This window comes from Bradyrhizobium sp. UFLA05-125 (genome assembly GCF_059803515.1).
Genome location: NZ_JBANBJ010000003.1, coordinates 1 through 57531, shown reverse-complemented (window position 1 = coordinate 57531; position 57531 = coordinate 1). Strand labels below are relative to the sequence as shown.

General features: G+C 63.7%; 54 protein-coding genes (1 of these 54 only partly in view). 34 read left to right on the top strand and 20 right to left on the bottom strand.

From position 1 onward, the window contains the following. The 6 genes from flhB to motA all read right to left on the bottom strand — a co-directional run. Positions 1–602 carry the 5' portion of a flagellar biosynthesis protein FlhB gene (flhB, locus tag SO156_RS05415; protein WP_498534093.1) on the bottom strand. It extends 484 nt beyond the left edge of the window, so only the first 602 of its 1086 coding nucleotides appear in the window; its start codon is at positions 600–602; its stop codon lies beyond the left edge, outside the window. A gap of 12 nt (positions 603–614) precedes the next feature. Continuing rightward, positions 615–1658 (bottom strand): flagellar motor switch protein FliG, encoded by a 1044-nt coding sequence (locus SO156_RS05410; protein WP_498534092.1) that lies wholly within the window; start codon positions 1656–1658, stop codon positions 615–617. Between the two features lie 2 nt (positions 1659–1660). Next, the gene (gene fliN / locus SO156_RS05405) at positions 1661–2056 is read right to left on the bottom strand and encodes a flagellar motor switch protein FliN (RefSeq protein WP_458148901.1); all 396 of its coding nucleotides are present in this window, start codon (positions 2054–2056) and stop codon (positions 1661–1663) included. A 107-nt stretch (positions 2057–2163) separates the two neighbouring features. Further along, the gene (locus SO156_RS05400) at positions 2164–2475 is read right to left on the bottom strand and encodes a hypothetical protein (protein ID WP_458148902.1); all 312 of its coding nucleotides are present in this window, start codon (positions 2473–2475) and stop codon (positions 2164–2166) included. After that, positions 2456–3397 carry a flagellar motor switch protein FliM gene (locus SO156_RS05395; protein WP_498534091.1) on the bottom strand — a complete coding sequence of 314 codons (942 nt, stop codon included), beginning with the start codon at positions 3395–3397 and terminating at the stop codon, positions 2456–2458. The genes SO156_RS05400 and SO156_RS05395 overlap by 20 nt, the downstream gene beginning before the upstream one ends. Next, positions 3394–4290 (bottom strand): flagellar motor stator protein MotA, encoded by an 897-nt coding sequence (gene motA / locus SO156_RS05390; RefSeq protein WP_498534090.1) that lies wholly within the window; start codon positions 4288–4290, stop codon positions 3394–3396. The genes SO156_RS05395 and motA overlap by 4 nt, the downstream gene beginning before the upstream one ends. Before the next feature lie 142 nt (positions 4291–4432). On the opposite strand from motA, the gene SO156_RS05385 reads away from it, so the two are divergent. The 8 genes from SO156_RS05385 (at position 4433) to SO156_RS05350 (ending at position 13421) form a co-directional block, all read left to right on the top strand. After that, on the top strand, positions 4433–5224 hold the full coding sequence (locus SO156_RS05385) for a DUF1217 domain-containing protein (RefSeq protein ID WP_498534089.1): 792 nt from the start codon (positions 4433–4435) through the stop codon (positions 5222–5224). Positions 5225–5227: 3 nt separating this feature from the next. Next, on the top strand, positions 5228–5956 hold the full coding sequence (flgF, locus tag SO156_RS05380) for a flagellar basal-body rod protein FlgF (RefSeq protein WP_498534088.1): 729 nt from the start codon (positions 5228–5230) through the stop codon (positions 5954–5956). A 21-nt stretch (positions 5957–5977) separates the two neighbouring features. Next, complete coding sequence (gene fliI, locus SO156_RS05375; RefSeq protein WP_498534087.1) at positions 5978–7303, top strand: flagellar protein export ATPase FliI; 1326 nt, start codon at positions 5978–5980, stop codon at positions 7301–7303. 711 nt (positions 7304–8014) lie between these two features. Further along, a complete protein-coding gene (locus SO156_RS05370; RefSeq protein WP_458148908.1) occupies positions 8015–8641 on the top strand; it encodes a MarR family winged helix-turn-helix transcriptional regulator in 627 nt (208 codons plus the stop codon). A gap of 439 nt (positions 8642–9080) precedes the next feature. Then, complete coding sequence (locus SO156_RS05365; RefSeq protein WP_498534086.1) at positions 9081–10187, top strand: ABC transporter ATP-binding protein; 1107 nt, start codon at positions 9081–9083, stop codon at positions 10185–10187. 72 nt (positions 10188–10259) lie between these two features. Continuing rightward, positions 10260–11309, top strand: a complete 1050-nt coding sequence (locus SO156_RS05360; RefSeq protein WP_458148910.1) for an ABC transporter substrate-binding protein — start codon at positions 10260–10262, stop codon at positions 11307–11309. Positions 11310–11331: 22 nt separating this feature from the next. After that, positions 11332–12594 (top strand): ABC transporter permease, encoded by a 1263-nt coding sequence (locus SO156_RS05355; protein ID WP_458148911.1) that lies wholly within the window; start codon positions 11332–11334, stop codon positions 12592–12594. After that, positions 12591–13421, top strand: coding sequence for an ABC transporter permease (locus SO156_RS05350; protein WP_458148912.1), 831 nt, complete (start codon positions 12591–12593; stop codon positions 13419–13421). The genes SO156_RS05355 and SO156_RS05350 overlap by 4 nt, the downstream gene beginning before the upstream one ends. 280 nt (positions 13422–13701) lie before the next feature. Here SO156_RS05350 and SO156_RS05345 read toward each other — a convergent pair whose 3' ends face one another. Continuing rightward, a complete protein-coding gene (locus tag SO156_RS05345; protein ID WP_498534085.1) occupies positions 13702–14901 on the bottom strand; it encodes an adenylate/guanylate cyclase domain-containing protein in 1200 nt (399 codons plus the stop codon). A gap of 181 nt (positions 14902–15082) precedes the next feature. Further along, on the bottom strand, positions 15083–16063 hold the full coding sequence (locus SO156_RS05340; protein ID WP_498534208.1) for an AraC family transcriptional regulator: 981 nt from the start codon (positions 16061–16063) through the stop codon (positions 15083–15085). Positions 16064–16217: 154 nt separating this feature from the next. On the opposite strand from SO156_RS05340, the gene SO156_RS05335 reads away from it, so the two are divergent. The 4 genes from SO156_RS05335 (at position 16218) to SO156_RS05320 (ending at position 19231) form a co-directional block, all read left to right on the top strand. Continuing rightward, on the top strand, positions 16218–16754 hold the full coding sequence (locus SO156_RS05335) for a carboxymuconolactone decarboxylase family protein (protein WP_498534084.1): 537 nt from the start codon (positions 16218–16220) through the stop codon (positions 16752–16754). A 41-nt stretch (positions 16755–16795) separates the two neighbouring features. After that, entirely contained in the window at positions 16796–17326 is a 531-nt protein-coding gene (locus SO156_RS05330) for a YkgB family protein (protein ID WP_498534083.1), read from the top strand. A 223-nt stretch (positions 17327–17549) separates the two neighbouring features. After that, entirely contained in the window at positions 17550–18869 is a 1320-nt protein-coding gene (locus SO156_RS05325) for an aminotransferase class V-fold PLP-dependent enzyme (RefSeq protein ID WP_498534082.1), read from the top strand. Between the two features lie 119 nt (positions 18870–18988). Further along, complete coding sequence (locus SO156_RS05320) at positions 18989–19231, top strand: hypothetical protein (protein WP_498534081.1); 243 nt, start codon at positions 18989–18991, stop codon at positions 19229–19231. Between the two features lie 103 nt (positions 19232–19334). Here the strand turns inward: SO156_RS05320 and SO156_RS05315 are convergent, their stop codons facing one another. Further along, on the bottom strand, positions 19335–20642 hold the full coding sequence (locus tag SO156_RS05315) for an MFS transporter (RefSeq protein ID WP_458148918.1): 1308 nt from the start codon (positions 20640–20642) through the stop codon (positions 19335–19337). Between the two features lie 284 nt (positions 20643–20926). On the opposite strand from SO156_RS05315, the gene SO156_RS05310 reads away from it, so the two are divergent. The 3 genes from SO156_RS05310 to SO156_RS05300 are packed head-to-tail and all read left to right on the top strand — an operon-like array spanning position 20927 to position 22953. Beyond that, positions 20927–21379: a MarR family winged helix-turn-helix transcriptional regulator gene (locus SO156_RS05310; protein WP_498534080.1), complete on the top strand. Its 453-nt coding sequence runs from the start codon at positions 20927–20929 to the stop codon at positions 21377–21379. A gap of 15 nt (positions 21380–21394) precedes the next feature. Next, the gene (locus SO156_RS05305; protein ID WP_458148921.1) at positions 21395–21724 is read left to right on the top strand and encodes a hypothetical protein; all 330 of its coding nucleotides are present in this window, start codon (positions 21395–21397) and stop codon (positions 21722–21724) included. Then, entirely contained in the window at positions 21721–22953 is a 1233-nt protein-coding gene (locus tag SO156_RS05300) for an MFS transporter (protein WP_498534079.1), read from the top strand. Before SO156_RS05305 ends, SO156_RS05300 begins: the two co-directional genes overlap by 4 nt. 68 nt (positions 22954–23021) lie before the next feature. Here SO156_RS05300 and SO156_RS05295 read toward each other — a convergent pair whose 3' ends face one another. Then, positions 23022–25343, bottom strand: a complete 2322-nt coding sequence (locus tag SO156_RS05295; protein WP_498534078.1) for a molybdopterin guanine dinucleotide-containing S/N-oxide reductase — start codon at positions 25341–25343, stop codon at positions 23022–23024. Between the two features lie 346 nt (positions 25344–25689). Here SO156_RS05295 and SO156_RS05290 point away from each other — a divergent pair, with 346 nt between their 5' ends. Genes SO156_RS05290 through SO156_RS05275 form a run of 4 tightly spaced genes read left to right on the top strand, consistent with a single transcriptional unit; the run spans position 25690 to position 30392 of the window. Further along, positions 25690–27147 (top strand): SLC13 family permease, encoded by a 1458-nt coding sequence (locus tag SO156_RS05290; protein WP_498534077.1) that lies wholly within the window; start codon positions 25690–25692, stop codon positions 27145–27147. 38 nt (positions 27148–27185) lie between these two features. Further along, positions 27186–28463 (top strand): CaiB/BaiF CoA transferase family protein, encoded by a 1278-nt coding sequence (locus tag SO156_RS05285; protein WP_498534076.1) that lies wholly within the window; start codon positions 27186–27188, stop codon positions 28461–28463. Positions 28464–28485: 22 nt separating this feature from the next. Further along, entirely contained in the window at positions 28486–29319 is an 834-nt protein-coding gene (locus SO156_RS05280) for a citryl-CoA lyase (RefSeq protein WP_498534075.1), read from the top strand. Beyond that, entirely contained in the window at positions 29316–30392 is a 1077-nt protein-coding gene (locus SO156_RS05275; RefSeq protein ID WP_498534074.1) for an amidohydrolase family protein, read from the top strand. Before SO156_RS05280 ends, SO156_RS05275 begins: the two co-directional genes overlap by 4 nt. Here the strand turns inward: SO156_RS05275 and SO156_RS05270 are convergent. Then, a complete protein-coding gene (locus SO156_RS05270; protein WP_458148928.1) occupies positions 30346–31344 on the bottom strand; it encodes a LysR family transcriptional regulator in 999 nt (332 codons plus the stop codon). The two genes, SO156_RS05275 and SO156_RS05270, sit on opposite strands and share 47 nt — an antisense overlap. A gap of 128 nt (positions 31345–31472) precedes the next feature. Between SO156_RS05270 and SO156_RS05265 the strand changes: the two genes are divergently transcribed. Together SO156_RS05265 and SO156_RS05260 are read left to right on the top strand one after the other, a co-directional pair. Next, positions 31473–32780 (top strand): MFS transporter, encoded by a 1308-nt coding sequence (locus SO156_RS05265; RefSeq protein WP_498534073.1) that lies wholly within the window; start codon positions 31473–31475, stop codon positions 32778–32780. Positions 32781–33036: 256 nt separating this feature from the next. Further along, on the top strand, positions 33037–34827 hold the full coding sequence (locus SO156_RS05260) for a peptide ABC transporter substrate-binding protein (protein WP_498534072.1): 1791 nt from the start codon (positions 33037–33039) through the stop codon (positions 34825–34827). Between the two features lie 18 nt (positions 34828–34845). Here SO156_RS05260 and SO156_RS05255 read toward each other — a convergent pair whose 3' ends face one another. Then, entirely contained in the window at positions 34846–35733 is an 888-nt protein-coding gene (locus SO156_RS05255; RefSeq protein WP_498534071.1) for a LysR family transcriptional regulator, read from the bottom strand. Between the two features lie 147 nt (positions 35734–35880). Between SO156_RS05255 and SO156_RS05250 the strand changes: the two genes are divergently transcribed. Continuing rightward, positions 35881–36273 (top strand): tautomerase family protein, encoded by a 393-nt coding sequence (locus SO156_RS05250; protein ID WP_498534207.1) that lies wholly within the window; start codon positions 35881–35883, stop codon positions 36271–36273. 76 nt (positions 36274–36349) lie between these two features. On the opposite strand, the gene SO156_RS05245 is transcribed toward SO156_RS05250, so the two are convergent. The 5 genes from SO156_RS05245 to SO156_RS05225 form a co-directional block, all read right to left on the bottom strand. Continuing rightward, positions 36350–37330, bottom strand: a complete 981-nt coding sequence (locus SO156_RS05245; RefSeq protein WP_498534070.1) for a GNAT family N-acetyltransferase — start codon at positions 37328–37330, stop codon at positions 36350–36352. Positions 37331–37866: 536 nt separating this feature from the next. Then, positions 37867–38349 carry a transcription elongation factor GreA gene (greA, locus tag SO156_RS05240; RefSeq protein WP_458149132.1) on the bottom strand — a complete coding sequence of 161 codons (483 nt, stop codon included), beginning with the start codon at positions 38347–38349 and terminating at the stop codon, positions 37867–37869. Positions 38350–38415: 66 nt separating this feature from the next. Then, positions 38416–38796 carry a hypothetical protein gene (locus SO156_RS05235; protein WP_498534069.1) on the bottom strand — a complete coding sequence of 127 codons (381 nt, stop codon included), beginning with the start codon at positions 38794–38796 and terminating at the stop codon, positions 38416–38418. 276 nt (positions 38797–39072) lie between these two features. Further along, complete coding sequence (locus SO156_RS05230) at positions 39073–39591, bottom strand: hypothetical protein (protein ID WP_498534068.1); 519 nt, start codon at positions 39589–39591, stop codon at positions 39073–39075. Between the two features lie 122 nt (positions 39592–39713). Next, the gene (locus tag SO156_RS05225) at positions 39714–41261 is read right to left on the bottom strand and encodes an acetolactate synthase large subunit (RefSeq protein ID WP_498534067.1); all 1548 of its coding nucleotides are present in this window, start codon (positions 41259–41261) and stop codon (positions 39714–39716) included. A gap of 263 nt (positions 41262–41524) precedes the next feature. Between SO156_RS05225 and SO156_RS05220 the strand changes: the two genes are divergently transcribed. The 6 genes from SO156_RS05220 to SO156_RS05195 all read left to right on the top strand — a co-directional run bounded on the left by SO156_RS05220 (position 41525) and on the right by SO156_RS05195 (position 47521). After that, positions 41525–42100: a L,D-transpeptidase gene (locus tag SO156_RS05220; protein ID WP_498534066.1), complete on the top strand. Its 576-nt coding sequence runs from the start codon at positions 41525–41527 to the stop codon at positions 42098–42100. Positions 42101–42336: 236 nt separating this feature from the next. After that, positions 42337–43155 carry a DUF2927 domain-containing protein gene (locus SO156_RS05215; RefSeq protein WP_458149185.1) on the top strand — a complete coding sequence of 273 codons (819 nt, stop codon included), beginning with the start codon at positions 42337–42339 and terminating at the stop codon, positions 43153–43155. Positions 43156–43213: 58 nt separating this feature from the next. Next, entirely contained in the window at positions 43214–43585 is a 372-nt protein-coding gene (locus SO156_RS05210; protein WP_458149137.1) for a cupin domain-containing protein, read from the top strand. 164 nt (positions 43586–43749) lie between these two features. Continuing rightward, entirely contained in the window at positions 43750–45930 is a 2181-nt protein-coding gene (locus SO156_RS05205; protein WP_498534065.1) for an alkaline phosphatase family protein, read from the top strand. A gap of 167 nt (positions 45931–46097) precedes the next feature. After that, the gene (locus tag SO156_RS05200; protein WP_498534064.1) at positions 46098–46361 is read left to right on the top strand and encodes a DUF3551 domain-containing protein; all 264 of its coding nucleotides are present in this window, start codon (positions 46098–46100) and stop codon (positions 46359–46361) included. A gap of 185 nt (positions 46362–46546) precedes the next feature. After that, positions 46547–47521 (top strand): alpha/beta hydrolase family protein, encoded by a 975-nt coding sequence (locus tag SO156_RS05195; RefSeq protein WP_498534063.1) that lies wholly within the window; start codon positions 46547–46549, stop codon positions 47519–47521. A gap of 67 nt (positions 47522–47588) precedes the next feature. Here SO156_RS05195 and SO156_RS05190 read toward each other — a convergent pair whose 3' ends face one another. Further along, on the bottom strand, positions 47589–47792 hold the full coding sequence (locus SO156_RS05190; RefSeq protein ID WP_458149141.1) for a hypothetical protein: 204 nt from the start codon (positions 47790–47792) through the stop codon (positions 47589–47591). Between SO156_RS05190 and SO156_RS05185 the strand changes: the two genes are divergently transcribed. Both SO156_RS05185 and SO156_RS05180 read left to right on the top strand, forming a co-directional pair. Then, the gene (locus tag SO156_RS05185; RefSeq protein WP_458149142.1) at positions 47787–49052 is read left to right on the top strand and encodes a cytochrome P450; all 1266 of its coding nucleotides are present in this window, start codon (positions 47787–47789) and stop codon (positions 49050–49052) included. The genes SO156_RS05190 and SO156_RS05185 overlap by 6 nt on opposite strands. A gap of 25 nt (positions 49053–49077) precedes the next feature. Next, complete coding sequence (locus SO156_RS05180) at positions 49078–50352, top strand: cytochrome P450 (protein WP_458149143.1); 1275 nt, start codon at positions 49078–49080, stop codon at positions 50350–50352. Positions 50353–50680: 328 nt separating this feature from the next. Here the strand turns inward: SO156_RS05180 and SO156_RS05175 are convergent, their stop codons facing one another. Next, positions 50681–51601, bottom strand: a complete 921-nt coding sequence (locus SO156_RS05175; RefSeq protein WP_458149144.1) for a LysR substrate-binding domain-containing protein — start codon at positions 51599–51601, stop codon at positions 50681–50683. A gap of 122 nt (positions 51602–51723) precedes the next feature. On the opposite strand from SO156_RS05175, the gene SO156_RS05170 reads away from it, so the two are divergent. From SO156_RS05170 to mdlC, 4 genes are all read left to right on the top strand, one after another. Beyond that, positions 51724–52902, top strand: a complete 1179-nt coding sequence (locus SO156_RS05170) for an acyl-CoA dehydrogenase family protein (protein WP_498534062.1) — start codon at positions 51724–51726, stop codon at positions 52900–52902. 9 nt (positions 52903–52911) lie between these two features. After that, positions 52912–54015: a CaiB/BaiF CoA transferase family protein gene (locus SO156_RS05165; RefSeq protein WP_498534061.1), complete on the top strand. Its 1104-nt coding sequence runs from the start codon at positions 52912–52914 to the stop codon at positions 54013–54015. A 15-nt stretch (positions 54016–54030) separates the two neighbouring features. Next, positions 54031–54882 (top strand): HTD2 family dehydratase, encoded by an 852-nt coding sequence (locus tag SO156_RS05160; protein WP_498534060.1) that lies wholly within the window; start codon positions 54031–54033, stop codon positions 54880–54882. A gap of 129 nt (positions 54883–55011) precedes the next feature. After that, a complete protein-coding gene (mdlC, locus tag SO156_RS05155; RefSeq protein WP_498534059.1) occupies positions 55012–56634 on the top strand; it encodes a benzoylformate decarboxylase in 1623 nt (540 codons plus the stop codon). A gap of 193 nt (positions 56635–56827) precedes the next feature. Here the strand turns inward: mdlC and SO156_RS05150 are convergent. Continuing rightward, positions 56828–57531, bottom strand: a 704-nt coding sequence (locus tag SO156_RS05150) for an SDR family oxidoreductase (protein ID WP_498534058.1), incomplete at its 5' end; no start/stop codon positions are given.

The following is a 57531-nucleotide window of genomic DNA, read 5'->3' as shown; positions in this document are numbered from 1 at the left end:
ATGCAGATCGCCGAGACGATGCGCATGGCGATGGTCAAGATCATCTCCGGCAACGCCACCGGATCGGTGTACATCGCCTCGAACGCCCTCGCCTCGGATGATCGCAGCACGAAGCCGACAACAAGGCCTACCGAGACGAGCTTAAAGACGGCTTTCGCGAATTCCACGAGCCCTTGCGTCCCGAAGATCCGGCTCCACCCCTGCGCGGGCGATACCCGGGAAAAATCCGGCTGGATGCGGGCGAGCACCAGCCGCGGCACGTTCTGGAGCAGCGACGCCGCCAGCCCGAACACCGCGAGAACGAGAACCGGCGGCAGCAGGAAGCGCAACGCCTCCAGCCCGACGACCGACAGGAGGTCTTTCGCGTCCGCGGCCGTGCGCAGGCGAAAGCCGTCGGGATCGTCGAGCAGAGCTTTCAGGGTCGGAACGAGCTGCTGCACGCCCTGCCCGATCAGGAACGCCTGGATCACCATCAGCGCCGCCATCGAGGCGAAGATGGAAGCCTCCCGAGATACCGGAATTCTGCCCTGCTCGAGGGCATCGCGGATCTTTTTCTCGGTCGGCTCTTCTGTTTTGCTCTCCTGATCGGATGTCTCTGCCATGCGGGTCAGCGGTCAGCGAAAGACCAGCTCATCCTCCTGGTCGGGGTTGAGCTCGATCTCGCCGCGCTCCGCCAGATCGAGTGCGAGGTCGGTGATGACACGCCGCGCCTCCAGCACGTCGCGCTGGTTCGACGGCTCGCCGATCGCCAGCTCGTGCTCGACGACGCGCCGGACGCGCGAGGCCACGGAGGACAGGATCAACTCGCGGAAAGTCTTGTCCGTGCCCTTCAGCGCGATGACGATGCGGTCGGTCGGCACCTGGTCGAAGATCATGGTGCGCGCCTTCGGCGTGAGGTTGACCACGTCGTCGAACGTGAACAGCAGCTCCTTCAGCACCTCCGCCGACTTCGGACGCTTCTCTGACAGGCTCTTCAGCATGTCCTCGATGTGGCCGCGCTCCATCTTGTTGATGATGTCGGCAACCCGCGCATACGTGTCGGCGCCGAGGTTCCGGGCGAAGTTCAGCGTCAGGTCCTCATGCAGCGTCTTCTCGACGATGCGGATGGCGTCGTCCACGATCGGCTTGAGGCTCAGCACCCGCCGCATCAGCTCGTTGCGCAGGCTCGAGGGAAGCTGGCTCATGACCTTGGCGGCGCAGGCGGGCCTGACCTTGGAGAGGATCACCGCCGCGGTTTGCGGGTGCTCCTTGGACAGGTAGCTCGCGAGCGAGTTCTCCGAGACCGACGACACGCGATCCCAGACCGACCCCGAGGAATTGCCGAGCAGGTCCGACATGATCTGGGAGACCTGCTCGGCCGGCAGAACGTCGCCGAGCACAGCCTCCAGACCCCCGAGCGTGCCGAGAATATTGGCGCCCATCGAAAATTGCTGGGCGAATTCCTCGACGATGCCTTCCAGCTCCTGCGCCGTGATCGGGCGCAGCTCGGCCGCCGCCTTCGTGACGACGCGGATCTCCTGCGGCTCGAACTGCTGCAGGACGCTGGCGGCCGCCTGACGGCCCATCGCGAGCAGGAGTGCTGCGACCTTCTGCGTTCCTCCCAGCGAGGCAACGCCGCGCTGCTTGACGGAGGTTGCGATGCCCTTCGGTTCAGCCACGATCAGCCTTCACCGTGACCGCCCAGCGGCCCGACGATCTCCGTAAGCGACACGCCGAAACGAGAATTGTCTTCTTCGACGACCACGACCTCGCCGCGCGCGACGATCCGGCCGTTGACCACGACGTCGACAGGTTCGCCGACCCTGTGATCGAGCGGGACGACCGCGCCGCGGCCGAGCTTCATGAGGTTCGCCACCGGCATGGTCGCAGCGCCCAACACCACCTGCACCGTGACGGGGATACGAAGGATCGCGTCGACATTGGCGAACTTGCCGGATTCTTCGGCCGTCCGCGCCGCGATCTCCGCCAGTCGCTCCAGCGGAGAGGTGTCGATTTGCGCCTCGCCGGACGACCCCGCCCGGCTGGCAGATGACTCATGATCGAAAGTTTGCGCCATTTGGTATTGCCTCTTGAAAACGTTCCTCCCGGGGTTCTGCTCCGGGACGATCTCCCTGCCTGCGCGCCGACATCAGGCGACGACCCCGACATCCGCAAACCGCATTCTCACTGTTCACCCACATCGCTGCCGCCTTTCCCCGGGACAGCCTGCGACCGCCGCGCGTCCAGCGCCGTGATTGCCTCGTGAGCCTGATCGATCTTGCTGCTGAGCACGTTGGCCAGCCGACCGAGATTTGCGGTCGAGTCGTGAGCTGCCTTGATGACGGTATCGAAGGCGCCCGCCGTCTCCTGCACGATCGTCGAGAATTCGCCCTGGTAGCTGCGCAGTCGCGCCAGCTCACGATGCATCCGGGTCACCCGCATGCTGGTGAAGGCGAGCGCTATGAGCAGAACCGCATCAACGAGATAGGATATCATCGACAAACTCCCGCTTCTGATCGACGGGATCCGCTACCTGCATGGCATAATAGCCATCGAGCTGGCCGATCTGACACCAGAACAGCACCTGGTTGTTGTTCTCGAGCCTGGCGAGCGTGCGCGGCGTGGCGTTGAGCTCGATGACCTGCCCGACCTGAAACTTTGCGACCTCTCCGAGGGAGAGCACGCACTCGTCCAGCACGGCGTTCAAGGTAACCTCGGTGCGCTGGACCTCGCTCTCCATTTGCCCGCGCCAGTTCGGATCGGCGGCACGGCCGTCCGAGACGACGACATGAGCGAGCTTCTGCCTGAGCGGATTGAGCGCCGAATGCGGGATGAGCAGGAACATCTGCCCGCCGCGATAGAGCGCCTGGAGCATGATGTTGGCGCAGATCGACATGTTGCCGCTGCGTCCGATCGCAAGCGAGGCCATCGCGGTCTCGACCCGCTCGAGCCTGAAGGTGACGTCCGAGGTCGCAGCGAAGGCCGACTGCAGCGACTTGGCGAAGCGCTCGAACAGCACCTGCACCACGCGGAGCTCGATGTTCGAGAAGGACCGCTCGACGTCGATCGGCGGCTCGGCACCGTCGGAGCCGAACAACGCCTCCACCATCGTAAACACGAAATCGCGGTCGAGCACGATGAGGACGCTCGTGTCCCACTGCTCGGCATAGAGAACCGCGGCGACCGCGTTGCCCTCGTAATCCTTGACGATGTCGCCGACACGGCCGTTGCTGATGTCGTTGACCGAAAAGTAGCACGGTGTACCGGCCATCGACTGGAGACTGTCCGTGCACGATGCCGCCATGCGATCGAAGATCACATTGAGCATCGGCATGCGGTCGATGGATATGCCCGCCGCGTCGAGCAGATAGTTCGGCAGTCGCTTCTGCTGCTCGACGTCGATCCCTTCCATCATCATGCTCTGGCAGCTTTCGGTTCGGCGTCGGTCGCGACGGCCTTTGGCCCGGCAATCGTCTCGTTCTCGACCACGTCGATCGACGGACGCTCGTTGCTGGCGATCATCTTGCGGCCGTGCTCGACGGCGATTTGCGGCATCGCGCCGTTCATGAAGGCGAGCAGGGTCTGCTTGACGATGATGTAGGGCCGACAGCGCTTCTCGCGGGTCATCTTTATCTTCAGGGCGAACGGCGAGATGATGCCATAGGAGAGGAAGATGCCGGCAAACGTGCCGACCAGCGCCGCACCGATGAAGCCGCCGAGCAGCTTGGGCGACTGGTCGAGCGCGCCCATGGCCTTGATGACGCCGAGCACGGCAGCGACGATGCCAAGCGCCGGCAACGCCTCCGACACCACGACGAGGGCGTTGTAGGGCGTGAGCTTGCTCTTCACGATGGTATGGATCTCCTCGTCCATCAGCGCTTCGATCTCGTGTGTGCGAGCATTGCCCATGATGATCAGGCGCACGTAGTCGCAGATGAACTGCAAGAGCGCGGTATCGGCGAGCACGCTCGGAAACGCCTTGAAGATCTCGGAGGACGAGGGATCATCGATATGCGCCTCGACTTCGTTGCGGCCCTTGCCCCGCAATTCGCGCATCAGGGCGTGAAGGGCGCCGAGGAGATCGAGATAGTAGCGCTCCCCTGGCACCGCCCCCGTGACCGCCTGAACCGCCGCGAGCCCGGTGTCCGCCACGACCTTCCAGGGATTGGCGACGATGAAAGTGCCGGCCGCCGTACCGAAGATGATGACGAATTCCCACGGTTGCATGAGCACGGCCAGATGCCCGCCCATGGCGGCAAAGCCGCCGAGCAAGGCGGCCACCGTGATGATGATCCCCACGAAACTGCCCAACGCGCCGCTCCATCGCCAATCCCGTCGGCCATGTTTATGCGGCGACGCTTGCGCGAAGCTGGCTTCCCCGTCGTCAGCCCCGCGCAAGCTATTCGCGGCAGCTTGGGACGATGTCGCAATGGCGGCCAAAGGGGCGCGTGTCATGCTATCCACGATCGCGGACTACACGAGACTGACCACGGACATGAGCAAGTCGCTGACTCAGGTCGAGCAGCAGCCCGACGTCAGCCGCGATACCGCCTACTACCTTGCCAATATCGGCAACGTGAAGAGCATCGACGATTTCCTGAGTAATTATAAGCTGTACTCCTACGCGATGAAGGCCTATGGCCTGGACGACATGATCTACGCCAAGGCGTTCATGCGGAAGGTGCTGACCGAGGGTATCTCGACTACGACTACCTTCGCCAACAAGCTTGCCGACACCCGCTACCGGGAATTCGCCGCAGCCTTCAATTTCGCCGCGCTCGGCAGTCAGGCGACCCAGACCACCCAGGCCACGACCGGCACAGCCAACCAGTATGCCACGCAGACGATGGAGCAGAACGCCGGCGACCAGAACGAAGGCCTGCGGCTCGCGCTCTACTTCACGCGCAAGGCCTCCTCGATCACGAGCCCCTACCAGATCCTCGCCGACAAGGCTCTGACCCAGGTGGTGCAGACCGCTGAGGGCTGGTCGTCGATGATCAGTTCGTCCGACATCGACATGCAGGCCAAGATGATCACGGACAAGATCAATCTCACCGATTTCCAGGACCCGACCAAGGTCACCAAGTTCGTGCAGCGCTTCGCGGCGATGTGGGATGCGACCCAGGCCCAGAGCGACACCTCGACCAACCCCGCGCTGGTCCTGATCACCGGCGCGTCGACATCGTCGGTCTCCTTGGATACCGACATGCTCACGACACTTCAGAATATCAAGTTCAATAGGTAAGCCATGCAATCGGCTCTCTATGTGGGATTATCGGCGCAGGTCGCGCTGGAAAAGCGCCTCCAGACGATCGCCAACAACGTCGCCAACGTCAACACATCTGGCTTTCGCACCGACGTCGTGAAATTCGAGACGGTGCTGTCCAAGGCCGGCGCCAACCCGGTGGCATTCTCCTCGCCCGGCGACAACATCATCTCGCGCGAACAGGGCAATCTCTCCGAGACAGGCAACCCACTGGATGTCGCAGTGGTGGGCCAGGGCTGGCTGGCCTTCGCCGGCCCCAACGGAACGGTCTATACGCGCGACGGCCGCCTCCAGATTGCCCCCAATGGCGATCTTCAGACGCTGACCGGCTTTCCCGTCATTGATTCGGGCGGAGCGCAGATCACCGTCGACCCGAACGGCGGACCGCTCACCATCGCACCCGGCGGCGCGATCACCCAGGACGGCAACGAGATCGGCACACTCGGCCTGTTCAACATTCCCACTGACGCCAACCTCGATCGCTACGGCACCTCGGGCGTCGTGCCTGATCGTCCCGCGGCCGCCATCACCGACTTCACCAAGGACGGCTTCCGTCAGAATTATGTCGAGGGATCCGGCGCCAATCCGATGCTCGAGCTGACGCGGTTGATGTCGGCATCGCGCGCCTTCGATGGCACCAATTCGCTCATCGAGGGCACTGAAAGCTCGCTTGAGAACGCGATCCGCACCCTGGGCGACCCCACCAAATAGCCTTCCCTCTGAGGACTTGCCTTGAACGCTCTCCGGCAAATTGAGTGGGCGCTGCAGGAGCTGCAGCAGAGCACCCCGATTGCAAGCACCAGCGGCGCGATTTCGGAGATCGCCCCGACGCATTTTCGCGTGTCCGGCCTGTCCCGCTTCGTCAAGCTCGGCGAGCTCATCGGGGTGACCTCGGATGGCCGGCCCCAGATCGGGGAAGTGGTTCGCATCGACCGCGACGGCATCATTGCAAAACCGTTCGACCGCCAATTCGCAGCCGGGCTCGGCTCGGTCGCATTCCGAATGCCTCCGCTGTCGCTTGCACCAGATACAAGCTGGAAGGGGCGCGTCATCAACGCGCTAGGCGCGCCACTCGACGGCATGGGCGCGCTGATTCCAGGATCGCGCGCGGTCTCGGTCGAGGCGGAAGCGCCTTCGGCCATGAAGCGGGCGCGCGTCCAAAAGCCGCTGCGCACCGGCGTACGCGTGATCGATCTGTTCGCGCCGATCTGCGCCGGCCAGCGGGTTGGCATCTTTGCCGGCTCAGGTGTCGGCAAGTCGACGCTGCTCGCGATGCTGGCGCGCAGCACCGGTTTTGACACCGTGGTCCTGGCCCTGGTGGGCGAGCGCGGCCGCGAGGTGCGCGAATTCGTCGAGGATGTGCTCGGCCACGGCCGCGACCGCGCCATCACGATCGTGTCGACGGGCGACGAGAGCCCGATGATGCGACGGCTGGCGCCGAAAACCGCGATGGCGATCGCCGAATATTTCCGCGACCGCGGCGAATCGGTCCTGCTGGTGGTCGACTCGATCACCCGGTTTGCCCATGCCTGCCGTGAAGTCGCGCTCGCCGCCGGAGAGCCTGCGGTCGCGCGCGGCTACGCGCCGAGCGTCTTCACCGATCTGCCGCGCCTGCTCGAGCGGGCCGGGCCCGGAGAGGAAGGCACCGGCACGATTACCGGAATCTTTTCCGTGCTGGTCGACGGCGATGATCACAACGAGCCGGTTGCCGACACCATTCGCGGTACGCTGGATGGACACATCGTGCTCAGCCGGCACATTGCCGACCAGGCGCGCTACCCGGCCGTGGACATTCTCGCGTCCGTCTCGCGCCTTGCGCATTGCGTCTGGGATCCCGAGGAGCGCGAGCTCGTCAGCAAGCTGCGATCCATGATCGCCAAATATGAAGACACGCGCGACCTTCGCCTGATGGGCGGATATCAATCGGGACGTGATTCGGGGCTCGATCATGCCCTCGACATGGTGCCGAAGATCTATGGCGCGATGCGTCAGGATGCTTCGGCCCCGTCCAGCGCGGATGCATTTCGCGAGCTGAGAGACGTGTTGAAGGCCGGCTAGCGCTGTCGTGCGGCGAATGGGCCCTCGCGTTAAACGCATGACTCGATGCCCACGCGGGATCGTTGGAGCGGAGCGCCAACACAGCGACGACCAGAATCGCCGTGCGATGCTGACATAGCTCGTTGCACATGATCGGCGCCGCTTCGCCTGCTTCGCCCACGCCTCAGGCAGGGACAGCGCTTGGTGAGGCCGGCATGCACTCCACTCCGGCGCGCGAATGTTGCATATCGCCTCTCGAATTCCGGCGAACGACGCGACAAGCAGTCAAACGAGGGTGCATGTCGTCATCTCATGCATAAGCTCTCATCACGCTGCCTCGCCGACGAACAACATTGTTCGTTTTCACACAACTGTCGCATACATCATACTCGTCGTCAGGCGCATGAGACGACTCACGCTCATGAATTCCCAGGCACGCGGCGGTCAAGTTGCACACTGTGGAGAACTCGCGCAGGGACGCTTCACTTGACTATACGCAGGTATATCCAAGAGCGTCTCTACTTGCTTTTCATGACAAGGTCAGTCATCGTTTTTGCGCTGGATAAGAAACGTGGGCTGACTGAGTTTGGAATGCAGGGGCTTCGGTTGAGCAAATTCGGCCAATCGTCCGACGCTGATGGCAACAGCGACTTCCGTTCAACACTGCCACATCAGACACGCCATCGACGGCGCGATCCGCGGCGACCCGCATCGCGACGGTCGGGGTAGGTCATGCCGCTGGCACGCGAAGCAGTCGAGCTGCTGATCCAGGCGGCGAGAGCTTGGTATTTCGAGGGCGACCGACACGGGTTGCGCGATCGGGAATGGATGGCGCTGCGCTTTCTCGGGCGCGCCAACAGGTTCTCGCGGACACCGTCTGCACTGGCGGGCTTCATCGGCGCGACCAGGGCCACGGCTTCACAGATCGTGAAGACGCTCGAGACCAAGTCGTACATCATCCGCAAGCCTTCGCACGAGGACAAGCGCTCGGTGGTGCTCTGCATCACCGCTCAGGGCGAAAAGTGCCTCGCGCAGCACGACCCGATCAATCCCGTCCTGAACGCGGTGACCGCGCTCGGTTCGGAGGAACGCATCCGGCTGCGCGATTCCCTGAGGGAGATCCTCAATCATCTCGACGCGGCACATCAGCGCCTCAACGCCAGCATCTGCCGGGACTGCATGTTTCTCGCCGAGCGCAGCGCGCCCAAGGGGCGCGCAGGCCCCGAGTACACCTGCCGGCTCTATCGAGCTCCTATTTCGCCCGACGAGATCGAGCTCCTCTGCGCAAGCTTCGAGCGCGCCAACGACCGGCTGAGGGCCGAAGAGCCCCCTGACAGGATACGCGTCGCGAGCGTGTAAGCCGTTGCGGTATTTGCGCCGGGCGGACCGACGATGTCATTGCAGGTGCAGCCCGGGCGGCTTTGCGCCGCTGGTATTCTCCTCGCAGGATGCTAAGCTTCCCGTCCGACCTCGGACGAGGTGCCGACGGCGGCTGTGCCGGACCGCCGGCGCAAGCGCGCAGGTAGCGGGATCAGGGGCCTGATCCAACGCCGCGCAGCGTCAGCGCTTCGTCCGCGGCGCTGTCGACCACGCCTGGGGGAGAAAGTATTGCGTATGGCCTGCGGCAATGAAGTTTCGATGACGGCGCGCGATACTCGCCATTGCCCATTGTCTTCGCGGGTCGACCTCCCGGACGCAGCATCCGAGCACGCCTGGAAGGTTGACGCCGTATCTTCTTCTGGCCATCCCGGTTGATAATGGTCCCGGCTCAATGCTCATCAGCAGACGGGAGGACAGCATGGAAGGCGCCATGACCGCAGCCGCGCCGGCCTTGGTGCGCTTTTCCGGCATCCAGAAGACCTACGACGGCGAGCACCTCGTGGTGAAGAACCTAGACCTCGACATCAGGAAGGGCGAGTTCATCACCCTGCTCGGTCCGTCCGGCTCGGGCAAGACGACCACGCTGATGATGCTGGCGGGCTTCGAGGTCCCGACCCACGGCGAAATCTATCTCGCCGATCGGCCGATCAAGAACATGCCGCCGCACAAGCGCAACATCGGAATGGTGTTCCAGAACTATGCGCTGTTTCCGCACCTGACGATCGAGGAGAATGTCGCCTTCCCGCTGTCCGTCCGCAAGGTCAACAAGGCCGAGGCGCAGGAGCGCGTGCGCGCGGCGCTGCGCATGATCAAGATGGAAGCCCTGGCGCAGCGGCGTCCGGGACAATTGTCCGGCGGCCAGCAGCAGCGCGTCGCGCTGGCCCGCGCGCTGGTCTTCAACCCGCAAATCGTGCTGATGGACGAGCCGCTCGGCGCCCTGGACAAGCGCCTGCGGGAGCAGATGCAGCTGGAGATCAAGCAACTGCACGAGACGATGGGCATCACCGTCGTCTACGTCACGCACGACCAGAGCGAGGCGCTCACCATGTCGGACCGTATCGCCGTGTTCAACGATGGCATCGTGCAGCAAATCGACAGGCCCGACGCGCTGTACGAGCACCCCGTGAACAGCTTCGTCGCCCACTTCGTCGGCGAGAACAACGTGCTGGCCGGCACCGTCGAGACGATCGAGCAGGGATATTGCCGCGTCGCGCTGGCCTCCGGCGGCGCCGTCATGGCCCGGGCAGTCAACGTGGCGAGCAGCGGCGCCGCCACCTCGCTGTCGGTGCGGCCGGAGCGGATCTCCATTGTGATGGACGGGGCGATCAGCGAGGGACCGAACCGCCTGCCGGCCACGGTGCAGAGCACCATCTATCTCGGTGACCACACGCTGGCCGTGCTCGAGGTCGCCGGCGAGGAGTTCATGGTCAAGCTTCAGCCGGGCGAACATCACAGCTTGAGACAGGGCGAAAGCGTGTCCATCACGTTCCGCCCCGAAGACTGCCTGGCCCTTGATCCCGTGTAATCGAGCGGTACTGCACACTTTCGAGAACGCAACTCACAACAAGCAACTCACAACAAGAAGGGAACGAAGACGATGCTGAAGCTCAAGATGGCACTGGGATTCGCCGCGACGCTGACCGCAGGCGTTGCTCTGGCAACAGTCGCGCAGGCGCGTGACCTCACCGTCGTATCGTGGGGCGGTGCGTATCAGGACGCCCAGAAGAAGGTCTATTTCGAGCCGTTTAAGAAGGCGGCCGGCGTTCCCATGAACGATGAGTCCTGGGACGGCGGCATCGGCGTGCTGCGGGCCAAGGTGCAGGGCGGCGCCGCCACCTGGGACGTCGTCCAGGTCGAGAGCGAGGAGCTCGCTGTCGGCTGCGACGAGGGCCTGTTCGAGAAGATCGACTACAGCAAGATCGGCGGCGAGGCCGCCTATCTGCCGCCGTCGGTCAATTCGTGCGGCGTCGGCGCGATCCTGTACGATTTCGTTCTCGGCTACGACAAGGACAAGCTGAAGGACGCGCCGAAGGGCTGGGCGGACTTCTTCGACACCAAGAAATATCCGGGCAAGCGCGGCCTGCGCCAGGGTCCGAAGACCACGCTGGAGATCGCCCTCATCGCTGACGGCGTCGCGCCAAAGGACGTCTACAAGGTGCTGGCCACCGACGAGGGCGTCGATCGCGCCTTCAAGAAGCTCGACACCATCAAGGGCGACATCGTGTGGTGGAAGGCTGGCGCCCAGCCGCCGCAATTGCTCGCCTCGGGCGAAGTGGCGATGACGTCGGTCTATAACGGCCGCATCGACACCGCGAACAAGAACGAGAAGAAGAACTTCGGCATGGTGTGGGATGGTGCGCTCTATACGCTCGACAGCTGGGTCATCCTGAAGGGCAGCCCGAACAAGGACGCCGCCTACAAGTTCCTGGACTTCGCCGGCAAGGCCGAGAACCAGTCCAAGCTCTCGGAGAACATCGCCTACGGCACCTCGAACAAGGACGCCGCCGGGCTGATCCAGCCGGCCGTTCTGAAGGACCTGCCGACGGCGCCGGACAACATGAAGAATGCGGTCGAGATCAACGTCGCGTTCTGGCTCGAGAACATCGACCGCCTGACCGAGCGCTTCAACAAGTGGGCGGCGAAATAACGCGCCCGCCAGGCTTGAAGCGATGACCGAAGCGTTCCTGACCAGCGCCGATGCGCCGACCGACGTGCCGCTCAAGCGCCGCCTCAAGCGGGCGGAGCGGACGCGCCAGGTCAAGGCATTGGCGCTGGTCCTGCCGCTTCTGGCATTCCTGCTCTTCACCTTCTTGGGGCCGATCGCCGGCATGCTCTGGCATGCCGTCGATGACTGGGAAGTACGCAAGGTGCTGCCGCACACCGTTGCGGCGCTGGCCGACTGGGACGGCAAGGACCTGCCGGACGAAAAGGCCTATGCAGCGCTGGCCGACGACATCCTGGCGGCGCGCACCGCCGGGACTCTCGCTATCGCGGCCAAGCGGCTCAACTACGCGGTCAACGGCTTCCGCACCATCCTCACCAGCACGGCGCGCAATCTGAAGGCCCCGCCTGAGCCCGGCACGGCCAAGGAGACGCTGGGCAAGATCAATCCGGCCTGGCGCGAACGCGCCACCTGGGCGGCGATCAGGGGCGCCAGCGGCCCGGTGACCGCCTTCTACCTGCTGGCGGCGCTCGACCTGACGCGAAACGTGGACGGCGCGATCGTCGCCGCCCCGCCCGACCAGGCCATCTATCGCGACGTCTTCGTCCGCACCTTCACGATCAGCTTCAGCGTCACGGTGCTGTGCCTGATCCTGGGCTTCCCGGTCGCCTACCTCTTGGCGACACTGCCGGCCGGACGCTCGAATCTCCTGATGATCTTCGTGCTGCTGCCGTTCTGGACCTCGCTCCTGGTGCGCACCTGTGCCTGGATCGTGCTGTTGCAGAGCAATGGCGTGGTGAACGACTCGTTGCGCTTTCTCGGTATCATCGATGCACCGATGCGCCTGATCTACAATCGCTTCGGCGTCTATGTGGCGATGACCCACGTGCTGCTGCCTTTCATGATCCTGCCACTCTACAGCAGCATGAAGGCGATCTCGCCGGCCTATATGCGGGCCGCCGCCTCGCTCGGCGCGCCGCCGCTCACCGCCTTCCTGCGGATCTACCTGCCTCAGACCCTGCCCGGCATCGCAGCCGGAAGCCTGCTCGTCTTCATCCTGGCGCTCGGCTACTACATCACGCCCGCACTCGTCGGCGGCGGCGCCGACCAGATGATGAGCTACTTCATCGCCCTCTACACGACCGAAACCGCCAATTGGGGTCTCGCCTCGGCCCTGGGCGCGCTGCTGCTGGCTGCAACGCTGCTGCTCGGCGTCCTCTATGGAAAGCTAGTGCAAGGACAGCAGGTCACGGGAGGAATGAAGAATTGAGCGGCGATGCTTCCCTCCGCACGTCCAGCCAGCGCATCGCGTGGGGCGCGACCATCGTCATTGCCACGCTGGTCTTCATCTTCCTGATGGCGCCGATCCTCGCGATCATGCCGCTGTCCTTCAGCTCCGGCGCCTATCTCACCTATCCGCTGCCCGGCTTCTCGCTGCGCTGGTACGACGAGTTCATCCATTCGGCGCGCTGGATGACGTCGCTGAAGAACAGCATGATCATCGGCGTCGCCTCGACGGCGCTGTCGGTCGTGCTCGGCACGCTGGCCGCGCTGGGGCTGGCACAGTGGAAGAGCAAGTTGAAGCCGCTGGTGCTGGCAATCGTGCTGTCGCCGGTCGTGGTGCCCGGCGTCATCACCGCGGTCGGCCTCTACTTCTTCTTTGCGCCGATCGGGCTGACCGGCAGCTATCTCGGCCTGATCCTCGCCCACACCGCGCTGGCGACGCCGTTCGTCGTGATCACGGTCGGCGCGACGCTGCAAAGCTTCGACATGAACCTGGCGCGCGCCGCAGCGTCCCTCGGCGCCCCGCCGCTCTACGCCTTCCGCCGCGTGATCCTGCCGCTGATCCTGCCGGGCCTGGCATCAGGCGCATTGTTCGCCTTCGCCACCAGCTTCGACGAGGTGGTGATCGTGCTGTTCATGGCCGGTCCCGAGCAGCGCACCCTGCCCCGCGAAATGTTCAGCGGCATCCGCGAGAACATCAGCCCGACCATCACGGCGGCGGCGGTGATCCTGACCACCGTCTCGGTCATCCTGCTCGCCACCATGGAAGGCCTGCGCCGGCGCAATGAGCGGCTGAAGGGCAACAGCGCCTAAGGCGCTAGCCGCGTTACCAAAACAAAAATGTCGAAAACAACCCCATGCAAGGTAGCCGATGGCGGCTGGCGTATGACTTACGATTTTACGAAATCATTTGACACGTCGGGCAAATCAGGGGCATGATGGCAACATCGGGATCGTGGGATGCCGACCTCTCCGCGACAGGGAAATCGTAGCCCGGATGAAGCGCAGCGAAATCCGGGAATCACACCCGTGGAGCTAACCCCGGATTACGCTGCGCTCCATCCGGGCTACGGCACCGGTGGCAGCCCTGCCTTCACCCGTGATACGCGAACAGCTCGACCGGCTCGTTGAAGCCGCGGATCGGTTGCTCGCCGACGCGTTCGAGCTCGACTTCGCCCTTCACGAGATCGGCGAAGGCGCGCGAGAGCAGCACGGTTCGCCCCAACTGCTTGGTGAGAGTTTCGAGACGCGAGGCCATGTTGACGGCGGGGCCGATGACAGTGAAGTCGAGCCGGGAGCGCGAGCCAATATTGCCGTACATGACGTCGCCGACATGAGCACCGATCCCGTAATGCAGCGGCGCACGGCCGGTGACGCTATTGTTTTCGTTCAGCACCGCCATGGCTTGCCGGGCCTCGCTCACGGCCCGCAGCAGATTGGCGCCAGCCGAGGGCTGGCTGAGCGGAAAGATGGCGAGCAGGCCGTCGCCGATGAATTTCAGGATCTCCCCGCCATGCCGCACGATCGGCTCGGACATCGCGTCAAAATAGTCGTTGAGGAGATCGATGACGTCATCGCGCGGCCAGTTGTCGGAGATGCGGGTGAAATCGCGCAAGTCGCAGATCAGGATCGCGGCACGCACCGTCGTGCCGCTGCCGCGCCTGGTGGCGCCCGCAAGAATGAGCTCGCCGGCATGGGACCCCACATAGGTCTCGAGCAGGGTCCGCGCCAGCCGGTTCTTGACCCGGATTTCGCTGACGAGCGCCAGGACCGGCAGCAGTCTCCTCAAGGCCGCGATATGCGCGTCGTCGAAACCACCGGGACGGTCGGTTGCGAAGGTGACGAGGTGCTGCTTGCCGAGCGTATGGTAGAGCGGCCACGCCACATAGTCGGTCAGGCCCTTCGCCCGCATTTCGTCGTAGACGGCGTGCTTGCGCCGCTCTGATGGGTCCCGTTCGAGATGCTCGCGCACCTCGGCCGCGCCGTCATAGATCTCGTTGGCGGGACTGCCGATGAATTCGGACCGCCCGCGCACATCGTAATCGACCCGCGAGATCTCCGCCCCTGGCATCCCGTCGGCCCACATCATCCGCGCGCCGAGCCATTGCGGATGGTTGATCACGACATGCAGCGTCGCCCGCGCGACCGGAATGCCCGACTGCTGGAGGCGAATGCACATCTCGGCAAAGATATTGTCGATGAAGCGCTGGTCGCGGGTGTCGTTGGTCAGCCAGTGCAGGACGTCGCGCTCAGGCTGCGCGGTGACGGGATCGACGTTGGGCGGCGCGTTCATGGCTTGCTCCGGGGCGAGGACCGGGTCGACGGCAGGAGGATATGTCGTGTCTCGGAGCGATGGCGTCAACCGTTTGTGCGCATCGCAACGATAACAACGCGGAGGGGGCCAAGGGGGCAGCGCGAGGCGCCGCCCGATGGCGGGCTCCGCGAAACGCGGGCACACACGCGAGCCGACACAGTTATCCCGGATTGCGTTTGGCTGCATCCGGATTTTGGGTTTCGGCAGCCTTCGCCAATCCCAGGTCGGCAAGGATCGCTGGTTCCTGCGCCGCCTTTCGCCATTGCGCCGGGGTGATGCCCATGTGGCTCTTGAAGGCGCGCTGGAATGCAGCCTCGGATTGATATCCTACCATTTCCGCAACGGCGCCGGTCGAAATCGAGGATTTCCTCAATTCGTTCGCCGCGCGCGTCATACGGATGTCCGTCAGTAGATCGCTTGCCGACCATCCCAGTTTCTCCTGGAATTGACGGGCGAGCGTGGCACGCGACATGTTGCACAGGCGCGCAAGCTCGGGCAGCGACCACGCGCGCGCGGGCTCGTTGAACAGAGCGGCCACGGCCGGAGCCAGGCGAGCATGACCAGCCAGCGCGAGGAGACCTCGCGGTGCATCTTCGGTTTCGCTCGCAAGCCGCAGCACGAGCGCAAACATAGCCGTCGAAAGCGCGTTGAGCATTGCACGGCCACCCAGGTGATCGTCTGCCGACTCGCTGCGCATCAGAGCAACGAGACCGGCAAGCTGCGCGCCAGTGTCCGTTCGCACCGTTCGAGCGCCGGCGTGCACGACGAGGCGTGGCGGGAGATAGCTGCGCAAAAGCCGGTCGTGTGGGGGCGTGATCGCAAAGTGTCCGCAGAGCAGGTCGAGCCGCTCGCCCCTGCCTGCGTTTTCACTGATCACCAGATTGAGCTCTCGGCGATTTCGTGCCGGCTTCGGCCGCGCGCTGCTCCCGTCGTGCATCACGTGGCGCGGATTGCCGGGAAGCAGCAGGATGTCGCCCGTTTCCAGGCGAAGCGGCCGCCCGCCCGCTGGATCTTCGAGCAGCGCCGAACCGCCGACAACGGCGTGATAGGGGATTTCGTTCGCCTCGCCCGGCCCCTGATCGATGCGCCATGGCGCACCGTAGGCGCAGCGCAGGTCCAGGCGACCGCGCACCGGCATCATCTCGAATAGCCGGCTAAGCCAATCCACGACGACCTCTCAGCAATGAATGAGACGATTGAGCATATATACGAGTTACTAAGACATTCAACGTCTCAGCTCACGATCATATTGTCACTCCGTAATCGTTCACCAACACAACGAAGGAGTGCCACCCATGTCTCGTCTTTCCGTCCCCAACCTCGAAACCGTCGTCGGCCCGTCCGGTCAGGTCTATGCCCAGATCAAGAAGGCCATCGGCAGCGTGCCAAACACGTTTGCGGCCATTGCCGCCCACGGTCCCGCTGCGCTCAAGTCGGTGCTCGCCGCCGACGCCGTGCTCGCTGCGGGCAGCCTGACGAAGCGCGATCAGGAAGTGATCAAGCTCGTCATCAGCACGGCGGGCGGCTGCGACTACTGCGTCGCCGCCCACACCTATCTCGCCAAGCTCGCTGGTGTGAAGCCGGAGGAACTCGGGCAGATCCGCGAGGGCCAGCCCACCGGCGATGCCAAGCGTGACGCACTGGTCGGCTTCGTGCGCAAGCTCGCTCGGTCCAGCGGTACCGTCAGTGACGAGGACTTCGCCGCGATCAAGGCCGCCGGCTACAGCGACGCTCAACTGGTCGAGATCAGCCTCGCTTTCGCGACCACCGTCTTCACCAACGTGTTCAACCGCATCAACGACACCGAGATCGACTTCCCCGCAGTCGCATGAAGCGACCATGCAGTCAGATCTTCAATGAAGGAATCACGATCATGACCACGCTTGCCAAGACCACTCAAGAGACCACTCAAAAGGCCGCTCAAAATCCCGTTGTCCGCACCCTGCACAGATCCGGCCTGCTCGCCGACGACCTCGACTACCATGTCATCCGGGCCTCGATGGTGATCATGTTCTTCTTCTTCGGGTATCAGAAATGGTTTCCGTACGAGTTCGAACGCCTGGTCCCTTTCATCAGCAACGGGCCGCTGATCTGGTGGCTGTATCCGGTGTTCGGCCACGCCGGCGCCAGCTATTTCCTGGGCGTTTCCGAGTGGACGTTCGGGTCCCTGCTGCTGGCGGGTTTCTGGGACAAGCGGCTGGGCATTATCGGCGCCCTGGGCGCAACCGGCACGTTCATTGCGACGGTCACCATCATTCCGTTCATGCCGGAAGGCTGGGACGTCGCCGCAGGAGGCTTCCCTGCGATGACGGGCAACGTGCCCTTCCTGATGAAGGATGTCGTTCTGCTCGCCGTCTCGCTCTACCTCCTGAGGCAGGACGTGGTTCGCCTGACGCGGCAGTAAAGGTGGCACTCCGCTGATCGCGATGCGTCGCCGGCAAGCGTCCCGCTTGCCGGCGATTGCGCGTCTTCGCGCCATGCCGAACCGGCGTGACGAGGAAAGCAACGGCCTCCGCTGGGAGGAGGACGATCTGGATCGACGGTCCACCTTTGGACGGTCACAGTCCCGTCATCTCCGCTTCGTTGATCGTTGCTCTGGTCGCCGGCGCTAAATTTGGGGGCTCGAGATGCATTTGTTCAAGACGTTGTCGTCCGACCGCAGGTCGATCCTGAAGGGGCTCGCGGTCACGGCGGTTGCGCCGCTGGCGGCACCAGTGATGGCGGCGGAGGGATTGCCGAAGGCGCCGACGGGGCCGGCGGCTGCGATGGCCACCGACAAGGCCTATTGGGACGCGGTGCGCGAGCTCTATGCCGTGACGTCTGACGTCGTCAACCTGGAGAATGGCTATTGGGGTGTCATGCCCGAGCCCGTCCGGCGCGAGTTCATTCGCCAGACCGACATGGTCAACTCCCAGAATTCCTATTATGCGCGGCAGCGCTTTGGTGCCGATTTCGAGGCCGTGCGCATCAAGGTGGCGGAAGCCGTCGGCGCGGCACCCGAGGAGATTGCGCTGACGCGTGGCGCGACCGAGGCGCTGCAGCTCCTGATCGGCGGCTATAACGGGCTGAAGGCGGGTGACACCGTGCTCTATGCCGATCTCGACTATGATTCGATGCAGTATGCAATAAACGCGCTGAAGGCGCGGCGCGGCGTCGACGTCGTCAAGTTCGACGTGCCGGAGCCGGCGACCCGGCAAGCCGTGCTGGACGCCTACACAAAAGCGATCGAAGCCAATCCGAAGACGAAGCTCCTGCTTCTCACCCATGTCAGCCACCGCACCGGCCTTGTGATGCCCATCGCCGAGATCGCGCGGATGGCGAAAGCCAAGGGGATCGACACCATCGTCGATGCGGCGCACTCCTGGGGACAGCTCGACTTCAAAGTGGCCGAGCTCGAGTCTGATTTCGTCGGCTTCAACCTGCACAAATGGATCGGCGCGCCGCTCGGCGTCGGCTTCCTCTACATCAGGAAAGACCGCATCGCCGACATCGATCGCGACATGGGCGACGAGGACTATCAAGCAACCGACATCCGCTCGCGCGTGCACACCGGCACCATCAATTTTGCGACCGTGCTGACGGTGCCGGCGGCGGTCGCGCTGCATCAGGAGATCGGCGCCCCGGCCAAGCAGGCCCGCTTGCGCCACTTGCGCGACTACTGGGTGAGTCGCGCCCGCGCGTTCAGGGATATCGAGATCCTCACGCCGGACGAAGCCGGCTCCTATGGCGCCATCACCTCCTTCCGTCTCGCCGGCAAGACCAGCAAAGCCGACAACGACGCCGTCGTGGCCAAGCTCAGGGACGGCTTCAAGGTACATACCGTGCGCCGCGCGGGCGTCGCCAAGGGCCAATGCGTCCGCGTGACGCCGGCGCTCTACACCACGGAGGCCGATCTCGATCGCCTGGTCGAGGCGCTCGCCGTCATCACGGGCACGAAGGCGGGCTAAGGCCCGCAATCAGGCTTCGGGAACCTGAACAAGCATTCAACAAAGTTTCTGCTGCGTTCCTGCAACGGCCGATGCCGGTGGTCGTTGACCCCTGCACGAACGATGCAAAGGAGGAACCGATGAGAAAGCTCACTTACGCGCTTGCAGCGGCAGCGACGCTTGCAATCAGTGCCCCGACCATCGCCAATGCAGCTGGCTTTAGGGTTTATGTTGGCGGCGACCGAGATTATTACGGCGACCGCTATGATGGTCCGCGCGTGCGCTTCTACGATCACGACCGCGGTTGGCATCATGGCTGGTACCATCATGACCATGACTACGACCGCGGCGTGATAATCCGTCGTCATTACTGGGATGACTAACGCAGACCCGGCATCGGCGAACAAGGAAGGCCTCGCTTCGGCGAGGCCTTTTTTGTCTTGCGTGGCTTGGCCAAAACTTCGCGGGCGCAGCCCGAACGAGATTTCAGCTGACCGATACCAGCCCCCCGTCGGGCGTCACCATGGAAGCCCTCGTGCGCGGCAGGACGAAGTGGATGATCGCGGTTGCGATCAGGTAAACGCTGGCACAGGCAAAGAACACGAAGGTGTAGTTGTTTCCCGTTGCGTCGAGCACGCGGCCGATGGCCGCGGCGGAAAAGGCTCCCGCCAGGGAACTGATGCCGCCTCCGAGCCCGACCGCAGAAGCGACCGCTCCGCGCGGCATGGTGTCGGATACCAGTGTGAACAGATTGGCGGAAAAGCCCTGGTGAGCCGCCATCGCGATGCCGATCAAGATGACCGCGGCCCACATGCTGTCCAACTGCGGCGCGAGAAACACCGGCACTGTGCAGGCCGCGCAGACCAACAAGGTGATCTTGCGGGCGGTGAACACTTCCGTGCCGCGCTTGATCAGGGTCGACGAGATCCAGCCGCCCGCGATCGAGCCGACATCGGTGAGCAGGTAGATCACCACGAGTGGCAAGCCCACCGCCATCAGTGACACGTGAAACTTGCTGTTGAGGAAGGACGGAACCCAGTTGTTGTAAAACCACCAGGCGGGGTTCGTGAGCACACCACCAACGATGTAAACCCAGGTGCCGGGATAGGCCAGCAACTTTGCCCAGGGGACCTTTTCCGTCGCGACTTCGGGATCGCTGTTGATATAGGCCAGCTCGCTCGGCGACACGCGGGGATGTTCGGCCGGGCTGCGGTAGGCGATCAGCCAATACACGACCCAGATCAGACCCAGCGCGCCGGTCACGTAGAAGGCTGCCTGCCAGCCGGACAGGCTCACGACTAGCGCACCGATCAGCGGCGCCAGCATCGCGCCGACATTGCTGCCGCTGTTGAAGATGCCGGTAGCCAAGGCACGGTCCCGCACCGGAAACCACGTGGCAATCGTCTTGATGCACGTCGGGAAGTTGCCACCTTCACCGAGACCAAGCACGAGGCGCGCGACCATGAAACCTGCGACGGACGCGACCATACCGTGCGCCATGGACGCGAGGCACCACAGGATCGCGGCAACGGCAAGACCGAGGCGAATTCCAATCTTGTCGGTCAGCCACCCCATGCCGGCGTAGCCGATCGCATAGGCGAACGAAAACCAGAAGATGATGTTGCCGAAATCTGTTTCGCTGAAATGCAGGTCGTTCTGAATCGTCGGCTTGAGCACGCCGAGGATGTTGCGATCCATATAGTTGATCGTGGTCACGACGAACAACAAGGCGCAGATGACCCACCGGTAGCGCGTGGACGCCTTGGTGAACGCCTGCAGGTTCGACTCGCGCATCATATCCTCCCTTGAGCTGGCACCTCGGCGCCTCCGGCATGGCCACGGTTTTCCGCGGTTCGTTCCGCCATCGCCCGAATCTAGAAGACATCCCGAATGCGATCGACCTGCTAGTGAGCATCGATCAATTCAATTTCGACATTGAATGACGCACTGGAACCTGGGCATTGCAAGACCAATGAAGGGCGCTGAGCCCAGAACGCGGTCAATACCAGGTAGTTCCGCAGCCAATCTACAAAGATAATCTTTACAGTTTACCTTCACATATGTTACTCGGATCCGACATGAGCAATTCACCAGGCAAGATCGCGCCGGCCCGTACATCCGCGCTCGCCGAAGACCTTCGGTTGTTGATCGGAACACTGAAGCGCCGGCTTCGCGAGCAGGGCCAGCGGGAGGACCTCCCCCCTTCCCAGGTCGCGGTCCTGCTTCGTCTCGAAAAGCACGGTCCGGCAACCGTCTCCAGCCTTGCGCGATCGGAGGGGATGCGTCCGCAGTCGATGAGCGCGGCGATCGCGGCGCTGGAGACTATCGGCATGGTTCGCGGCGCGCCCGATCCCGATGACGGCCGGCAAACCATCATGTCCCTCACCGAGGCCTGCCGCGAGCGGCTGCGCACCGGCCGGGCCGCGCGGCAGGACTGGTTGTCGCGCACCATCGCGGCGCGGCTGTCACCGCGCGAGCAGCAGGAACTGGCCGCCGCGGTCGGCTTGTTGAAACGGCTCGTCGAGGATTGAAAAGGATCAACGCGCATGAACTGGCTTGACCTCGTCGTGTACTTTTTCGGCGGCGCCTTCCTCACCAACGCCATTCCCCATGTCGTCGCCGGCATGATGGGAGAGCCGTTCCAGACACCCTTCGCAAAGCCACCGGGCGAGGGTCTATCCACGTCGACCGTCAACATCCTGTGGGGCTTCTTCAACCTCCTGGTCGGGTATCTCCTCGTCTGCCGCGTCGGCGATTTCGCACTGAGGAGCACGAGCGACGTCGCCGCGCTTGGCCTCGGCGGACTCCTGATCGGCCTGTTCCTGGCGCGGCGGTTCGGACGGTTTCACGGCGGCAACGAACCTCAGCGCACATGAGACGCGTGTTTCGATCGTTACGGAGCTTCAACTACCGGGTCTGGGCAGCCGGCGCGCTGGTGTCCAACATCGGAACATGGATGCAGCGCGCCGCCCAGGATTGGCTCGTCCTTACCCAGCTCACGCATCATAGTGCGTCTGCTGTCGGCGTCGTGATGGCGCTGCAGTTCGGACCGCAACTTTTGCTGATGCCGTGGTCCGGCTTTGCCGCGGATCATTTCAACCAGCGCAAGCTTCTGATGGCCACCCAGGCGACGATGGGCGCGCTGGCACTCGTGCTCGGCGTTCTCACGGTCACCGGACTGGTGCAGCTCTGGCATGTCTACACCTTCGCCTTCCTGTTCGGCTGCAGTGCAGCGCTCGATGCCCCGGTTCGTCAGACCTTCGTGGCCGAGCTGGTGGGCGATGCTGATCTGTCGAACGCGATCGCGCTGAACTCCACCTCGTTCAACGCCGCACGCATGGTCGGGCCCGCGGTCGCCGGCCTCGTCATCGCCTCCGTCGGTACCGGCTGGGCGTTCCTGTTCAATGGCGCGTCGTTCATGGCGGTGCTGACGTCGTTGTCCTTGCTGCGCACATCGGAGCTTCGCCCCAATGAGCGCGCCCACCGCACCAAGGGCAGCGTCCTGCAGGGGTTTCACTATGTCTGGTCCCGCTCCGAGCTCAGGGCAACCCTGATCATGCTGTTCTTGATCGGAACCTTCGGGCTCAACTTCCCGATCTTCATCTCGACCATGGCCGTCGGCGTCTTCCATACCGATGCACGCGGATTTGGCCTGCTGTCCTCGATGATGGCGATCGGGACGATGTCGGGAGCGCTGCTCGCCGCAAGCCGCGAGCGGCCGCGCTTCAATTCGCTGCTGCTGGGTGCTGCGATCTTTGGCCTCGGCTGTACGCTGGCCGCGCTGGCGCCGGGTTACTGGCTGTTCGCCGGCGCGCTGGTCGTGATCGGCGTGGCTGCGCTGACCGTCATGAACACGTCGAACGCGCTGATGCAGCTCTCGACAGAGCCGGCGATGCGCGGACGCGTGATGGCGCTAAGGCTCGGTGTCGCGCTAGGCGGCACGCCTATCGGCGCACCGATCGTCGGATGGGTCGCCGATCACCTTGGCCCGCGATGGGCGCTTGGCGTCGGCGCGACCGCGGGCTTTGCAGCGGCAATCGTCGCGATCGGCGTGTTTTCTCATCGCGCGCAAGAGAACGAGCTCAATCTGCGGCAACAACGGTGATGACGACACCAGCCCGACGGGGTTAGCCCACGGGCTGAGTACTCAGGCAAATCGACGCGCCGCGTCCGCTACACTGGATCGAACGCGCGGATCGGGGGCAGGTTGCCGGTGAAGCGCTCCACCTCGACGGTCGTGAGCTGGCCGGTGCAGCCTTGCGCAAAGGACGAGGTGCCGATGTCGCGGGTGAGCACGTTCGGATTGCCGTGAACGCAAAGCGGCGCTTCATCCTCCGGATCCATCGGATCGTACCACGCGCCGGTCGGCAGCTGGACTACACCGGGCGCGATGCCGTCGGTGACATGCACCGCAGCAAGGCAGGCGCCGCGTTCGTTGAACAGGCGGATGATGTCGCCATCCTTGATCCCGCGAGCATCGGCGTCGCGCGGATTCATGCGCGCGACCTCGCGGCCGCGATGTTTGGCTGCAACCGAATGGCCGCCGAAGTCGAGCTGGCTGTGCAGGCGCGTCACCGGCTGGTTGGCGACGAGGAAGCACGGCGAGCCTGGCTTAGGCACGTCGGTTTTCTCGAGCCAGACCGGATGGCCCGGGCAATCCGCATCGCCATGGCCGGCGATCTTTTGCGAAAAAATCTCGATGCGGCCGCTCGGCGTCGGTAGAGCGTGATTGACGGGATCCTCGCGGAAGCGGCGCAGCCTGCCGCCGTCGTCGGGCTGTTGCGGCACGACGAGGCTGCCGCGCTCCCAGAACTCTTCGAAGCTCGGCGCTTCCAGGCCGCGCCTGGCAAGCGACGCGCGGGTCGGCTCATAGAAGTGTTGCAGCCACTGCCGAGACGTGCGGCCTTCGGTGAAGGGTTCGCGCACGCCGAGGCGATCGGCAAGATCGGCAAATATCTCATAGTCGTCACGCGCAAGCCCAAACGGCTCGGCGATCCTGTGCATGGCGACCATCAAGGGATCGTTGGTCGAGTAGCCGATGTCGTCGCGCTCGAGCGTCATCGTCGAGGGGAGCACGATGTCGGCGTGCCGGGCCGTCGCGGTCCAGGCGAGCTCGTGCACGACCAGCGTGTCCACTTTCGCAAAAGCCTTGCGCAGGCGGTTGATGTCCTGGTGGTGATGGAAGGGATTGCCGCCGGCCCAATAGACGAACCGGATATCCGGATAAGTGCGCGTTTCGCCATTGTAGCGATAGGTCGTGCCGGGATTGAGCAGCATGTCGGCGATGCGCGCCACCGGAATGAAATCGGCGACACCGTTGCGGCCCTGCCCCAGCGTCGGCCCCGGCACGTCGTTGACGCGGCGGCCGTAATAGCCGATCGCCCCTAGCGAATAGGCGTAGCCGGCGCCGGGAAGACCGATCTGCCCGAGCGCTGCCGCCAGCACCATGCCCATCCACACCGGCTGCTCGCCATGCTCGGCGCGCTGGAGCGAATGCGAAACGGTGATGAGCACCCTTTTGCCGGCCAGGCGATGCGCCAGCTTGCGGATCGTCGGCGCATCGACGCCGCAGATCGCGGCGGCCCATTCCGCGCTCTTGGCTCGCCCGTCGCTCTCGCCGGTCAGATAGCGCAAAAAGACCGGCCAGCCTTCGGTGTAGCGATCGAGGAAAGCCTGATCGTGCAGGCCCTCGGCCACCAGCGTGTGGACGATGCCGAGCATCAGCGCGGTGTCGGTGCCGGGCACGCAGGTCATCCATTCGGCACCCGCCTCCACCGGCAGATCGTCACGCAGCGGGCTGACCAGGATGAACTCGCAGCCGCGCCGGCGCGCAGCACTCATGGCGCCGCGCTCGACGTGCTTGCTGATCGAGCCGCCCGCCACCATGGAGTTCTTCAGCGCCATGCCGCCGAACGCCAGCACGATTTCGGTCTCGGTCGCGATCTGCTCCCAAGTGACGTTGCGCCTCGTGATGTCTTCGTAGCCCGCCAAAATCTGCGGCAGCAGCACCGAGGATGCGCCCGAGGAATAGCTGTTGACCGATCGCACATAGCCGCCCATCGCGATGTTGAGGAAGCGATGCACCTGGCTCTGTGCGTGATGGAAGCGGCCCGCGCTCGCCCAGCCATAGGAGCCGCCGAACACAGCCGACGGACCGCGCGTGTCGCGGATGCGCGTCAGCTCGTCCCCCAGGAGGTCGAGCGCCTTCTCCCAGCTGACGGAAACGAACTCGTCGCGGCCGCGGCGATCGTCGGGGCCGGGCCCACGCTCGAGCCAGCCGCGGCGGATCGCGGGCTGGGCGATGCGCGCCTGGTGGCGCAGCGCGCCGGGAAAATTGTCGATGATGCCGCTCGGATCTGGATCCCCCGCATAATGCCTGACTTCCAACCCGGCCTCACTGTTGCGCGCCGAGAACACACCCCAGTGCGAAGTGTGCGGCTTGAAGCCATCCGACAGGTCGAGGCCGGGATCGGGGAAGCCAATCATATCATCCATCGCGTGGTCCTGTCGCGGAGCGCTGTTCGTCCGCTGCTGTCGCAATCGTCCTGGCAGTATAGTGATCCGTTCCGCCAGGGGGCAACGCATTACCGGCGTCAGAAATGCACAAGTGGTAGCCGCATCGCGCAGGTCGCACGGACCACGGCCTTTGATGCTTCGGCCGTGGTCCTCGGTTCACCGGGTGCCGGCCGGCACGGCCGAGCACATTCCCGCCGGTTATGGTCTCCTGAAAACTTGCAATTGGACGCAGGTTTGACCCGCGAGTTATTCCCACCGCGAAGCACGGCTCCAAATCCGTGATGGCACCGATCCATCGCCGAATGCTTCGACAGGGAGAAAACACGTGTCATCTCACGCGCACGCGGAGGGAAGCGAGCACGCGCCTCGATCGCTGGAGGCCACGCTCAGGACGGTTGGCGTTCCCCTCGCCATCGTGATCTCGGCCGCCATCTGGTTCAGCCCCACGCCGGAATCGCTGTCCTTGCAGGGACACAAGGCGCTTGCGCTCTTTGGCGGCATTTTCGTTCTTTACCTGACCGAGGCGATGCCGTTGGCCATCGCCAGCCTGATGGTCGTACCGCTCGCGGTCCTGACCGGAACGGCTAGCCTCAAGACGGCACTTGACGGCTTCTCCGCCTCGCCCGTGTATCTCATCGTCGGCGCCTTCATCCTCGCGACCGCGATGGTGAAGACCCGGCTTGCGGAGCGTATCACTTACGTCATTCTGGCGCGGTTCGGCAGCGCGCCGACACGGATCACGCTCGGCGTGACGCTCGTCAACATCGCGCTTGCGTTTCTCGTTCCGTCATCGACGGCACGCACGGCAATCCTGCTGCCTGAGTGCCTCAGCATCCTGACGATCTTCGGGGCTGGTGCGCGTTCGCCATTCGCGATCAATTTGCTTCTCACTCTGACGATGACGAACGCGACGATCGGCGCGGGCGTGCTGACAGCGACGGTGCCAAACCCCGTGACGGTCGAGTTCGTCGCGAAGACCAGCGGTCATACGATCACCTATGCCGAATGGCTGATCTACGGATTCCCGCCGGCGCTGGTCATGACGATGTTCACCTGGTGGTTCATCCAGCGTGTCTTTCCGCCGGAATTCAAGGCCGGTCATGAGCAGGCCGACGCGCGGATTTCGCAGAACCTCGCCGCGATGGGGAGGATGTCTTCCGCCGAATGGCGTGCCTTGGGCGTGTTCGTCCTCGTGACCTGTCTATGGGCGACCCAGGGCCTGACCGGGCTCGACACGACGGTCGTCTGCCTGATGGGGGCCTGTCTGCTGTTTCTTCCCCGCTTCGGCGTGATCGACTGGAACGATGCCAACAAGGGCGTTTCCTGGCAGGTGCTGCTCATCGCGGGCGGCGGTGTTTCGCTCGGCGATATCCTTCTGAAGACGGGCGCCGCCAGCTGGCTGGCCAATTCGATCTTCCACGCGCTCGGCCTGGCCGGTGCGTCGACACTCGTCGTCATCGTGGTCGTGATGTTCATCGTGCAATTCATGCACGTGACGTTCGTCGGCACGACCGCCATGGCAACCGCCCTGCTGCCGATCATCCTGGCGATGGCCGGTACCGCCGGTGTCAATCCGGTCGCGCTGGCGCTGCCGGCCGGCATGATCATCGGCGGTTACCCGCTCCTCATGTTCTACAACACGCTACCAAGCATCCTCGTCTATGGAACGGGCCGATTGCGGGTCGAGGATTTCCCGAAAGTAGGTGTCGTCGTCTGCATCGTCGCCTGCCTTCTCTACGCCCTGTGCGCCGCGACCTGGTGGCACTGGCTTGGCCTGGTCTGATCTCTCGAGCATCGATTCACATATCCGGAGCACACCACATGACATTGCCACTCGCCGGCATTCGCGTCCTCGATCTCTCAAACGTGCTCGCCGGTCCGTTCTGCGGCTATCAACTTGCACGCCTCGGCGCCGAGGTCATCAAGATCGAAAATCCAAAGGGCGGCGATCTTGCGCGCCGACTCGGCGCTGATCCCGCGATGGCCAAGAATCTGATGGGGTTGTCGTTCGTCGCAGTCAACGCGGACAAGCAATCCGTCGCCATCGATTTCAAGGCCGATGAAGGCAAGGAGATCTTCCTCCGCCTCGTCGAAACGGCCGACGTCGTGCTTGAGAATTTTCGCCCGAAGGTCATGGAACGGCTGGGGCTCGGCTATGAGGTGCTCGCAAAGCGCAATCCGCGCATCATTTATTGCGCGATCTCCGGCTTCGGACAGGACGGCCCCTGGGCGGGCCGGCCCGCTTACGACCAGATCGTTCAAGGACTTTCGGGCGTCATGAGCGTCACGGGCGATGCCAACACCGCCCCCTTGCGCACCGGCTTTCCGATTGCCGACACGATTGCTGGTCTCACCGCATCCTTTGCGATCACGGCCGCACTCGTCGAGCAACGGCAGACCGGACGCGGACGGCACATCGACGTCTCCCTGCTTGAATCGACCCTGGCTGCGATGGGCTGGGTGGTTTCCAATCACCTCAACGGCAATGTCGATCCGCAACCGATCGGCAACGAGAACTTCACGGCAGCGCCGTCCGGCACGTTCACGACGGGCTCCGGGCCGCTCAACATCGCGGCAAACGAGCAGAAACAGTATGAGGCGCTGTGCGACATCGTCGGAAAGCCGGAGCTGAAGTCCGATCCGCGGTTTCGCGAGCGCCAGTCGAGAAAGGATCACCGCGCGGCTCTGAAGCAGGAGCTCGAAGTCGCTCTTGCCGCCAAATCCGCAGCCGAATGGGAGACGCTGTTCAATGCGAAAGGCGTCCCTGCGGGATGCGTTCTCAGCGTGCCGCAGGTGCTCAAGGAGGAGCAAATCGTCGGTCGCAAGTTTGTCGAAAGCCTGAAGGCGAATGTGTCAGGCGGCCAGACGATGCGCGTCACCCGCCCGGGCTTCCGGCTCGAGGCGGACTATCCGGAACCGTTGCCGCCACCCAGTCTCGGCCAGGACACCGAGAAGTGGCTCAGACAGCTCGGCTTCGCGGACGGCGACATCGAGGCGTTCGGCCGGCGCGGCGTCGTCGCGTTCGACAACCGGCCGACAGTCAAGGAGACGGTCAGGATGCCGGATCTGAAGGCGCGCGCCGAAACCTCAAGCACCTGACAAGCGATCGAGGAGAGACGTCATGACCGATCAAGGCTCCGCAGACCTGCTGCAAAAGGCGACCCAATGGTGGTCGACCGACATCATCGACATGAAGCCGGGCGTGATCCGGTTCCGTGGCTTTCCGATCGAGCAACTGATCGGCCGGGTGTCGTTCCCACAAATGATATGGCTGATGCTGAAGGGCGAGCTTCCGTCCCCCGAGCAAGGAGCACTCCTGGAAGCCGCGCTTGTCGCCGCCGTGGACCACGGTCCCCAGGCACCGTCGATCGCGATCGGACGGATGGCCGTGACATGTGGTCTTCCTCTGAATGGCGCGATGGCCTCGGCCATCAACGTCCTGGACGACGTGCACGGCGGCGCCGGCGAACAATGCATGGAGCTATACGCCGACATCGCGCGGCGTCGGGACGCCGGCGTCGAGTTGAAGACGGCCATCGAACAGGGCCTCGACGCCTTCATCGCGGCAAACGGAAAGATCGTGCCCGGATTCGGACACCGCTTTCATCCGATCGATCCCCGGTCACCCAGACTTCTCGAACTCGCCGATGCAGCACGAGAGAACAAGGTGGTGTCCGGGCGCTTTGCAGAGATCGGCCGCGGAGTCGAAGACCTGATGCAGCGGCGCAAGGGCCAAAAGATCCCCATGAACATCGACGGGGCCACCGCCGTCATCTATTCGGAACTGGGCTTTTCGCCGGCGCTGGGTCGCGGCCTGTTCATTCTCTCGCGTTCGGTCGGCATCCTCGCGCATGCATGGGAGCAATCGCAGCAGGGCGGCCGGATCAAGGGGCCCATGCCGCCGGGCATCCCCTATCGTTACACCGGGCCCGCGCCTCGGGATTTCGCAAAATGACTCAATCCCAAGCCGAAGGCAGCGGCTCCGCCTCTCGGTCGGGGGGCGGTAACTATCTCGCCGTGCGGCCGGACTGGCTGGCGCGCGGCTTCGAGGAGGCACTCGAACCTGAACTGCCGATCATCGACGCCCATCATCATCTCTGGGACAGGCAGAACTGGAGATACCTGTTCGACGAGTATCTCGCGGACATCGCCGGAAGCGGTCATAACGTCACGGCGAGCGTCTTCATGCAGTGCCAGACGATGTACCGGCCTGACGGACCGCCTGCAATGCGGGTCGTCGGCGAAACCGAGTACATCAACGGTGTCGCGGCCATGTGCGCGAGCGGCAATTACGGTCTGCGGCGCCTTTGTGCCGGAATTGTCGGTCATGCCGATTTGCGGCTCGGGGACCGAGTGACGCCGGTGCTGGAAGCCCATGTCGCCGCAGCACCAGGTCGATTTCGCGGCATTCGGCACATCACCGTCTGGGATGCCGACCGAAGTCTGATGAATCCGCTCAGCGCCGGGCCGCCGGGCCTCTTGCGCGACGGCTCGTTTCGAGCGGGATTTGCATGCCTCGCGCCGCTGGGACTCGTCTTCGACGCATGGCTGTTCCACCCACAAATCCCAGAATTGACCGAGCTCGCGCGCGCGTTCCCGCAAACGACAATCGTGCTCGATCATCTCGGCGGGATCGTGGGCATCGGAGCCTACAGGGATCGTCGCGACGACATCTTCGCCGAATGGTCACGCGCGATCCGCGACCTTGCAAGATGCGAGAATGTCTGTGTCAAGCTCGGTGGCCTCGGAATGCGCATCAACGGATTCGGATTCGAGATGCGGGACGTCCCGCCGACGTCGGAAGTCCTCGCTTCGGCCTGGCGGCCCTACATCGAGGTCTGCATCGAGGCATTTGGCGCGCAACGATGCATGTTCGAGAGCAACTTTCCGGTCGACAAGGGCTCCTATGGATATGGATCGGCATGGAATGCATTCAAACGCCTGACGCGTCACACAAGCGAGAGCGACCGCCAGAGCCTCTTCAGTGGGACTGTCGCACGCGTTTATGGACTTGCTCAGCCCGACTGACCGCGGCTGCCGGCATGGTCGCGGAGGCATCTGTCATGCCGGGCAACGTGACCTGTTCGAGAAAATCGCGCCCTTTGGATTTGAGCAGGCCGACGACCCTCTGCGCGGCCGGAGAAAGATAGCCGTCCCGGCGGGTTACGAAGCCGAGCGGCCTTCGCATCGTCGTGGTGTCGATCATCAACCGGTCGAGCTGGCTGCCCAGTCGAAGCGGATGAAGGTTTCGCGTGGACGTAAAGCTGAGCAGCGCCGTGTCGGCGATCAGCTTGGGCAACGTCGTGATCGAGTTGGTCTCGATCTGGACGATCGGCGGCGGCAAACCATGCGCTTCGAATACGTTGTCGAGCCACTGGCGCATGGCGACGGTGCGGGCCGGCAGCACCCATTTCGACGCGACCAGATCCTCGATAGCAAGCCGCTTGCCGCAAAGTGGATGATCCTTTGCTGCGACGACGACCACTTCGTCCATGCCAAACGCTTCGTGCCTGAACTCCTGCTCGTCCGATGGAAGTATCGGCCCGATCGCAAGATCGAGGGCGCGTTCACGAAGCGCGGCCCTGACGACGCCACTCATGCCAATCTGCACTTCAATCGCCAGTCCGGGCGCGTCGGCGATGATGGCCCGGCAAATCTGGGGCAGCAAATATTCGCCCATTGTCGCACCGCAGCCGATACTGACGCGACCGGCTGCACCGGCGGCGAAGTCGGTGACCTCGCGCAGCGACTCCTCCATCGCCTCGCGCATTCGTCGCGCGCGTGCCAGAAGGACCTCGCCGACGCGCGTGAGGGTGATCCCGCGCCCCGTCCGCTCGAAGAGATCGGCTCCTACGGCCTCTTCGAGGCGCTGGATGCATTTTGTCAGAGCCGGCTGCGTGCGACCGAGCTTGTCGGCGGCTCGGCCCATATGGCCCAAATCGGCAATCACCTCAAAATAGGTGAGGTCGCGAAGGTCCACTTCTTCCTCCCGGTTATCGGTTCTTGAACTTTAGCGATTGGACCCTTGTCCGCTCGATCTGGCATGTCGAGCCTAACACGGCTGGGCCCCGTCAGGGTAACCGGCCCGGACAGCGGGAGGACCAGCGGATGACCGAAATCACGGCCAACAGATCGTTCACGGACGGAAGTCCCGATGAGGGACTGCTCGCAAGCGCCATTTCCAAGAACACCTGGCGTTTGGTCCCGCTTCTGGGTCTCGCCTATCTCTTCAACTACCTCGACCGCACCAGCGTCGGCTTTGCTGCATTGCAAATGAACAAGGATATCGGCTTGAGCGCCACTCAGTTCGGCTGGGGCGCCGGAATCCTGTTCTTCAGCTACTGCCTTCTGGAAGTGCCGAGCAACATGATGATGTACCGGTTCGGTGCGCGTCGCTGGCTGGCCCGCATCATGATCACCTGGGGCCTTGCTGCAGCGGCGACTGCGCTTGCGGCCGGACCGTACAGCTTCTACCTGATCCGCTTTCTCCTCGGTGTATTCGAGGCCGGCTTCTTTCCGGGCGTGATCTGGTACATCTCGATCTGGTTTCCCGAGAAGCACCGGACGAGCGTGCTCGCGTTGTTCATGGCTGCGACGCCGCTCTCCTCGCTGCTGGGCAGTCCGATCTCGGCGGCCCTCCTTGGGATGGATGGATTCTGGGGGCTTGCCGGCTGGCAGTGGATGTTTCTGATCGAAGGCCTGCCGGCATGCGTGCTCGGAATTCTATGTCTCGTTCTGCTCGCCGACAGGCCCGAGCAGGCTCGATGGCTCACGCCTCAGGAGCGACAAGCGCTTCTGTCCGCTCTCGCCGGCGACAAGCACGACAAGCCCAAAAAGGACCTCTGGGCCGCAATGAAAGATACGCGGGTGCTGATGCTCACGGCGATCACCTTCGCCTTCACGATCGGCTCCTACGGCATAGGCATCTGGTTGCCATTGATCCTGAAGGGGCACGGCCTGAGCAACATGGAAGTCGGGTGGCTTTCGGCTGTTCCGTACCTCTTCGCAACGATCGGCATGCTGTTCTGGGCTCGTCTCGTGGATCGGAAAGGTCAGAAGATCTACAATCTCATGGCCGCCTTGATCCTTGGCGCCCTTGGACTGACCCTCTCGGTCGTCTTCACCTCGCTCGTTCCCGCCCTTGCCTGCCTGACACTGGCGCTGGTCGGCACGATCTCCGCGCGGACGGTCTTCTACACGATCCCGCAGAGCTTCCTGACGGGCGCCGCGGCGGCCGGGGGAATAGCGTTCATCAACTCTGTCGGTGCGTTCGGTGGCTTCGTGGGTCCCTATATGGTCGGCCTTCTGAAGGACGCGACCGGCTCCTTCAACGCCGGCATGATCGGGATGGCTGTGATCCTCGTCGTGGCGACAGGGATTGCCGGCACCCTCAAACTGGTCGCCGAGAAGATGTGAGGGCCTTCCCCCAGCGAAACAATCCAGAAACCCTCCGCGGCGAGAGTCTGGATTTGCTTCGCGGAGCCTGCCATCGGGCCGCGCTTTGCGCGGCCCGATGACTCGCAATGACGGAACAAGCTGTAACGTCATCCTCGAACGAACCCAACACGCGCAGACATGCCATTTCGTCGCAGGGTTTCCCGACCTTCGTCGGCATTGCCGCGTCCGCCATGATGAAACATGATGGGCTTCTTTGAGAGGCAGAGGCCATCCGATGGACGAAAACGAAATCCGCGAGCTCATCGCGGAGGTGAAGCAAGGCACGCTGTCGCGACGCTCGTTCATCCAGACGATGGCTGCGGTGGGGATCGCTGCGCCTGTCGCGAGCCAGATCCTGGCATGGAACGACGTAGCGATGGCGGACGCCACGCTACAATACAAGCCGACCAAGGCCGGCGGCGGCGGCCCGCTCAAGATCCTGCTTTGGCAGGCCCCGACGCTGCTCAATCCGCATTTCGCGCTCGGCACCAAGGACCAGATCGCCTCGCGCATCTTCTTCGAGCCGCTCGCCGGCTGGGACAAGGAGGGCAACCTCATCCCCTGCCTCGCCGCCGAGGTCCCGACCAGGGCGAACGGCGGTCTTGCGGCGGACGGCACGAGCGTGACCTGGAAGCTGAAACAGGGCGTGACGTGGCACGATGGCAAGCCCTTCACCGCCGACGACGTCGTCTTCACCTGGACATATGCCGCGGACCTCGCGACCGCGGCATACACCACGGGATCCTACAAGGACATCACAGTCGAGAAGATCGACGACCACACCGTCAAGGTGAAGTTCAAGAGCCCGACCCCATTCTGGGCCGACCCCTTCGTCGGCGCGGTCGGCCAGATCCTGCCGAAGCATCACTTCGGCGACTATGTCGGCGCGAAGTCGCGCGAAGCGCCGGGCAATCTGAAGCCGATCGGCACCGGCCCGTACAGGTTCATCGAGTTCAAGCCGGGCGACATGATCCGGGCTGAACGCAACCCCGACTATCACGTGAAGAACCAGCCGTATTTCGACACGCTCGAGGTCAAGGGCGGCGGCGACGCGGTCTCTGCCGCGCGCGCGGTGCTTCAGACCGGCGAATACGACTATGCCTGGAACCTGCTGGTCGAGGATGAGGTCCTCAAGCGCATGGAGACCAGCGGGAAGGGCAAGGTCGACGTCACGCCCTCCGGCAACGTCGAGTTCATCATCCTCAACACGACGGATCCGTGGACCGAGGTTGACGGCGAGCGTTCGAGTGTCAAGACGAAGCACCCGACGCTGTCCGATCCGGCCGTTCGCCAGGCGATCAACCTGCTGATCGATCGCGAGGCGATCCAGAAATTCATCTACGGCCGCGGCGGCATCGCGACGGCGAGCTTCGTCAACCAGCCTGCGCAGTTCAAGTCGGGCAAGCTCAAATACGCGTTCGACGTCGACAAGGCGAACAAGATCCTGGACGAGTCCGGCTGGACAAAGGGCGCGGAGGGCATCCGCGAGAAGGACGGCAAGAAGCTCAAATTCGTCTTCCAGACCTCGATCAATGCCCCACGCCAGAAGACGCAGGCCATCATCAAGCAGGCCTGCCAGCGCGCCGGCATCGAGATCGAGCTCAAGTCGGTCGTCGCATCGGTGTTCTTCTCGTCGGACGTCGGCAATCCCGATACCTACTCGAAATTCTATGCTGACATGGAAATGTTCAACACGACGCAGCCGCAGCCAGATCCGGAGCGGTTCCTGAACCAGTGTGTCTCCTGGGAGATCGCCAACAAGGAGAACAAATGGCTCGGCCGAAACATCTCGCGCTGGTCCGATCCAGAGGCCGACAAGGCCTACAAGGCTGCGCAGAATGAGCTCGATCCGGTCAAGCGCGCCGCGCTGCTGATCAAGGTCGACGAGACCTTCTGCGAGGCAAACGTGTTCCTGCCGCTCCTCTCGCGCAACATCGTCGGCGGCGCCGTCAATGGCCTCATGGCCGATATCTCGGGTTGGGACGTCACAACGTGGAATCTGGCGAGCTGGTATCGTAGCGAGTAGCTCGAGCCAGCATCGCGATCAGTCCAGCTCAAAGGAGGACTTGGCTGCCTTTACCGACGAGGTGATGAACCGGTGCACCTCCTGAACCCTGCGCGTTCCGTGCGTGTCAGGATGTGACGTCAGCCAATAGCTGCGAACGAAGCGGACATCAGGAAGCAAGCGCCGCAACTCTGGGTAACGCCTTGCAGCATAGTCATGTAAAATGCCGATGCCATGCCCGGCTCGGACTGCCTCCATCTGGGCAATGACGCTGCCGCACTCGTAGCGGCGAGACATCAGCCGGCCGAGAACGGAGGCGTAGTCGAGAGCCCGGCTGTAAGCGAAGTCCTCGATGTGCGTCACGAACAGACGACCTGCCAAATCGGAATGAGCCTTTATCGCCCCCTCGCGCTCGAGATAGCTCTTTGAGCCGTAGACGCTCAACGTGTAATCGGTCAGCTTGGACAGGATGAGCCGGCCCTGCTTCGGCCGATCCAGTGTGATCGCGATATCCGCCTCCCGACGCGACAGCGAGAACGTGCGCGGGAGTGGCACGAGTTGAATGATCAGTCCCGGGTGGCGCGCGGCCAACGCGCCCAGATGCTCGGCCAGGAAGTAGTTGCCAAGTCCATCTGGTGCTCCAACTCGCACCGTGCCGGTGATGGCATCTGCACTGCCGCCGATGCTGGCACCGACCTTGAGAAACTCGCTTTCCGCGCGCTCTGCGGCTTGGACCAGTGCCTCCCCTGCGGCAGTTAGCGTGCAGCCGGATGTGTGGCGCTCGAGCAGCTGCGCCTTGAGGCTCTTCTCCAGCGCGGTCAACTGACGCGCGACCGTCGCGTGATTCAATCGAAGATTTTTTGACGCTTTCAGGATCTGCCCTGCGCGAGCGACTTCCAGGAATATCCTCACCCGCTCCCAATCCATTTCCTACACTTCCTGCACAATGGAGCCGCAATTTGGTTCGTTGATGTGCAATTTTATGCATGTCATATGATCTGCGATCAAGCGTTCAATGCAGGGATGCCCCACCCTAGACCGTTGCTTCCCGAAATCAGAGAAAGGAAAGTCCAGATGCCGCTGCTTCGATTCAATATTCTCGAAGGCCGAACAGACGCCGAGATCGAGAAGCTCCTCGATGCGGCTCACGCCGCCGTCGTCGCCGCATTTCACGTGCCTGATGGCGATCGCTATCAGCTCGTATCGGAATATCGTCCCGGCAGGATGATAGCCCTGGACACCGGTCTTGGAATTGCGCGTACCGACAAGGTTGTCCTGGTCGAGGTCAGATCCCGAAGCAGGCCCCAGGAACAGAAGCTGCAATTCTACAAGCTGCTCTGTCAGATGCTCAAGGATGCCTGCAGTCTCGAAAGCTCGGGCATCATCGTTTCTTTCGTCGAAAATGGAGACGCTGACTGGTCGTTCGGATCAGGCCGCGCTCAATTTGTGACTGGCGAACTTGCGTGAGGCTTAGGGGCAGCCGCGTGCGCTGGGGGTCGCATCGGATGCCACGACGGCGGCGAGGCGAAGACGGTCAAAGAAATCAGCGATAAGTCGACAGACGCGGCCGCAAGGGTGCTGACCACTGGACCCAAAGCTGCCTGGCCACGGCGAAAGTGCGTGGATGTCGCTTCAGCTCCCGCACGGCTTGGGCGCGCAGCACATGGGGCATGCCGCGCCAGGACAGGGCGATGCGGACATCCGTCAACCAGAGCGGCCTGGCGCCGAAACGCCGCTTGTAATCGGAATTGCCGATGCTGAGATCGAAGTGCCGCACGCCTTGCCGATGCAGGGCCGCCATCGTCTGTTCGATGCAGAGCTGACCCGGCGAGCAGTTCGACCATTGCCCGCCGGCGTTGGTGTTGCGCAACAGCGAATAGTGCGCGCCGTGCCTCAGTCCCAGGGTGGTGGCCACGACCTCGTCGCCGCAGACCAGCGCCGAAACAATGGCGTAGCCGTCTCCGAGCCCGCGGCGGACCACGTCGCGGTAGAACTTCGCGTTACGGGGTTCGTCGAGGACGAACTTCTCTCCCAGCTCCTTCATGCGCTTGTTCTGCTGGCGATCCATCACGTCGAGAATGCGCAGCGCCTCGTCGACGTCCGTAACCATCTCGAACCTCGCTCCGCGATGGCGGGCGAAGACGCGCCAGCGGCGCGCCAACTGGATCTTGGCGATTGAGGCGCGATAGTCCTCGAAACCGTCGCCGAACTCGACGAGATTGCCGTTCACCGAACAGAGGGTCGCCCGCTGGGTCGCCGCCAGCGGGTTGGGGCGCCCACGGATCTCGATCGGCATCTTCTCCAGGTTGATCAGGTCGGGACGCTCGGGCAACCCGCGCAACGCTGTCAGGAAGTCGGAAGCGATCATACGCAGACTCGCGGAATCGCGCGGCGAGTCGGATGCCAGGATCGGCGCGTTGTAGTCGCTGCGGCCGAGATCGGCGAATTCGACGACGCGCGCGGGGCCGCGCCTGCCGCACACCAGCGGAACCAGCGCAACGTCGCGCCGCGTGTCGGCGGCCACGATGAAGGCGATCAGAGGCGTGAACTCGAAGGTGCGGTACCATGCATCGAGCCAGTGCCTGTGCTGGAAGACCGTGGCGCAGCCGCCGTCACCCCACCGCGCGGAGGCTTCAGCCCAATCACGGACGAACTCAACCCCGAAAGCCGATCCGGCCTGGTCCATAGTGTTCACTCATCGTCAAACCGATTGTGCTCGCCCCAGTGGCTCTGTCGCGTTTCACGGGCGAGGATTGCTATGGCAGACCGATGGCCAACCATTTGAGCGCAAAGAATGTTTGAAATGTAAGGGCGATGCCGACCTCGATGTCCTCCTGCCTGTGGCAAAGAAGCTCGGCTCTCCGGTCACACTGAAGCGCTGCCGAAATGGATCAAACCGCCAGAGACTAACGTGAGCCAGCAGCTCCATCGCGACGAAGAGCGGCTGCGTATACCATCCTCAAATGGGCGCTGGTAGAACGCGCGATGTCGCACCTCTTTAGGGTTATTGGGAACTGTTAGGCCGCTGCAATTCCCACACACGGCTTGCCGCACATGCCCTTATGCGATCGACAGAATCTCGATCTCCTGACTGCTCGCACCGACGACGTCTCCGACCGCCTTCCCGATCAGCGATTTCGCGACCGGAGCCACGAACGAGATCGACCCGGCCTTCGGATCGGCTTCGTCCTCCCCGACGATGCGATAAGTCTGCACGCGGCCGTCGGCCCGGCTGAACGTCACCGTGCTGCCGAAGGCGACCGTATCGGTCGACGCCGGATTGGGAACCAATTGGGCCGTGCGCAGCCTTTCGGCGAGGTAGCGGACGTCGCGCAAGGGAACCGCCGATTGCCGGCGCTTTTCGTTGACATCTTCGATGCGCTGCGCGGCCTCGTAGGCCTCGCGCGCTTGCCGAAGCTGCAACTCCAGAGCCTGCAATCCTGATTGGGTCACCAGGTTGGGATGCGGAGAAATCGGGCGATCCGGCAACAACGTCTCGGACGCGGTTTCGGCACTCTCTTCTTTGGTAAAGGCGACGCTCAATCCAGGACCTCGTCGATGTTGAGGGGCGGCGTAACGTGGTCACGCCGCGCCTGCCGCGAACATGCGCTACTTCTTATCGAACGGGATGTAATGCTGATACTCCTTTGGCACCGAGCTGCGGTAGCGCGAGGGAACCGTGCCGGTGTCGATCGAATGATCGATCTCCTGCTGCCGTGTCATCTGCTTCTTCTTGGCCGGCTTTTTCTCAGTGGTTTTCTTCGAATCTGCCGATGGGGTCGTTGCGGTCGCGCCGGCCGCGGGCGTCGCTGTCGCGGGCGCGGCGGTCTGGGTCGTCGCGGCCGGCGCAGTCGTGGTTGCGGCAGGCGCGGGGGTCGTGGCTTGAATCGGCGGCGTGGTTGCCGCGTCGGTGCCCTGAGCCAGTGCGATTGGCGTCTGCAACATGAGCGCGAATGCGACACTCGCGGCGGGCAAATATGACCTCTGCATCAGAACCTCCAAAGTTCCTGATCCGAATGTCGAAAACTAATCCTGCGCGCTGGGCGTACGCAAGTCACCGAGCATAAGCCGAAAGGCGGGCGCGCACTGTGGCCGGATTCACACAACAGGCATTGCCATACCGCGCGATGAGATCAGGAAGAATTGTCATCGCGCTCCAGGTTGTTGTTCGAGCATGATCTCCGCACAAACGCGTTCCGCGTTTGTCGCGAGGGAAACCGCTTCACACGTTGCGCTAACGCGGCCCTTTCGGATCCGGATCATGCTCTAGTGCGGCGCGCCGGGCCCGGTTTCCTTCAGCCGTTCCGTGAACCAGATGGTCTGCGTCCGGTCGAGCACGCCACCGACATAGATTTCCGCGGTCGTTACCTTCGTCCTGGCAAGCACGAGCAGCACGCCGATCTGGTAGGCGAACCAGATATCGGGATTGGTGAGCGCCTTCAGCTTCTGCTGGTCGTGCTCGATCGCGGTGTGATTGCTCGCATTGCGGATTTCGACGGCGAGCAGGTTGTTCGGGATCTCGCGCTGATGCACGACGACGTCGGGGTAGATCGATTTTCCCAAATGATCGTCGGTCGAGATGATCGTGCCGCGCGGCAGGTGCAGCGTGCGCTCGCCGAGCCGGTCGTAGTTGCAATCGACCGCCCAGCCGGAAAACTGCTTCTCCAGATAAACGGCAAAGCGGTGGGTCACCGCGCGCTCGCCGACATCCCTCTCGAACAGGAAGTCTTCGTGGACGTAAAGTTCCCGGAGTGCCGCGATCAACTTGTTCAGCTCGGTCTGCATCGTGCTCCCCGCCCCAAGCGCTCTCATATTTCTGCGTTACGAGACCTCATGGTGAGGAGCACGGAACGCGCGTCTCCGGACGATGCTCCGCATCGCCGAGCGGGAAGCAATCGAAGCTTGGCTCACATCACGACTTCGATCAGCCGCGGCCCCGGCTCGGCGACGGCTTCAGCAAGCGCCTTGTTGAACTCGTCGGCGCCGGTGACGGCGCGGCCCGGCACGCCCATGCCCTTTGCCAGCGCCACGAAGTCGAGGGTTGGGCGATCGAGCCTGAGCATGTCGGTCGCGCGCTGGCCGGGCTCGCCGGCGCCGACACCGTCGAACTCGCCGCGCAGGATCTGGTAGATGCGATTGGCGAACACGATGGTGACGATGTTCAGTCCTTCGCGGGCCTGCGTCCACAGCGACTGGATCGTGTACATCGCACTGCCATCACCGACCATGCACATGACCTTGCGGTCAGGACAGGCGATCGCAGCACCGATCGAGAGCGGCGTCGAGAAGCCGATCGAGCCGCCCATGTTCTGGATCCAGTCGTGCGGCGCCGCCGCCGCCGTCGGCGGGAAGAAGCCGCGCCCCGTGGTCAGGGATTCATCGATCAGGATTGCATTCTCGGGGATCGCATAGGCGATCGCCTGGGCGATGGTGGTGAAATTGAGCGCGCCGGTCGGCTTCACCAGCTCCTGGAGCTGCTGCGGCTTGACGTCGTGCGAGGTGGCATGCAGCGCGCCGGCAAGCGCTTCCAGCGCCGCGACCGAGTTCTCGCCCCATTCGGTCATGCGATGAACCTCGCAGCCCTCGGGCTTGAGCAGGCTCGGCTTGTTCGGATAGGCGAAGAAGGCGACGGGATCATTGGCCTCGACCAGGATGATGTGACGAAAATCCTTCAGCAGGGGCAGCGCCTGGTCGATCACATAGGGGATGCGGTCGATCGAGAAGCGGCCGCGGCCGCGCGCCATGCGCGGACGGAAGGTCGGGCCCATCACCTGACATCCGGTCTTGCCGGCAATGCGCTGCGCCAACGCCAGCCCCTGCTCGCTCAACGCGCTGCCGACCATCAGCATCAGCGTACGGCTGCCGTCATTGCGCAGGATTTTGGCGGCAAGCTCGACCGCCTGCGGCGAATAGGACGGGCGCTGCTTGTCCGCCGGCACCTCGGCGATGTCCTCGGCCTCGTTCCAGGCGGTGTCGGCAGGCAGGATCAGGGTCGCGATCTGCCCCGGCGCGCTTTTGGCGGCGGCGATCGCCGCGGCACCATCGGCGGCGACCGACTTGGCGTCCGGCGAGGTCCGCACCCAAGACGACATCGGCCGCGCCAGCCCCTCGATGTCGGAGGTGAGCGGCGCGTTGTAGCCGATGTGGTAGCCGGCGTGCTGGCCGACGATGTTGACGATGCCGGAATGCGCCTTCTTGGCGTTGTGCAGGTTCGCAAGACCGTTGGCGAGACCGGGGCCGAGGTGCAGCAGCGTCGAGGCGGGCGTGCCCTTCATGCGGTAATAGCCGTCGGCCGCGCCAGTCACCACGCCCTCGAACAGGCCGAGTACACAGCGCATGCCGGGAACACGATCGAGCGCCGCAACGAAGTGCATCTCGGACGTCCCGGGATTGGTGAAGCAGATGTCGACCCCGCCCTTGACCAGCGTCCGTACCAAGCTTTCCGCACCGTTCATCGTTTCAGCTCCCGCGGCCTTTTTACGTTGGATCTGTATCGATCAACCATTGTTCGCCGTCCCCGTCAAAGCAATAGCGGACATTGCTGCCCTGCCGGGTGCCACGACGGGGTTTCTTGCCTAATGCGGCTTTGCGATCCTGCGCGCTCTCCGCGTTTGGCAATCGTTAAGGATTGTGCCTGCTCACGCTGCCGTGGCTTGCGAAACGCCGGCAAATATGGCCTGTGGTCGTCCATTGAATCGATTTTTTGCTGGGGGAAAGAATGAACCGGTTTTTTGCCGCACCGATCGCCGCCATCGCGGTCCTGACCATCAGCGCAGGCGGGGCGTCTGCGGCGGGTATGTTTGACTTCACCGGCACCGCCTCCACCGGCTATCTCGGCGGCGGGGCGAGCCCGATCCCCCGCACCACCGTCATGTATCCCACCAACTACGCCCCCGGCACGATCGTGATAAACACCGGTGAGCGGCGGCTCTACCTCGTGTTGTCGAACGGCCAGGCACTGCGCTACGGTATCGGCGTCGGCCGCGACGGCTTCCGCTGGGGCGGCGTGCATCGCATCTCCGCCAAGAAGGAGTGGCCGGAATGGACGCCGCCGGCGCAGATGATCGCCCGCCGGCCCGATCTGCCGCGCCACATGCGTGGCGGTATCGAGAACCCGCTCGGTGCCCGCGCGATGTATCTGGGCTCGACGCTCTACCGGATCCACGGCTCCAACGAGCCGGAGACGATCGGACAAGCGGTTTCCTCCGGCTGCTTCCGCATGACCAATGACGACGTCACCGACCTCTATGGCCGCGTCTCGGTCGGCACCACGGTGGTGGTGCTGAACAACTAGGGTCACTTCGTAGGGTGGGCAAAGACGCGAAGCGCCGTGCCCACCATTTCTCCATCATCTCGGGAAAAGAGGTGGGCACGCTTCGTGCCCACCCTACGCGCGCTGCAACCGCTATCGCGTTGAGATGGCGGGGCACGGCGCTGTCGCGCCTTTGCCCACCCTACGCAGTTGGAACCCGGACCCGCGACCGCTGCGCTCTTGTGCGCGAGGTGCGAATACGGCAGCGTTGCATGACGATGAACGCTTGTCGCCCGCTTTCGCCCTTTTGTCGCACCGCCCTTCTCGCGCTGGCGGTTTTGACCTGCGCCGGCGACGTCTGCACCAATGCCACCGCCGGCGAGCTGCCGGCGATCGCATCGCGCCAGCGCAGCGAGAAGAAGAGCTTTACCGACGGCGAGATCGTCGACGGTTTCCTCAAGACCGCGTTCGGCGCCGAATATCACCTCGCCGGCCGCGTCGACCGCATCCGCAAATTCGACGCCCCGGTGCGCGTCTTCGCCGAGAGCGAGGGCCGCGCCGACCGCAGGGCGCAGCTCGCCAAGGTCGTCGCCGACATTGCGCGACGCGTGCAGCATCTGGACATCGCCATGACCGACGATGCTGAAGCGGCCAATGTCCGCGTCAAGATGGTGCGCGACCGCGACCTCTATCGCACCATCTCGACGTTCTATGGCGCGGACAAGGCGCGCGAGATCCGCTCCTCGCTCGATCCGCAATGCCTCTCCGGCTTTCGCAAGAACGAGAAGTTCGAGATCGAGCATTCCGACGTCATCCTGACGGTCGACAATGGCGACTTCGTCTTCCTCGACTGCGCCTATGAGGAGCTGTTGCAATCGCTCGGGCCGATCAACGACACCGCGAGCGTGCCCTGGACCATGTTCAACGACAATGTGTCGATGGGCTATTTCGATGTCTATGATCAGTACATCCTCAATCTGCTCTACGATCCGCGCATCAAGGCAGGCATGACGGTGCCGGAGGTCCGCAGCGTTCTGCCCGAGGTGATCGCCGACGTGCGGGCCTGGGTGAAACAGGTGAATAATCTTGCGGAGTGACAGGCCAGCGAGTTCGCTGCGCCCTCTCCCCTGGATGCTGACGAGAAAAGGACATCGGATGAGTGAGAGCAGCGGCGGTCAGGCAAGCGAGCAACAAGCCGGCTTTGCGGGTGTCACACGCAAGGTTCTCGAACGCCTTGCATTGCCGGGTGATCAGCGCGAGCTCGTCGTGGTCGAGGTGACCTATCCACCCGGTGGCGTCGCGCCGCTTCACCGGCATCCGGTCGGCGGCGTGATCTTCATTGTCGAAGGCGTTGCCGAGTCGGCCTATGGCGACGATGAGCCGCGACAGTATCGAGCCGGCGAAACCTTGCAGGATCGCTCCGACAGTCCCCACACTCTGTTTCGCAATTGTGACCCGGGGCGCCCGCTCCGCTTTCTGACTATCTACGCTCTCGAACCCGGGCGCTCCTACACAACGAGTCCCTGAGATCGAGCTGAGCAGAACCACAAGCCGCCCTCCTCGCGCGCTGTCGCCGAATTTTACGCGTGTCGCGCGAGCGTCACATGTGCGTCAGCCAATCGCGATAGTCGGTACGTCCCTCCCGAGAAAACTCGCGCAAGTTGCGCCAGACATAATGATGGGGCGTCCATATGAAATCGAAAGGCTTTCTTTTCTCGATATCCGCGATGTCGCTCGCCGCATCGCTGGGCGTTGCGGCGCCAGCACGCGCCGGACAGGACAATGATCATGATCACGACGGGAACCGTCACGGCCGCAAGTCGCCGCAGGTGGTGTTGATCTCGCTCGACGGCGCCAAGCCCGACTTCATCCAGAAGTTCATCGAGGAGGGTGTGCTGCCGCGCGACGGCGGACTGGCGCGGCTCAGCCGCCACGGTGCGGTGGCGATGCAGAACGTGACGGCCTCGCCGTCGCTCACCGCGGTGTCGCATATCGCGATCGCGACCGGATCGACGGCCGTGCACAATGACATCCCGTCGAATACCTTCGAGGCCGTCGTCGCGCCGATCTCATCGAGCCTGAGCGGCTTTGCGGCTCCGATCGGCGGCTATCAGGAGAGCCCGCTCGGGCCCTCGCCGCAGCCGACAGCGTTGCCGCTGTGGGTGCAGCTACGCCAGCAGGGCAAGAAGGTCGCCACCGCGACCTGGCCGGGCGGCGATGGCGCCGACATCTCGATCAACAACACGGTGGTGCAGCCGGCCCAGCCGATCCGCGTCACCAACTACACCGTGCCGTTCGGGGCGTTCGGCGGCATCGGGGCCCAGGGCTTCTCGCTGTCCAAGGGGGATTTTGCGCCCGATCCGACCGTCGCCACGGCGCTTCAGGCGGCCGGCCAGTTCTCGTACAGCCCGGTGCTGGCGACGTCGGCGCCGATCGAGACGTTCTCGTGCGCCTCGGCGGCGCCCACAACCTGCACCAGCGCAGCGACGCTCGACGTCAAATATGCGATCCGGGCGGCGGCCATCGACACCAGCAACGACGGCAAGGTGAACTACGACACGCTGGTGTTTTTCGACGCGACACGCGGCATCACGTCGGGACCATTCCACGCGCCGTCGACCGGACCGGCCTATGCCAAGTTCGGCGGCGAGAACGCGCCGTTCTTCTTCGAAGGCAGCGGAGCCAAGGTCGGCGCCGCCTACTTCGTCTCGCAGCTCGCGCCCGATCTCTCGGTCGTGCGCTTCGCCCGCTACGGCGCCAACTACATCCCGCGCAACACGCCGGTGCTGGCCGACGTCGACGACATCAACAACAATATCGGCTTCTGGCGTCCGCAGGGCGACTTCCGCATTCCGGAGCGGCTGAGCCCCGGCTTCACCAACTTCCCCGACGTCGAGATCGAGGCGATGTACGAGGACATGGTGAAGACCTTCGTGCGCTACCAGGCCGATATCGGCGAGCGTGCGATCCTGAACCATCCCGATGCCGACCTGGTGATGGTCTATATCGAGGAGCCCGACGGCTCCGAGCATCAGTTCCTGCTCACCGACCCCCGCCAGGGTACCAGCCCGAACGACCCGAACTCGATCGGCGCCAACCAGGATCCGGCCAAGGTCGCGCGCTACGCTTCGTACATCCGCTTCGCTTACCAGGCTGCCGACAAGGCCGTGAAGAGAATCGCCGACGCTGCGGACCGCGACAGCAACGTCATCGTGGTGTCGGACCACGGCTTTGCGCCGTTCCACACCTCGGTGAGCATGCTCAACATCCTGCGCAATGCCGGTATCGACACCACCAAGGTGGGAGTCCGCACGTCCGGCCCGGCGGCCAACATCTATGTCAACCTCCAGCAGCGCGAGTCGGGCGGCACCGTCGATCCCGCGGCCTATAACGCCCTGGTCGCACAGATCGCCGATGCGGTGAAGAACGCGGTCGATCCCAACCCGCGGTTCAACTACTCACTTCAGGACGGGCGCATCTTCACGGTGGTCGAGAGCCGGCCACTGCAATGCGAGGCCACGACCGGGCAGTGCACCAGCAAGACCATCGGTCAGGATTTCGGCGACGTATTCGCGCTGATGGCCCCTGGCTACAACTTCGACGGCATCCAGAGCCCCGGCGTCGCCCGCCTCGGCGATGCGCCGTTCAATTCGGCCTCGACCACGCTGTCGATGCCGAATTTCTACGGCGCCCATGGCCATGATCCCGAGCTGCCGGTGATGAGCGCGACCTTCATTGCCTCCGGCCCCCAGATCCGCAACGAGACGATCCGGCGCATGCGCAATGTCGACGTGGCGCCGACCATCATGCAGATCCTGGGCGTGAAGCCTCATCACGTCGACGGCGAGGTGCTGCGCGAGATCCTGCGCTGACAGGCCGGCGATCGCACAACAAATCCGATGGGACGCCGGCCGGCGTCCCATCGGAACCGGCATGGTGGGAGCTTGCGGAGAACTCCTTCATCGCCTGAGTGTCATGATGTCAGACATCTGCTACATTGCCCGATGCCTGCACGTCGCAGGTTGAAAGACGTCACATCATGCGCATGCTTCATCTGCTGATCCTGGCGGGCGCAGCGATGCTGGTGGTCGCACCAGCCGCGGCGCAACGCTACGACCCGCGCTACCCGGTGTGCCTGCAGACATGGCATGTGCGCGGGCTCACCATCATCGACTGCAGCTATGTCTCCATGGATCAATGCCGGGCGACGGCATCGGGACTTGCGGCCATGTGCCTGCAGAACCCGTATTGGCAGGGAGTGCCGGTTCGCGGCGGCAAGGCCGCGGCTATTAGGCCGCGATGAGGATCAGCGCGCAGCCCCAGCGAAACCCATGGTTTACCGACGTTGCGAGAGACGTGATGGGGCATCGCCCCTCGCGTCCGAGGCACCCCTTCCGATCGGCGTCGACTTCGTCGGGATGTAGCGCACGATGAGAAACGGGCACATTTGACTTCATCGAAGCGCCAACCTCCTGGGCCCATAGGATCATGATGCATCAGCCTACGTTCGTCTTCGCCATCTTGTTTTTCTTCGGAGTGACAACCTCGCAAGCTGCCGGCGTAAGAAACTTCGACATTCCTGCCAGCCCGGCCGGACCGGCGATCAGATTGTTGGTTTGGACCCCTTGTGCCGAGCCGCCTCAAGAGATGGATGCGCGTGGAGCTACCTTTTTCGCTGTGCCCGGATGTCGGATCACTGGAGAAAAGCTCCCACTCATCGTGATGTCACATGGCAGGAGAGGATGGTTCGGCGGTCACCACGACACCGCAGCTGCCTTGGCGGATGCTGGGTTCGTTGTTGCAGTGCTCAACCATCCTGGCGATACCTGGCGTGATACGAGCCGCACGGACAGTCTCTCGGTTCTCGTCGAGCGACCCACAGACGTCAAGCGGTTGATCGACTATATGCTTGATGGCTGGCCGGATGCGTCACGCATCGATACCCAGCATATAGGGCTCTATGGTTTTTCATTTGGTGGCTACACGGGTCTCGTCGTCATCGGCGGCAATCCCGACCTGCGGAAAGGCTTGCCTAACTGCGCGACGTCGAGCCTGAAGGCATGCAAGCAGCTCGAAGACGGTGAGCTGGCCGATCAACCGATCACCCATGACCCGCGAGTCAAGGCCGCCGTCATCATCGATCCCTTTCCCGCATTCCTCTTCGCTGAGGAGAATCTCAAAGGAATAGCGGTGCCGGTCCAGTTATGGAGTTCTGACCCGGCGCAGAGTGGCGACGGCCTATCTGGGTGCTGCGCGGCAGCTATCAATCAAAGGCTTCCGACGAAGCCGGACTACCATTTCGTGGAAAATGCGAAACACTATTCGTTCCTCGCCACGTGCACCCCGAAGGAGACACAAGAGACTTCTGCAATCTGTACCGATGCGCCGGGTTTCGATCGCGCCGGCTTCCATAGACGGCTTCACGCAGATGTCGTCGAATTTTTTCGCAAGGCATTTCACTGAAAGCGTCAAGCCATAGAGTTCTGACCCTAGACCTTACCCCCGCCCCATATGCCCTTCAGCGCCGCGGTCAGCAGCGTCGCAGCCGCTGGCGGGGGGAGCCGGTCAGCGGGTAGCCGGCGAGATTCGCCGCTTCCGCCTGCTCACAAATCCGGATGTGGCAAAACTCGCCCTTGCCCCGACGCACGCAACGGGTTGTAATTGCGGGGACAAATACCGCAGCGCAGAATTCAACAATAACGCGCGCGGCTGCAAGGGAGAACAGGTCATGCATGGGACCATCGAGAGCCCGGTCACGCGCGAGGGCTTACACGAGCGCGCCGCATCGCTGCCGCTGGAGCAGTTCGATCCCGGCCATCCCGAACTGTTCAGGAGCGATGCGTTTTGGCCCTATTTCGACCGCCTGCGCCGCGAAGACCCCGTGCATTATTGCAAGGACTCGATGTTCGGCCCGTACTGGTCGGTGACGCGGTACAACGACATCATGGAGATCGAGACCAACCATTCGGTGTTCTCCTCGGCCGCTTCGCTCGGCGGCATCACCATCCGCGATATCGATCCCGACCTGCGCCGCGAGAGCTTTATTGCCATGGACCCGCCGCGTCACGCAGCCCAGCGCAAGACCGTGGCGCCGATGTTCACGCCGACGCATCTGGACGAACTCGCGCTCAACATCCGCAAGCGCTCGGCCGAGTGCCTGGACAATCTGCCACGCGGCGAGGAATTCGACTGGGTCGACCGCGTCTCGATCGAGCTCACCACGCAGATGCTCGCGGTGCTGTTCGACTTCCCCTGGGAGGACCGCCGCAAGCTGACGCGCTGGTCGGATGTCGCGACCACCATTCCCGGCTCCGGCGGCCTCGTCGCCACCGAGGACCAGCGGCAAGCCGAGCTCCTGGAATGTGCGACTTACTTCGCGCGGCTGTGGAAGGAGCGCATCGAACAACCACCGAAGAGCGATCTGCTCTCGATGCTCGCGCATGGCGCGGCGACGCGCGACATGGACGCCAAGAACTTCCTGGGCAACCTGATCCTGCTGATCGTCGGCGGCAACGACACCACGCGCAACACCATGTCGGGCTCGATCTACGCGCTCAGCCAGCATCCGGAGCAGTATCGGAAGCTACGCGAGAATCCGGCGCTGCTCGACAGCTTCGTCCCCGAGGTGATCCGCTGGCAAACGCCGCTCGCCCATATGCGCCGCACCGCGCTCGCCGATTTCGAATTCCGCGGGAAGGAAATCAAGAAAGGTGACAAGGTCGTGATGTGGTACGTCTCGGGCAACCGCGACGAGGAGGCGATCGAAAAACCCTACGAATTCATCATTGACCGCGCCCGGCCGCGCACGCATCTCTCCTTCGGCTTCGGCATCCACCGCTGCGTGGGCCTCAGGCTTGCAGAGCTGCAATTGAAGATCATCTGGGAAGAGATTTTGAAGCGCTTCGATCATATCGACGTAATCGGCGAACCCAAGCGGGTGTACTCGAGTTTCGTGAAGGGTTACGAGACGCTGCCGGTCAGGATTGCGGCGTGATTCACGAAAACTGGAGCAACCAGCCATGAACATCCAAACTCCAGTCAGGACCGACAACGCCGCACGCATGCGCCGGGCCCACGAGGAAGCCTATGCGACGCCGTTGAAGGATTACCACCCCGGTGCGCCCAGGCTGTTCCAGGACGACACGCTATGGCCGTGGTTCGAGCGGCTGCGCAAGGAAGAGCCGGTGCACTACTGCACCAACGCGCCGATCGAGCCGTACTGGTCGGTGGTCAAATACAACGACATCATGCATGTCGACACCAATCACGGCATCTTCTCCTCCGACTCGACGCTCGGCGGCATCTCGATCCGCGACGTGCCGGCCGGTTACGACTGGCCGAGCTTCATTGCGATGGACCAGCCCACGCACTCGGCGCAGCGCAAGACGGTGTCGCCGATGTTCACGCCGACGCATCTGGACGAGCTGGCGAAGCTGATCCGCCAGCGCTCGCAGTCCGTGCTGGACAATCTGCCGCGCAACGAGACCTTCAATTTCGTCGAACGCGTCTCGATCGAGCTGACGACGCAGATGCTGGCCACCCTGTTCGACTTCCCCTGGGAGGAACGGCGCAAGCTGACGCGCTGGTCCGACGTCTCCACCGCGCTGCCAAAGAGCGGCATCGTCGCATCCGCCGAAGAACGGCGGAAGGAGATGGACGAGTGCTACGCCTACATGTCCAAGCTGTGGAACGAGCGCGTCAATTCCGCGCCGCGTAACGACCTGCTGTCGCTGATGGCCCATAGCGACGCCACGCGCTTCATGGACCCCGACAACCTCATGGGCAACATCATCCTGCTCATCGTCGGCGGCAACGACACCACGCGCAACACCATGACCGGCTCTGTGCTGGCGCTGAACGAGAACCCCGAGCAATACGACAAGCTCCGCGCCAATCCGGCGCTGATCGATTCCATGGTGCCGGAGGTGATCCGCTGGCAGACGCCGCTCGCGCACATGCGGCGCACGGCGCTGCAGGACACCGAAATCGGCGGCAAGGAGATCAAGAAGGGCGACCGCGTCGTGATGTGGTACGTCTCGGGCAATCGCGACGAGGAGATGTTCGAGAAGCCGAACGACTTCATCATCGACCGGCCGCGGCCACGCACTCATCTGTCCTTCGGCTTCGGTATCCACCGCTGCGTCGGCATGCGGCTTGCCGAGCTGCAGCTCCGGATCGTCTGGGAGGAGATGCTCAAGCGCTTCGACCGCATCGAGGTGGTCGGTGAACCCCGGCGGATCTATTCGAGCTTCATCAAGGGCTATGAGACGCTACCGGTGAGGATTCCGGGGTAGCGTGCGCGAGGAGTGGCAAGCGCTTGCCGAATCTCCGCTGTCATGCCACGCGAAAGCGGAGCATCCAGTACGCCGCAGCTTCCCCGTAGTTTTCACCGCCTCTGGAATACTGGATCACCCGCTTTCGCGGGTGATGACAGCAGAGAGTGAGGCAATGAGCGGATCGCTCCTGACCCTCATTGCCAGGCTATAAAATTCCGGCATGACAGGTCGCACAAGATGCGAAGTGAGGACAACGCGCTTCCGGTCTAAATCCCCGTGAGATGTCGAACGGAGCGATCGGTGCGCTCCCTCTCCCCGCACGCGGGGAGAGGGAGAAAGCACGCGCTCAGGCGAGTTTGATATCCCAGACGCCGTCCTTGCGGCAGGCGGCCACTTCCTCGCGCAGGAGCGCGGTGATGGCAACGGTCGCCGTCGACGCCGGACGATCGATCGGAGAGGCAACAATGAGCTCGCGCGTCATCGGCTTCGAGACACCAGCGGTTTCAAGCCGTCCGTCCGAGACCTCGCCGTGCAACGAAGAGGGTGGCAGCAGGGCGAAGCCGAGGCCCTCCTCGACGAGGCTCGTCAGGACACGGAACGAATCCGCCTCGAGCTGGACGTTGAGCTTGATCTTGCGCTGCGCGGCCGCGTGCTCGATCAGCGCCCGGAGCCCATGCGAATGACTGGGCAGCACCAGCCGCTGCCTGAGCAGCCAGCCGATGTCGACGCTCTTCTTGCGGGCGAGCCCGCAGCCGCGCGGGCCGACCGCAACGATGTTGTCGCGCCCCAGGCTCTGCACGGTGAGGTGCAGATCAGCCGAGCGGCCGTAGAGGATCGCAAGATCCATCTCCCCGCGATGCAGCCATTCGACCAGATGGCCGCTGTAGCTCTCGACGATGCGCAGCGTGATGCCCGGATAGGTCTCGACGCAGCGGCGGGCGAAGCGCGCCGACAGCACGCAGCTCACGGTTGGAACCAGGCCGAGCACGACGTGGCCCGAGAGCGGGCCCTGCGCCGACTGGATGTCGTCGCGGATCTGGTCGATCTGGCGAACGATGCCGGAGGTGCGCGCGAGCAAGAGGCGTCCGGCCTCGGTCAGCACCATGCCGCGGCCGTTGCGGGTGAACAGCTCGGTACGCAGCTCGTGTTCCAGGAGCTTGATCTGCCGGCTCAGCGCCGGCTGCGCCACGCGCAACGTGTCGCTCGCCTTGGAAAGGCTACCGAGCTCGGCCACGCAACTGAAGGTCCTGAGCTGACGGAAATCCATGCTTGCCAATCTTTGAACGCTACTCCATACGCTATAGCAAATGAGCATAGGGGGTTGGCGTTGTTTTCACAACGCCGGACGCTTGGCCGGCGTTATCTTCAACGCGACCGACGGGAAACGCCATGAGCCAACAAAAACACGACGACCATCACACCGATGACCACGCCGATATCCGCGAAGCCGTCGCAAAACTCTGCGCGCAGTTTCCCGGCGAATACTGGCGCAAGCTCGATCGCGAGATGGCCTATCCAAAAGCCTTCGTCGATGCGCTCACAGAAGCCGGCTACCTCTCGGTGCTGATCCCCGAGGAATATGGCGGCGCGGGATTGAAGCTGTCGGCGGCCGCCGCGATCCTCGAGGAGATCCAGCGCGCGGGCTGCAACGGCGGCGGTTGCCACGCCCAGATGTACACCATGGGCACGGTGCTCCGGCATGGCAGCGACGCGCAGAAGGCGAAGTATCTGCCGAAGGTCGCGACCGGCGAGTTGCGCCTGCAAGCCTTCGGCGTCACCGAGCCGACCAGCGGCACCGATACCTCCTCCCTCAAGACCTTCGCGCGTCGCGAGGGCGATCGTTACGTCGTCAACGGCCAGAAGATCTGGACCAGCCGCGCCGAGCATTCCGACCTGATGATCCTGCTGGCGCGCACCACGCCGAAGGAGAAGGCCAAGAAGCGCACTGACGGCCTCTCGGTCTTCATCGTCGACATGCGCGAGGCCAGGGGCAAGGGTCTGGAGATCCGCCCGATCCGCACCATGATGAACCACGCCACTACCGAAGTGTTCTTTACGGACATGAAGGTACCGGCGGAAAACCTGATCGGCGAGGAAGGCAAGGGCTTTCGCTATATCCTCTCTGGCATGAATGCCGAGCGCATCCTGATCGCGGCGGAATGCGTGGGCGATGCGAAGTGGTTCATCGCAAAGGCCTCGAATTACGCCAAGGAGCGCGCGGTGTTCGGCCGGCCGATCGGCCAGAACCAGGGCATCCAATTCCCGATCGCGAAGGCTTACGCCTCGATGCGCGCGGCTGAGCTGATGGTGAAGGAGGCGACCCGCAAATACGAGGCCGGACTCGACTGCGGCGCGGAGGCCAACATGGCAAAGATGTTGGCGGCGGATGCGTCTTGGGAAGCGGCGAATGCCTGCATCCAGACGCATGGCGGCTTCGGCTTCGCCGAGGAGTACGACGTCGAGCGAAAATTCCGCGAGACGCGGCTCTACCAGGTCGCACCGATCTCGACCAACCTGGTGCTGTCCTTCATCGCCGAGCACGTGCTCGACATGCCCCGCTCGTACTGAGGTCGCATCATGGGAGCACTTGACGGGATCAGGGTGATTGCGGTCGAGCAGGCGGTCGCAGCGCCGTTCTGCTCGTCGCGCCTGGCGGATGCGGGCGCGGAAGTCATCAAGATCGAGCGTCCCGAAGGCGATTTCGCCCGCGGCTATGACGCGGCAGCAAAGGGCCAGAGCAGCTACTTCGTCTGGCTCAACCGCGGCAAGCAATCGGCCGTGGTGGACCTCGCCACCAAGGAAGGCCGCGCAGAGCTTGAAAAGCTGATCGCGAGCGCCGACGTGCTCATCCAAAACCTCAAGCCCGGCTCGATGGACAAGCTCGGTTTTTCGCGCGAGCGATTGCTGCGCGACTATCCGAAGCTGATCTCCTGCACCATAACCGGCTACGGCGACGAGGGTCCCTACGCGCATCGCAAAGCCTACGATCTCCTGATCCAGGCCGAGAGCGGGCTCGCCTCGATCACCGGCAATCCCGACGGAGCCTCGCGCGTCGGCATGTCGATCGTCGACGTCGCGACCGGCGCCACCGCCCATGCGGCGATCCTGGAAGCGCTGATCGCACGGGGACGCACGGGTAAGGGCGCCGACATCCGCATCTCCATGTTCGACGTGATGGCGGACTGGTGCACAGTGCCGCTGCTCAATTCCGAGGCCGGCAATCCGCCCAAGCGCATGGGCCTGCGCCATCCCTCGATCGCGCCGTACGGCGTGTTCACCTCGAAAGACGGCAAGGATATCCTGATCTCGATCCAGAGCGAGCGCGAATGGAAGACACTGTGCGCGGAGGTGCTGGACCAGCCGAACCTGCCGGGCGATCCGCGCGTCGCCAACATGGTCGAGCGCGTGCGCAACCGCGATTTCACCGACAAGACGGTTGCAGACAGCTTCGCGAAGATGACGCGCGATGAATTGTTGAGGCGGCTGTCGGATGCCGACATCGCGTTTGCCGAGGTCAACACCATGGCTGACCTCGCGACCCATCCGCATCTGCGCCGCATTGAGGTCGATACGCCGAACGGCCGCGTCAGCTATCCGGCGCCGGCGCCGATCGTCGTCGGTGAGACGCGCAGCTACGGTGCCGTGCCCGCCATCGGCGAGCGGTCCGGTCAGAAGAAGTAACAAGAGCGAGGCGTCATGACCGAAAAGCTCGACATCGATCATTTGCGGCAATGGATCGGCCGCACCCAGGAGGCCACCGACACCGTCACCGCGCAGCTCGTCAAGGGCCTGCGCGCGACGCTGTTCCAGGACGTTGGCGAGCCGCGACCGGGCGACGCAGCGCCGTTCACGGTGCATTGGTGCCTGGCGCAGCCGGTGTTTCCGATGTCGATGCTCGGCCCCGACGGCCACCCCACGCGGGGCGGTTTCCTGCCGCCGGTGCCGCTGCCGCGCCGGATGTGGGCCGGCGGCGAGATCGAGTTTTTCGAACCCTTGCGCGTCGGCGATCAAACGACCCGGAGCTCTTGCATCGCCGACGTCACGGAGAAGACCGGCTCGACCGGCACGCTATGCTTCGTCGCGGTCGAGCACACCATTACCTCGCCGCGCGGCGTCGCCGTCCGCGAGCGGCAGGACATCGTCTATCGCGAGATGACGAGCAACCAGCCCGGAGGCGCAAAGGCCCCGCCTCCGCCGCCCAAGGCGCAGCATCGCGAGACGCATGTCTCGGATCCCGTATTGCTGTTCCGCTACTCCGCACTGACCTTCAACGGCCACCGCATCCATTATGACCGCGACTACGTCACCAAGGCCGAGGGTTATCCGGGGCTGATCTTCCATGGCCCGTTGCAGGCGGCGCTGATTATCGAGATGGCGGCAAGGCTGCGGGGCGGCAAGGCGCCGAAGGAGTTCAGCTACCGCGGCGTGCAGCCGCTGTTCGAGGGGACGGAATTTTCGGTGAACGCGAACGAGACCGATAACGGACTGGAGCTGTGGACGGCGAACGCGGAAGGGCAGCCGACGATGAAGGGGACGGCCGTGTGGTGATTATCTAGTGCCGTCATTCCGGGGCGGTCCGCAAGACCGAACCCGGAATCTCGAGATTCCGGGTTCGATGCTTCGCATCGCCCCGGAATGACGCTACCCTAAGCAATCAAGAAATCGGGGACGGAGACAATGTCAAAGAACGGAAAAACCGGCAGCAAATCCGTCTCCGTCAAGCAGGCAACGCTCGACCTGCTGCGTGGCTTCGGCATCAGACGCGTGTTCGGCAATCCCGGCTCGACCGAACTGCCGTTCCTGAGCGACTGGCCCGACGACATCGACTACGTGCTGGCGCTTCAGGAGGCTTCCGCCGTCGGCATGGCCGACGGCTACGCGCAGGCAACGCGCAACGCCGGCTTCGTCAATCTGCATTCGGCGGCCGGCGTCGGCAACGCGCTCGGCAATATCTATACCGCGCATCGCAACCAGACGCCGCTCGTCATCACCGCGGGCCAGCAGGCGCGCTCGATCCTGCCCTTGCAGGCGTTCCTCTATGCCGAGCGTGCGTCCGAATTCCCGCGGCCTTACGTCAAATACAGCGTCGAGCCGGCGAGGCCTGAGGATGTGCCGGCCGCGATCGCGCGCGCCTATCACACCGCGATGCAGCCGCCTTGCGGCCCCACCTTCGTCTCGATCCCGATCGACGACTGGACCCATGCGACGACGCCGGTCGAAGCGCGCAAGGTCAGCCGCGAGCTCGGGCCCGAACCTGAGGCAATGAAGGCGCTGGTCGCGGCGCTCAATGCGAGCAAGCACCCTGCCCTCGTCGTCGGCCCCGGCATCGACCGCGCAGGCGCCGTCGATCTGACGGTGCGCGTCGCCGAGAAGGCCAAGGCGAGCGTCTGGGTCAGCCCGTTCTCGGCGCGCTGCTCCTTCCCGGAGCGCCACCCGCAATTCGCAGGCTTCCTGCATGCCTCGCCCGGCCAGCTCTCGGATGCGCTGCGCGCGCACGACCTCGTCGTCGTGGTCGGCGCGCCGGTGTTCACCTTCCATGTCGAAGGGCACGCCTCGATCTTCGACGGTGGCACGACCATCTTCCAGATCACCGACGATCCGGATGCCGCCGCGGTGACGCCGGTCGGCACCAGCATCGTCACGACCATGAAGCCGGCGCTAAGCATGCTGCTCGACATGCTGCCAGAGAGCAAGCGCGCGACGCCAAAGGGTCGTACGTTGCCACCATCACCGAAGGCGGCCGATCCGCTGCCGGTCGAATTCCTGCTGCATTCGCTGTCCGAGGCGATGCCGGAAGGTAGCTCGCTCGTCGAGGAAGTGCCCTCGCACCGGCCGGCGATGCAGAAATTCATGCCGATGCGCGGCCAGGACAGTTTTTACACGATGTCGAGCGGCGGCCTCGGCTACAGCCTGCCGGCTGCGGTCGGCATGGCCCTGGGCAAGCCGAAGACCCGCACGGTGTGTTTGATCGGTGACGGCTCGGCGATGTATTCGATCCAGGCACTGTGGACCGCCGCGCAGCGCAAGCTGCCGCTCACCGTCGTCGTCATCAACAATTCCGGCTACGGCGCGATGCGCTCCTTCAGCCAGGTCATGCAGGTGCGCAACGTGCCGGGGCTGGAATTGCCCGGCATCGATTTCGTCAAGCTCGCCCAAGGCATGGGCTGTGACGCCGTACGGGTGACCAAGGCGGCGGAGCTTGGTGAAGCGCTGAAGCGCGGGATGTCGTCGAAGGGCACGAGCCTCATCGAGGTCGTCGTGGATTCTGCGGTGCCGCTGCTCTACGCGCAGAAGAGTTAGGCCGCGAGGTGCCTAGACGGCACCACACACTCACTCGTCGTCCCGGGGCGCGCATAGCGCGAGCCCGGGACCCATAACCACAGGATGCGGTTTGGCGAAGACTGGCAACCCCGATCTCGCGCCGCAACTACTCCCTGGGGTTATGGGTCCCGGCCTTCGCCGGGACGACACCGAAGGTGTGGCGGCGCCTGCCCTACTTCCCAAACTCCTCGCGCATCTTGGCCTGGATCTTGGCCATGCCGCCGATCCAGCGGTCGTAGTTCTCGGTCTTCTTGCGCATGTAGCCGAGCACCTGCGCGTGCGGCAGGATCAGAAACGTCTCCTGCGCGATGCCGGCGAGCGCGTCTTTCGCGACCTGCTCGGGCGCGAGGTCGCCGTCGCCACTTTGCGGGCCCTTGGGGATCGAGCGCAGCATGTTGGTGTCAACGCCCTGCGGGCAGAGGATGGAGACGCGGATGTTGTGCGCCTTGTGCGAGATCGCGAGGTTCTCGGCAAAGCCGACCGCGGCATGCTTCGTCGTCGAATAGGCGGGGCTGCCGACCTGCGAGAGCAGGCCCGCGGCCGAGACCGTGTTGAGGAAATAGCCGCCGCCACGGGCTTTCATACGCGGGACGAGGTGCCGCGCCGCGTAGACGTGGGCCATGACGTGGATCGCCCAGCTCCGCTGCCAGGGCTCATCCGAGGAGCCGCCGGCATTCACTGACAGGGGATCGAAGCCGCCGCCGATGCCGGCATTGGAGCAGAACAGCTCGATCGGGCCGAACTGCCGCTCGGTTTCCTCGATGACGTGGGCGATGTCCTTTTCCTGGGCGACGTCACATTTGAATGCGGCGCCGTTCACGGTCGCCGCCACCGCTCGCGCGCCGGCGGCCTCCATATCCGCGACCACGACTTTGG

Excerpts from the sequence above, each read along its gene's own strand:
- SO156_RS05160 (WP_498534060.1), top strand. The coding sequence starts at position 54,031 with ATGACCGAAAAGCTCGACATCGATCATTTGCGGCAATGGATCGGCCGC.
- SO156_RS05185 (WP_458149142.1), top strand. The coding sequence starts at position 47,787 with ATGCATGGGACCATCGAGAGCCCGGTCACGCGCGAGGGCTTACACGAG.
- SO156_RS05335 (WP_498534084.1), top strand. The coding sequence starts at position 16,218 with ATGTCTCGTCTTTCCGTCCCCAACCTCGAAACCGTCGTCGGCCCGTCC.
- SO156_RS05250 (WP_498534207.1), top strand. The coding sequence starts at position 35,881 with ATGCCGCTGCTTCGATTCAATATTCTCGAAGGCCGAACAGACGCCGAG.
- SO156_RS05255 (WP_498534071.1), bottom strand. The coding sequence starts at position 35,733 with ATGGATTGGGAGCGGGTGAGGATATTCCTGGAAGTCGCTCGCGCAGGG.
- SO156_RS05370 (WP_458148908.1), top strand. The coding sequence starts at position 8,015 with ATGCCGCTGGCACGCGAAGCAGTCGAGCTGCTGATCCAGGCGGCGAGA.
- SO156_RS05165 (WP_498534061.1), top strand. The coding sequence starts at position 52,912 with ATGGGAGCACTTGACGGGATCAGGGTGATTGCGGTCGAGCAGGCGGTC.
- SO156_RS05315 (WP_458148918.1), bottom strand. The coding sequence starts at position 20,642 with ATGCGCGAGTCGAACCTGCAGGCGTTCACCAAGGCGTCCACGCGCTAC.
- SO156_RS05395 (WP_498534091.1), bottom strand. The coding sequence starts at position 3,397 with ATGATGATGGAAGGGATCGACGTCGAGCAGCAGAAGCGACTGCCGAAC.
- SO156_RS05355 (WP_458148911.1), top strand. The coding sequence starts at position 11,332 with ATGACCGAAGCGTTCCTGACCAGCGCCGATGCGCCGACCGACGTGCCG.
- SO156_RS05190 (WP_458149141.1), bottom strand. The coding sequence starts at position 47,792 with ATGCATGACCTGTTCTCCCTTGCAGCCGCGCGCGTTATTGTTGAATTC.
- SO156_RS05195 (WP_498534063.1), top strand. The coding sequence starts at position 46,547 with ATGATGCATCAGCCTACGTTCGTCTTCGCCATCTTGTTTTTCTTCGGA.
- SO156_RS05400 (WP_458148902.1), bottom strand. The coding sequence starts at position 2,475 with ATGATATCCTATCTCGTTGATGCGGTTCTGCTCATAGCGCTCGCCTTC.
- SO156_RS05200 (WP_498534064.1), top strand. The coding sequence starts at position 46,098 with ATGCGCATGCTTCATCTGCTGATCCTGGCGGGCGCAGCGATGCTGGTG.
- SO156_RS05280 (WP_498534075.1), top strand. The coding sequence starts at position 28,486 with ATGACCGATCAAGGCTCCGCAGACCTGCTGCAAAAGGCGACCCAATGG.
- SO156_RS05170 (WP_498534062.1), top strand. The coding sequence starts at position 51,724 with ATGAGCCAACAAAAACACGACGACCATCACACCGATGACCACGCCGAT.
- SO156_RS05305 (WP_458148921.1), top strand. The coding sequence starts at position 21,395 with ATGAACTGGCTTGACCTCGTCGTGTACTTTTTCGGCGGCGCCTTCCTC.
- SO156_RS05300 (WP_498534079.1), top strand. The coding sequence starts at position 21,721 with ATGAGACGCGTGTTTCGATCGTTACGGAGCTTCAACTACCGGGTCTGG.
- SO156_RS05325 (WP_498534082.1), top strand. The coding sequence starts at position 17,550 with ATGCATTTGTTCAAGACGTTGTCGTCCGACCGCAGGTCGATCCTGAAG.
- SO156_RS05385 (WP_498534089.1), top strand. The coding sequence starts at position 4,433 with ATGCTATCCACGATCGCGGACTACACGAGACTGACCACGGACATGAGC.
- SO156_RS05330 (WP_498534083.1), top strand. The coding sequence starts at position 16,796 with ATGACCACGCTTGCCAAGACCACTCAAGAGACCACTCAAAAGGCCGCT.
- SO156_RS05365 (WP_498534086.1), top strand. The coding sequence starts at position 9,081 with ATGGAAGGCGCCATGACCGCAGCCGCGCCGGCCTTGGTGCGCTTTTCC.
- SO156_RS05205 (WP_498534065.1), top strand. The coding sequence starts at position 43,750 with ATGAAATCGAAAGGCTTTCTTTTCTCGATATCCGCGATGTCGCTCGCC.
- flgF (WP_498534088.1), top strand. The coding sequence starts at position 5,228 with ATGCAATCGGCTCTCTATGTGGGATTATCGGCGCAGGTCGCGCTGGAA.
- SO156_RS05340 (WP_498534208.1), bottom strand. The coding sequence starts at position 16,063 with ATGATGCCGGTGCGCGGTCGCCTGGACCTGCGCTGCGCCTACGGTGCG.
- SO156_RS05225 (WP_498534067.1), bottom strand. The coding sequence starts at position 41,261 with ATGAACGGTGCGGAAAGCTTGGTACGGACGCTGGTCAAGGGCGGGGTC.
- SO156_RS05345 (WP_498534085.1), bottom strand. The coding sequence starts at position 14,901 with ATGAACGCGCCGCCCAACGTCGATCCCGTCACCGCGCAGCCTGAGCGC.
- fliN (WP_458148901.1), bottom strand. The coding sequence starts at position 2,056 with ATGGCGCAAACTTTCGATCATGAGTCATCTGCCAGCCGGGCGGGGTCG.
- SO156_RS05360 (WP_458148910.1), top strand. The coding sequence starts at position 10,260 with ATGCTGAAGCTCAAGATGGCACTGGGATTCGCCGCGACGCTGACCGCA.
- SO156_RS05230 (WP_498534068.1), bottom strand. The coding sequence starts at position 39,591 with ATGCAGACCGAGCTGAACAAGTTGATCGCGGCACTCCGGGAACTTTAC.
- SO156_RS05310 (WP_498534080.1), top strand. The coding sequence starts at position 20,927 with ATGAGCAATTCACCAGGCAAGATCGCGCCGGCCCGTACATCCGCGCTC.
- SO156_RS05260 (WP_498534072.1), top strand. The coding sequence starts at position 33,037 with ATGGACGAAAACGAAATCCGCGAGCTCATCGCGGAGGTGAAGCAAGGC.
- SO156_RS05175 (WP_458149144.1), bottom strand. The coding sequence starts at position 51,601 with ATGGATTTCCGTCAGCTCAGGACCTTCAGTTGCGTGGCCGAGCTCGGT.
- SO156_RS05215 (WP_458149185.1), top strand. The coding sequence starts at position 42,337 with ATGAACGCTTGTCGCCCGCTTTCGCCCTTTTGTCGCACCGCCCTTCTC.
- SO156_RS05265 (WP_498534073.1), top strand. The coding sequence starts at position 31,473 with ATGACCGAAATCACGGCCAACAGATCGTTCACGGACGGAAGTCCCGAT.
- SO156_RS05235 (WP_498534069.1), bottom strand. The coding sequence starts at position 38,796 with ATGCAGAGGTCATATTTGCCCGCCGCGAGTGTCGCATTCGCGCTCATG.
- SO156_RS05320 (WP_498534081.1), top strand. The coding sequence starts at position 18,989 with ATGAGAAAGCTCACTTACGCGCTTGCAGCGGCAGCGACGCTTGCAATC.
- SO156_RS05210 (WP_458149137.1), top strand. The coding sequence starts at position 43,214 with ATGAGTGAGAGCAGCGGCGGTCAGGCAAGCGAGCAACAAGCCGGCTTT.
- SO156_RS05180 (WP_458149143.1), top strand. The coding sequence starts at position 49,078 with ATGAACATCCAAACTCCAGTCAGGACCGACAACGCCGCACGCATGCGC.
- SO156_RS05220 (WP_498534066.1), top strand. The coding sequence starts at position 41,525 with ATGAACCGGTTTTTTGCCGCACCGATCGCCGCCATCGCGGTCCTGACC.
- SO156_RS05275 (WP_498534074.1), top strand. The coding sequence starts at position 29,316 with ATGACTCAATCCCAAGCCGAAGGCAGCGGCTCCGCCTCTCGGTCGGGG.
- mdlC (WP_498534059.1), top strand. The coding sequence starts at position 55,012 with ATGTCAAAGAACGGAAAAACCGGCAGCAAATCCGTCTCCGTCAAGCAG.
- SO156_RS05295 (WP_498534078.1), bottom strand. The coding sequence starts at position 25,343 with ATGGATGATATGATTGGCTTCCCCGATCCCGGCCTCGACCTGTCGGAT.
- SO156_RS05285 (WP_498534076.1), top strand. The coding sequence starts at position 27,186 with ATGACATTGCCACTCGCCGGCATTCGCGTCCTCGATCTCTCAAACGTG.